The organism is Pseudomonas sp. PIC25, assembly GCF_002286785.1.
Classification (GTDB): domain Bacteria; phylum Pseudomonadota; class Gammaproteobacteria; order Pseudomonadales; family Pseudomonadaceae; genus Pseudomonas_M.
In genome coordinates this window covers 1-42,155 of record NZ_MUJY01000072.1, presented here as the reverse complement: position 1 = coordinate 42,155, position 42,155 = coordinate 1, and the positions used below count along the sequence as shown (strand labels likewise).

The 42,155-nt window shown below is 65.5% G+C and carries 44 protein-coding genes; 21 read left to right on the top strand and 23 right to left on the bottom strand.

Going from position 1 to position 42,155, the window contains the following annotated elements:
• Positions 1-135: 135 nt before the first annotated feature.
• The 4 genes from BZL41_RS08955 to glyQ are packed head-to-tail and all read right to left on the bottom strand — an operon-like array spanning position 136 to position 4,502.
• Positions 136-909, bottom strand: a complete 774-nt coding sequence (locus BZL41_RS08955; RefSeq protein WP_095598970.1) for a 1-acyl-sn-glycerol-3-phosphate acyltransferase — start codon at positions 907-909, stop codon at positions 136-138.
• Positions 910-1,449: a D-glycero-beta-D-manno-heptose 1,7-bisphosphate 7-phosphatase gene (gene gmhB, locus BZL41_RS08950; protein WP_095598969.1), complete on the bottom strand. Its 540-nt coding sequence runs from the start codon at positions 1,447-1,449 to the stop codon at positions 910-912. It abuts the gene before it with no gap.
• Positions 1,450-1,500: 51 nt separating this feature from the next.
• On the bottom strand, positions 1,501-3,555 hold the full coding sequence (gene glyS / locus BZL41_RS08945) for a glycine--tRNA ligase subunit beta (protein ID WP_095598968.1): 2,055 nt from the start codon (positions 3,553-3,555) through the stop codon (positions 1,501-1,503).
• Entirely contained in the window at positions 3,552-4,502 is a 951-nt protein-coding gene (gene glyQ / locus BZL41_RS08940; RefSeq protein WP_095598967.1) for a glycine--tRNA ligase subunit alpha, read from the bottom strand. The genes glyS and glyQ overlap by 4 nt, the downstream gene beginning before the upstream one ends.
• Before the next feature lie 118 nt (positions 4,503-4,620).
• Between glyQ and BZL41_RS08935 the strand changes: the two genes are divergently transcribed.
• From BZL41_RS08935 to BZL41_RS08920, 4 genes are all read left to right on the top strand, one after another.
• On the top strand, positions 4,621-5,169 hold the full coding sequence (locus tag BZL41_RS08935) for a DNA-3-methyladenine glycosylase I (protein WP_095598966.1): 549 nt from the start codon (positions 4,621-4,623) through the stop codon (positions 5,167-5,169).
• Positions 5,170-5,256: 87 nt separating this feature from the next.
• Positions 5,257-6,144, top strand: coding sequence for a lysophospholipid acyltransferase (locus BZL41_RS08930; protein ID WP_095598974.1), 888 nt, complete (start codon positions 5,257-5,259; stop codon positions 6,142-6,144).
• A gap of 83 nt (positions 6,145-6,227) precedes the next feature.
• Positions 6,228-6,494 carry a PilZ domain-containing protein gene (locus tag BZL41_RS08925; RefSeq protein WP_095598965.1) on the top strand — a complete coding sequence of 89 codons (267 nt, stop codon included), beginning with the start codon at positions 6,228-6,230 and terminating at the stop codon, positions 6,492-6,494.
• A 102-nt stretch (positions 6,495-6,596) separates the two neighbouring features.
• On the top strand, positions 6,597-7,250 hold the full coding sequence (locus BZL41_RS08920) for a 7-cyano-7-deazaguanine/7-aminomethyl-7-deazaguanine transporter (RefSeq protein ID WP_095598964.1): 654 nt from the start codon (positions 6,597-6,599) through the stop codon (positions 7,248-7,250).
• 7 nt (positions 7,251-7,257) lie between these two features.
• Here BZL41_RS08920 and BZL41_RS08915 read toward each other — a convergent pair whose 3' ends face one another.
• The 5 genes from BZL41_RS08915 to def all read right to left on the bottom strand — a co-directional run bounded on the left by BZL41_RS08915 (position 7,258) and on the right by def (position 11,861).
• Positions 7,258-7,575 (bottom strand): tetratricopeptide repeat protein, encoded by a 318-nt coding sequence (locus tag BZL41_RS08915; protein WP_095598963.1) that lies wholly within the window; start codon positions 7,573-7,575, stop codon positions 7,258-7,260.
• Between the two features lie 70 nt (positions 7,576-7,645).
• Positions 7,646-9,019, bottom strand: coding sequence for a Trk system potassium transporter TrkA (gene trkA, locus BZL41_RS08910; RefSeq protein WP_084338906.1), 1,374 nt, complete (start codon positions 9,017-9,019; stop codon positions 7,646-7,648).
• Between the two features lie 13 nt (positions 9,020-9,032).
• Positions 9,033-10,352 (bottom strand): 16S rRNA (cytosine(967)-C(5))-methyltransferase RsmB, encoded by a 1,320-nt coding sequence (gene rsmB / locus BZL41_RS08905; RefSeq protein WP_095598962.1) that lies wholly within the window; start codon positions 10,350-10,352, stop codon positions 9,033-9,035.
• Complete coding sequence (gene fmt / locus BZL41_RS08900; protein WP_095598961.1) at positions 10,349-11,293, bottom strand: methionyl-tRNA formyltransferase; 945 nt, start codon at positions 11,291-11,293, stop codon at positions 10,349-10,351. Before fmt ends, rsmB begins: the two co-directional genes overlap by 4 nt.
• A 61-nt stretch (positions 11,294-11,354) precedes the next feature.
• Positions 11,355-11,861: a peptide deformylase gene (gene def / locus BZL41_RS08895; protein ID WP_095598960.1), complete on the bottom strand. Its 507-nt coding sequence runs from the start codon at positions 11,859-11,861 to the stop codon at positions 11,355-11,357.
• A 150-nt stretch (positions 11,862-12,011) separates the two neighbouring features.
• On the opposite strand from def, the gene BZL41_RS08890 reads away from it, so the two are divergent.
• From BZL41_RS08890 to BZL41_RS08880, 3 genes are all read left to right on the top strand, one after another.
• The gene (locus BZL41_RS08890; RefSeq protein ID WP_095598959.1) at positions 12,012-13,037 is read left to right on the top strand and encodes a LysM peptidoglycan-binding domain-containing protein; all 1,026 of its coding nucleotides are present in this window, start codon (positions 12,012-12,014) and stop codon (positions 13,035-13,037) included.
• Positions 13,038-13,116: 79 nt separating this feature from the next.
• The gene (dprA, locus tag BZL41_RS08885) at positions 13,117-14,220 is read left to right on the top strand and encodes a DNA-processing protein DprA (RefSeq protein ID WP_095598958.1); all 1,104 of its coding nucleotides are present in this window, start codon (positions 13,117-13,119) and stop codon (positions 14,218-14,220) included.
• A 43-nt stretch (positions 14,221-14,263) separates the two neighbouring features.
• Positions 14,264-14,818 (top strand): L-threonylcarbamoyladenylate synthase, encoded by a 555-nt coding sequence (locus BZL41_RS08880; RefSeq protein ID WP_095598957.1) that lies wholly within the window; start codon positions 14,264-14,266, stop codon positions 14,816-14,818.
• Between the two features lie 62 nt (positions 14,819-14,880).
• On the opposite strand, the gene BZL41_RS08875 is transcribed toward BZL41_RS08880, so the two are convergent.
• Complete coding sequence (locus BZL41_RS08875) at positions 14,881-15,858, bottom strand: NADPH:quinone reductase (protein ID WP_095598956.1); 978 nt, start codon at positions 15,856-15,858, stop codon at positions 14,881-14,883.
• A 216-nt stretch (positions 15,859-16,074) separates the two neighbouring features.
• Here BZL41_RS08875 and hemF point away from each other — a divergent pair, with 216 nt between their 5' ends.
• Both hemF and aroE read left to right on the top strand, forming a co-directional pair.
• The gene (gene hemF, locus BZL41_RS08870) at positions 16,075-16,992 is read left to right on the top strand and encodes an oxygen-dependent coproporphyrinogen oxidase (RefSeq protein ID WP_095598973.1); all 918 of its coding nucleotides are present in this window, start codon (positions 16,075-16,077) and stop codon (positions 16,990-16,992) included.
• Positions 16,993-17,027: 35 nt separating this feature from the next.
• Complete coding sequence (gene aroE / locus BZL41_RS08865) at positions 17,028-17,852, top strand: shikimate dehydrogenase (RefSeq protein WP_095598955.1); 825 nt, start codon at positions 17,028-17,030, stop codon at positions 17,850-17,852.
• Here aroE and BZL41_RS08860 read toward each other — a convergent pair whose 3' ends face one another.
• The 3 genes from BZL41_RS08860 to betC form a co-directional block, all read right to left on the bottom strand.
• A complete protein-coding gene (locus tag BZL41_RS08860; RefSeq protein ID WP_095598954.1) occupies positions 17,853-19,421 on the bottom strand; it encodes a SulP family inorganic anion transporter in 1,569 nt (522 codons plus the stop codon).
• Positions 19,422-19,630: 209 nt separating this feature from the next.
• Positions 19,631-20,557, bottom strand: a complete 927-nt coding sequence (gene choX, locus BZL41_RS08855; RefSeq protein WP_095598953.1) for a choline ABC transporter substrate-binding protein — start codon at positions 20,555-20,557, stop codon at positions 19,631-19,633.
• A 51-nt stretch (positions 20,558-20,608) separates the two neighbouring features.
• Positions 20,609-22,117, bottom strand: coding sequence for a choline-sulfatase (betC, locus tag BZL41_RS08850; protein ID WP_095598952.1), 1,509 nt, complete (start codon positions 22,115-22,117; stop codon positions 20,609-20,611).
• Positions 22,118-22,230: 113 nt separating this feature from the next.
• On the opposite strand from betC, the gene BZL41_RS08845 reads away from it, so the two are divergent.
• Positions 22,231-23,163 (top strand): LysR family transcriptional regulator, encoded by a 933-nt coding sequence (locus BZL41_RS08845; protein WP_095598951.1) that lies wholly within the window; start codon positions 22,231-22,233, stop codon positions 23,161-23,163.
• Here BZL41_RS08845 and BZL41_RS08840 read toward each other — a convergent pair.
• The 5 genes from BZL41_RS08840 to trpB all read right to left on the bottom strand — a co-directional run bounded on the left by BZL41_RS08840 (position 23,082) and on the right by trpB (position 26,732).
• Positions 23,082-23,753 (bottom strand): NAD(P)-dependent oxidoreductase, encoded by a 672-nt coding sequence (locus BZL41_RS08840; protein WP_095598950.1) that lies wholly within the window; start codon positions 23,751-23,753, stop codon positions 23,082-23,084. The two genes, BZL41_RS08845 and BZL41_RS08840, sit on opposite strands and share 82 nt — an antisense overlap.
• Positions 23,754-23,770: 17 nt before the next feature.
• Positions 23,771-24,091: a YqjD family protein gene (locus BZL41_RS08835; RefSeq protein ID WP_095598949.1), complete on the bottom strand. Its 321-nt coding sequence runs from the start codon at positions 24,089-24,091 to the stop codon at positions 23,771-23,773.
• Positions 24,092-24,212: 121 nt separating this feature from the next.
• Positions 24,213-24,596, bottom strand: a complete 384-nt coding sequence (locus BZL41_RS08830; protein ID WP_095598948.1) for a VOC family protein — start codon at positions 24,594-24,596, stop codon at positions 24,213-24,215.
• Positions 24,597-24,714: 118 nt separating this feature from the next.
• A complete protein-coding gene (gene trpA, locus BZL41_RS08825) occupies positions 24,715-25,521 on the bottom strand; it encodes a tryptophan synthase subunit alpha (RefSeq protein ID WP_095598947.1) in 807 nt (268 codons plus the stop codon).
• A complete protein-coding gene (gene trpB, locus BZL41_RS08820) occupies positions 25,518-26,732 on the bottom strand; it encodes a tryptophan synthase subunit beta (RefSeq protein ID WP_095598946.1) in 1,215 nt (404 codons plus the stop codon). The genes trpA and trpB overlap by 4 nt, the downstream gene beginning before the upstream one ends.
• Positions 26,733-26,981: 249 nt before the next feature.
• Between trpB and BZL41_RS08815 the strand changes: the two genes are divergently transcribed.
• Positions 26,982-27,482 carry a DUF3060 domain-containing protein gene (locus BZL41_RS08815; RefSeq protein ID WP_174706148.1) on the top strand — a complete coding sequence of 167 codons (501 nt, stop codon included), beginning with the start codon at positions 26,982-26,984 and terminating at the stop codon, positions 27,480-27,482.
• A gap of 68 nt (positions 27,483-27,550) precedes the next feature.
• The gene (locus BZL41_RS08810; RefSeq protein ID WP_095598945.1) at positions 27,551-28,447 is read left to right on the top strand and encodes a LysR family transcriptional regulator; all 897 of its coding nucleotides are present in this window, start codon (positions 27,551-27,553) and stop codon (positions 28,445-28,447) included.
• Positions 28,448-28,498: 51 nt separating this feature from the next.
• Here BZL41_RS08810 and galE read toward each other — a convergent pair whose 3' ends face one another.
• Positions 28,499-29,554, bottom strand: coding sequence for a UDP-glucose 4-epimerase GalE (gene galE / locus BZL41_RS08805; protein ID WP_095598944.1), 1,056 nt, complete (start codon positions 29,552-29,554; stop codon positions 28,499-28,501).
• Between the two features lie 403 nt (positions 29,555-29,957).
• Here galE and BZL41_RS08800 point away from each other — a divergent pair, with 403 nt between their 5' ends.
• The 7 genes from BZL41_RS08800 to BZL41_RS08770 all read left to right on the top strand — a co-directional run bounded on the left by BZL41_RS08800 (position 29,958) and on the right by BZL41_RS08770 (position 36,132).
• On the top strand, positions 29,958-31,154 hold the full coding sequence (locus BZL41_RS08800) for a glycosyltransferase family 1 protein (protein WP_095598943.1): 1,197 nt from the start codon (positions 29,958-29,960) through the stop codon (positions 31,152-31,154).
• Positions 31,139-32,323, top strand: a complete 1,185-nt coding sequence (glf, locus tag BZL41_RS08795; protein ID WP_095598942.1) for a UDP-galactopyranose mutase — start codon at positions 31,139-31,141, stop codon at positions 32,321-32,323. Before BZL41_RS08800 ends, glf begins: the two co-directional genes overlap by 16 nt.
• Before the next feature lie 28 nt (positions 32,324-32,351).
• The gene (locus tag BZL41_RS08790) at positions 32,352-33,506 is read left to right on the top strand and encodes a beta-glucosidase (RefSeq protein WP_095598941.1); all 1,155 of its coding nucleotides are present in this window, start codon (positions 32,352-32,354) and stop codon (positions 33,504-33,506) included.
• A 5-nt stretch (positions 33,507-33,511) separates the two neighbouring features.
• Positions 33,512-35,296 carry an ABC transporter ATP-binding protein gene (locus BZL41_RS08785; protein ID WP_095598971.1) on the top strand — a complete coding sequence of 595 codons (1,785 nt, stop codon included), beginning with the start codon at positions 33,512-33,514 and terminating at the stop codon, positions 35,294-35,296.
• A gap of 4 nt (positions 35,297-35,300) precedes the next feature.
• A complete protein-coding gene (locus BZL41_RS08780) occupies positions 35,301-35,516 on the top strand; it encodes a KTSC domain-containing protein (protein ID WP_095598940.1) in 216 nt (71 codons plus the stop codon).
• 54 nt (positions 35,517-35,570) lie between these two features.
• Positions 35,571-35,786 carry a dodecin gene (locus BZL41_RS08775; RefSeq protein WP_095598939.1) on the top strand — a complete coding sequence of 72 codons (216 nt, stop codon included), beginning with the start codon at positions 35,571-35,573 and terminating at the stop codon, positions 35,784-35,786.
• Positions 35,787-35,907: 121 nt separating this feature from the next.
• On the top strand, positions 35,908-36,132 hold the full coding sequence (locus BZL41_RS08770) for a DUF1161 domain-containing protein (protein WP_095598938.1): 225 nt from the start codon (positions 35,908-35,910) through the stop codon (positions 36,130-36,132).
• Positions 36,133-36,300: 168 nt separating this feature from the next.
• Here the strand turns inward: BZL41_RS08770 and BZL41_RS08765 are convergent, their stop codons facing one another.
• From BZL41_RS08765 to BZL41_RS08750, 4 genes are all read right to left on the bottom strand, one after another.
• Positions 36,301-37,296 carry an LLM class flavin-dependent oxidoreductase gene (locus BZL41_RS08765; protein ID WP_095598937.1) on the bottom strand — a complete coding sequence of 332 codons (996 nt, stop codon included), beginning with the start codon at positions 37,294-37,296 and terminating at the stop codon, positions 36,301-36,303.
• 72 nt (positions 37,297-37,368) lie between these two features.
• Positions 37,369-38,730 (bottom strand): sodium:proton antiporter, encoded by a 1,362-nt coding sequence (locus BZL41_RS08760; protein ID WP_095598936.1) that lies wholly within the window; start codon positions 38,728-38,730, stop codon positions 37,369-37,371.
• A gap of 129 nt (positions 38,731-38,859) precedes the next feature.
• Positions 38,860-39,279 carry a hypothetical protein gene (locus BZL41_RS08755; RefSeq protein ID WP_095598935.1) on the bottom strand — a complete coding sequence of 140 codons (420 nt, stop codon included), beginning with the start codon at positions 39,277-39,279 and terminating at the stop codon, positions 38,860-38,862.
• 44 nt (positions 39,280-39,323) lie between these two features.
• Entirely contained in the window at positions 39,324-39,749 is a 426-nt protein-coding gene (locus BZL41_RS08750; RefSeq protein WP_095598934.1) for a hypothetical protein, read from the bottom strand.
• A gap of 111 nt (positions 39,750-39,860) precedes the next feature.
• Here BZL41_RS08750 and BZL41_RS08745 point away from each other — a divergent pair, with 111 nt between their 5' ends.
• Together BZL41_RS08745 and BZL41_RS27905 are read left to right on the top strand one after the other, a co-directional pair.
• On the top strand, positions 39,861-40,949 hold the full coding sequence (locus BZL41_RS08745; protein ID WP_095598933.1) for an aminopeptidase: 1,089 nt from the start codon (positions 39,861-39,863) through the stop codon (positions 40,947-40,949).
• 95 nt (positions 40,950-41,044) lie between these two features.
• Positions 41,045-42,155, top strand: a 1,111-nt coding sequence (locus tag BZL41_RS27905; RefSeq protein ID WP_143518050.1) for a DUF6531 domain-containing protein, incomplete at its 3' end; no start/stop codon positions are given.

The window sequence follows — 42,155 nt, the reverse complement described above, 5'->3', positions numbered from 1 at the left end:
CTGTTGGAGAGACATAAAAAATCCGATGCCAGAGACCTGGCATCGGATTTTCGGGGAAGCCCCGCCGGGGCTCAAATGCTTAAGTGAACAGCATTAGGCCTCAGGGCCGGCTTTCTTATTGGTCGCTACCTTCGTTCAGATAGGCGCGACGGTATCGATTGGCACTGCGGTTGGTGGCAGAGCGCCGATCTCTCGCTGGGTCTGTTCTACCCAGGCGAAGGCGCGGTCGTTGAGTTCGGCGATGGCACGTGGACCGGTGGACTCCGCATACAGAGCGGGGCCGATCACCACCTGGATGGTGCCGGGGCGCTTGCTCCAGCCCTCCTTCGGCCAGAACTCGCCAGCGTTGTGGGCGATGGGCAGGACCGGCAGGTTAGCGTTGACAGCCAGTGCCGCACCACCTCGGGAAAACTTGCCAATCTGCCCGGCCGGCACGCGGGTACCTTCAGGGAATACCAGCACCCAGGCGCCCTGCTCCAGCCTTTCATGACCCTGCTTGGCGAGTTGCTTGAGAGCTGCCTTGGGATTGCTGCGATCGATGGCGATGGGGCGCAGCAGCGCCATCGCCCAGCCGAAGAACGGGACGAACAGCAGTTCGCGTTTCAGTACCTGGCTCAGAGGCTCGAAGTAACCGGAGAGGAAGAAGGTTTCCCATGTGCTCTGATGCTTCGCCAAGATCACGCAAGGCCGCTCGGGAATATTTTCCAAGCCTTTTATTTCATAGCGGATACCCACCACGGCACGTGCCAGCCAGACGGCCATGCGGCACCAAGCCTGGACGATGAACCGGTAGCGCGCGCGGAATGGTAGGAAAGGTCCGATCAGGACGCTGAGAATGCCCCAAAAGAAGGCGCTGGCAGAGAGCAGAAGGTAAAACAGGAAGGTCCTGATTCGCAGGGTGAAGCTCATCTATCGGTCCTTGAGCAAGTGGTCGACCACGGCGGCGAGGTCATCGAAGACCTGGGTGCCCGGGGGCAGGTTGCTTTCCAGCGTGCGCAAGCCCTTGCCGGTCTTCACCAAGTAGGGCGTGCCGCCCAGCATAAGCCCGGCGTGCAGATCGCGGTGACTGTCTCCGACCACGGGTACTCCCTGGAGATCGGGCAGCTCGAAATGCTCGGCGATGGTACGGAACATGCCGGGCTTAGGTTTGCGGCATTCGCAGCCGTCCTTGGGCCCATGGGGGCAATGTACGATCAGATCGATACGCCCGCCCTGCTCCATCACCAGTTTCTGCATCATCAGGTGCATGTCGGTGAGCGTGGTCATGTCGAACAGCCCGCGCGCCACGCCGGATTGGTTGGTGGCCACCGCTATCGTCCAGCCGGCCTTGGACAGACGTGCAATGGCTTCGATGGAACCGGGGATGGGAATCCACTCGTCCAGATTCTTCACAAACTCATCGGAGTCCTGATTGATGACCCCGTCACGGTCGAGAACGATCAGTTTCATACGTATTCGTGCGAACGAGCTCCAGATCTCGAAAGACCGGAGCCCGTGCTTTCAGCCCAATAGCGAAATATCGGCAACGCCGAGGAACAACCCGCGCAGACGCGCGAGCAAAGCATAGCGGTTAGCCCGTACGGCGCTGTCTTCGGCGTTGACCAGGACCGCGTCGAAGAAGGCATCCACCGGTTCGCGCAGGCTAGCCAGGCGCTCCAGGGCCTCACGGTAGCAGCGTGCCGAGGCAAGCGGCGCCACGGCTTCGTCAGCCGCCGCCAGGGCCTGCGCCAGGACCTTCTCGGCGGGCTCCTGAAGCAGCGAGCCGTCGACATTCGCCGGAACCTCGCCTTCGAACTTGGCCAGCAGATTGGACACGCGTTTGTTGGCAGCGGCCAGGGTTTCGGCTTCCGGCAACTGGCGGAACACCTGCACGGCCTGTACGCGCTGGTCGAAGTCCAGCGCGGAGCCGGGCTGCAGCGCACGCACAGAGAGGTAGGCGGCAACGTCGATGCCTTCGTCTTCGTAACGGGCACGCAGACGGTCGAAGATGAAGTCTTGGACCTGAGCCACCAAGCCGTCCGACTTGACCTTGTCGGCGTACTGACGTGCCGCGAATTCGAGGGCGTCGGCCAGGTTCAGGTCGAGCTGCTTCTCGATCAGGATACGCAGTACACCGAGAGCGGCACGGCGCAGGGCATACGGGTCCTTGCTGCCGGTGGGCAGCATGCCGATACCGAAGATGCCGACCAGCGTATCCAGCTTGTCGGCAACCGCCACGGCAGCACCGGTCAGCGTGGTCGGCAGCTCGGCGCCAGCGCCGCGTGGCATGTATTGCTCGTTCAAGGCGAGAGCGACGTCTTCCGGCTCGCCGTCGTTGAGCGCGTAGTAGTAGCCGGCAATGCCCTGCATCTCAGGGAATTCGCCGACCATCTCGGTGGCCAGGTCGCACTTTGACAGCAGGCCGGCGCGGGCGGCGCGCTCGGCGTCTCCGCCAACACGCTCGGCGATGAACGCGGCGAGTTTGGAGACTCGCTCGGCTTTCTCGAACACCGAGCCCAGCTGCGCCTGGAACACCACGTTGGCCAGACGCTGATTGAAGCTTTCCAGCTTCTGTTTCTTGTCCTGCTTGAAGAAAAACTCGGCGTCGGTGAGGCGCGGACGCACGACCTTCTCGTTGCCGGAAACGATCTGTGCCGGGTCCTGGCTTTCGATGTTGGCCACGGTGATGAAGCGCGGCAGCAGCTTGCCCTTGGCATCCAGCAGGCAGAAGTACTTCTGGTTGTCCTGCATGGTGGAGATCAGAGCTTCCTGCGGTACTTCGAGAAAGCGTTCCTCGAAGGAGCAGACCAGCGGTACCGGCCATTCCACCAGGGCCGTCACTTCGTCCAGCAGATCGGCCGGAACGATCGCACTGCCCTGCTGGGCGGCGGCCAGTTCGTCGACGCGGGCGGCGATCAGTTCGCGGCGCTCGGCGAAGTCGGCCAGCACATAGGCGCCCCGCAGATCCTCCAGATAGGTGGACGGACGCGAGATATGCACCTTGCCCGGGCTGTGGAAGCGATGGCCGCGGGATTCGCGACCGGCCTTCTGGGCGAGGATTTCGCAGTCGATGACCTGATCGCCGAACAGCATGACCAGCCACTGGGTCGGGCGAACGAACTCTTCCTTGCGAGTGGCCCAGCGCATGCGCTTGGGAATCGGCAGTTCGTTCAGCGAGGCCTCGACGATACCGGGCAACAGGCCGACGGCCGGCTGGCCGGGAATAGTCTGGCTGAATTTCAGCTTGGGCCCGCTCTTGTCGATCTGTTCCAGGTCGACGCCGCACTTCTTGGCGAAACCGAGCGCAGCCTGGGTCGGGTTGCCGTTGGCGTCGAACGCGGCTTGCAGCGGCGGGCCATCGACATTGTGGCTGCGGTCTGGTTGCTGGGTGGCCAGTTGCTCGATCAGCACGGCCAGTCGGCGCGGGGCGGCGAACACACGGGCTGACGCATAAGCCAGGCCGGCCCCCTTGAGGCCCTTTTCGATTCCGGCGAGGAAGGCTTCGCCGAGGGATTTCAGGGCTTTCGGCGGCAGCTCTTCGGTGCCCAGTTCGACGAGAAAATCTTGTGCACTCATTCTGCGGCCTCCTTCAGCTTGGCCAACACTTCTTCACGCAATTCGGGGGTGGCCATGGGGAAGCCGAGACGGGCGCGCGCCTGCAGGTAGCTCTGTGCCACCGCGCGGGCCAAGGTGCGCACGCGCAGGATGTAGCGCTGGCGCTCGGTCACCGAAATGGCACGGCGGGCGTCCAGCAGGTTGAAGGTGTGGGAGGCCTTCAGCACCATTTCGTAGGTCGGCAGCGGCAATTGCAGCTCGATCAGGCGGTTGGCTTCCGACTCGTAGAAATCGAACAGGCGGAACAGCTCCGGCACGTTGGCGTGCTCGAAGTTGTAGGTGGATTGCTCCACTTCGTTCTGGTGGAACACGTCGCCGTAGGTGACGGTACCGAACGGGCCGTCGGTCCAGATCAGGTCGTAGACCGAGTCGACGCCCTGCAGGTACATGGCCAGGCGCTCCAGGCCGTAGGTGATCTCGCCGGTCACCGGATAGCACTCGATGCCGCCGACCTGTTGGAAGTAGGTGAACTGGGTGACTTCCATGCCGTTCAGCCAGATCTCCCAGCCCAGGCCCCAGGCGCCGAGGGTCGGCGATTCCCAGTTGTCTTCGACGAAGCGGATGTCGTGGACCAGCGGGTCGATGCCAATGGCCTTCAGCGAGCCCAGGTACAGCTCCTGGAAGTTCTCCGGGTTCGGCTTGAGCACCACTTGGAATTGATAGTAGTGCTGCAGGCGGTTGGGGTTCTCGCCATAGCGGCCGTCGGCCGGGCGACGGGAAGGCTGCACATAGGCGGCGTTCCAGGTTTCCGGGCCGATGGCGCGGAGGAAAGTGGCGGTGTGGAAAGTACCGGCGCCTACTTCCATGTCGTAGGGCTGGAGCACCACGCAGCCCTGCTCGGCCCAATACTGCTGGAGGGCCAGGATCAGGTCTTGGAAGGTGCGCACGGCGGGCGTAGTCTGGCTCACGAATTTTCACCTGTGCTGGAGCTGGGAAGCGACGGGCCGTATCCCAGCCGCTTCGTCGACGTCATAAAGCGCCGAAGTATACCCGATTAAACCTCGCCTCTACCGCATGGAAAGCCTTATGCCACGCTGCTTCTGGTGTACCGATGATCCTCTCTACATGGCCTATCACGACGAGGAATGGGGCGTGCCGCAACGCGACCCCGGCAAGTTGTTCGAACTGCTCCTGCTGGAGGGCTTCCAGGCCGGACTATCCTGGATCACCGTGCTGAAGAAGCGCGAGCGCTACCGCGAAGTTCTGTTCGGTTTTGATCCGGCCCGCCTTGCCGCGATGAGCGATGCCGAGATCGAGGAGCGGATGCAGGACCCCGGCATCATCCGCAACCGCTTGAAGCTCAATGCCGCACGGCAGAACGCCCGGGCCTGGCTGGAACTGGAGGACCCGGTCGAACTGCTTTGGTCTTTCGTCGGCGGCAAGCCGAGGATCAACCGCTTCCGCGACCGCTCCGACGTGCCGGCGGTGACGCCTGAAGCCGAGGCCATGAGCAAGGCGTTGAAGAAAAAGGGATTTACCTTCGTCGGCCCGACCATCTGCTACGCCTACATGCAGGCGGCTGGCATGGTGATGGACCATACCCTGGATTGCGATCGTTACATCGAACTCGGGTAGGTGGGACGCGACCGGAAGCCCGTTCAGGTCGCGGACGACGATCCGTTACAATGGCCGCCTTTTTTCGACATCTTCCGGGAGTTCGCTGTGGAGAAGTTCAAGGGCGCGCTGGTCGTGGGTTTTCTGCGCCTCTTCGCGCTGTTGCCCTGGCGCGTGGTGCAGACGGTCGGTGCGTCGCTCGGCTGGCTGATGTGGCGCCTGCCGAACCGGTCGCGCGAGGTCGCACGCATCAACCTGGAAAAATGCTTTCCGGAGCTGGAAAAATCCGCCCTGGAAGACCTGTGGCGCCGCAGTCTGATGGATATCGGCCGGACGCTCACCGAAAGCGCCTGCGCCTGGATCTGGCCAGCGGAAAAGTCCCTGCGCCTGGTGCGTGAAGTGGAAGGACTCGAAGTCCTGCATTCGGCATTGGCATCCGGCAAAGGCGTGGTCGGTATCACCAGCCATCTGGGTAACTGGGAAGTGCTGAATCACTTCTACTGCTCGCAGTGCAAACCCATCATCTTCTATCGTCCGCCGAAGCTGAAGGCGGTGGACGAACTCCTGCAGAAACAGCGCGTGCAGATGGGTAACCGGGTCGCCCCTTCTACCAAGGAAGGCATCCTCAGCGTCATCAAGGAAGTCCGCAAGGGCGGCGCCGTGGGCATTCCCGCCGACCCGGAACCGAGCCGCTCCAGCGGCGTGTTCGTGCCCTTCTGCGCCATCCAGGCGCTGACCAGCAAATTCGTGCCCGGCATGCTTGCGGGGGGCAAGGCGGTTGGCGTGTTCCTCCATGCTGTTCGTCTGCCGGACGGCTCGGGCTACAAGGTGATCCTCGAAGCAGCGCCGGAAGCGATGTATAGCGACGACACCGAAACCGCCGTGGCGGCCATGAGCGGTGTGATCGAAAAGTACGTGCGGGCCTATCCGAGCCAGTACATGTGGACGATGAAACGTTTCAAGAAGCGCCCGGACGGCGAGAAAAAGTGGTACTGAGGGGCCGGCCAACCCAGGGTTGGCTAGCCTGCGTCGTGCAATTGAGGTATTAACCGCTAACTTCCACGGATGGCAGCCCAGCCATGGCCAACCAGCGACAGTTTCCCCGTACACCGATGAAATGCCGCATCAAGATCAGCCACCCGAGCTTCGGCGAGCTGATCGCCCAGACCCGCGACCTGTCGGATGGCGGTGTCTACGTCCGGCATCCCGAACTCGCTGCGCTGGAACCCGGCAGCCAAGTCACCGGGCAGGTGCAGGACCTGCCCATCGAAGCACCGATCCTGCAGATGGAGGTGATGCGGGTCGACGCCGAGGGTGCCGGCCTGCGTTTCCTCTCCGACGACTAAAACCTATCCGGTAAGTCAAGAAAAGGCTAGAATGCGCGCCGCCCGATCATTCCGGTCGCGGCAATGGGTTCCCTCACCCCATGACTCAAAAAGGACGCTCAGATGCAGATGCTTTCCCCTTCGCTCCGGCGTGGCACCCTGGCCGGACTGATCGCTTTCCATATCCTCATCATCATTGCCAGCAATTACCTGGTGCAGTTGCCAATGATGCTGTTCGGTTGGCAGACCACCTGGGGGGCGTTCAGCTTCCCGTTCATCTTCCTTGCCACCGACCTCACCGTACGTCTGCTGGGCAAGAGCCCGGCGCGGCAGGTCATCGCGCGGGTCATGCTGCCGGCGCTGCTGGCTTCGTATGTGGTTTCGGTGTTGTTCCAGGACGGCGCCTTCCAGGGGGCGGCGGCGCTGGGCGAGTTCAACAGTTTCGTTGCCCGGATTTCCCTGGCCAGCTTCATTGCCTACGTACTGGGTCAGGTGCTCGATATCCAGGTCTTTGATCGTCTTCGCCAGCTGCGCCACTGGTGGATCGCCCCGGCGGCTTCCACCGTGCTGGGTAACCTGCTGGATACCTTTGCGTTCTTTTCCGTGGCCTTCTGGCACAGCGGCAACCCGTTCATGGCCGAGCACTGGGTGGAAATCGCCACGGTGGATTACGGCGTCAAGCTGGCCGTGAGCCTGCTGCTGTTCGTGCCTTTGTACGGCATGCTGCTGAATGGCCTGATGCGGCTGATGCCTCGCCGCGCCGCTCTGTCGGTGTGAGGCGCGATCACGGCCTGATCCGCTTCTCCAGCTTGCGCAGGAACACGGTCATTTCCTTTTCTGCCTGCTTGTCGCCGTGGCCGCGGGCAGCCTCCAGGCCCTTCTCCCAGGCCTGACGGGCGCCGTCCGGATCGGCCTGGGCGTCGAGTGCCTTGCCAAGCAGCTTCCAGGCGGCCGAATAGTTCGGATCGAACTCGACGCAACGCCGCAGATGTTCGGCGGCCCGCGCCGGTTCGCCGGCATCCAGATAGCCCTTGCCCAGGCCGAAGCGCAGCAGGGCGTTGTCCACGCCCTTGGCCAGCATCTTTTCCAGGGATTCGATCATCGGGGGCCCTCCGGGAAGCTGTCAGCGGCAAGCTTCAAGCGACAAGTAAGCGTTGTGGCTCGAAGCTCGATCAGAAGAAGGTCAATCCCACCTGGAACAGCCGTTCGACGTCGCGAATGTGCTTCTTGTCCACCAGGAACAGAATCACGTGGTCGCCGGATTCGATCACGGTGTCGTCATGGGCGATCAGCACTTCCTCGTCGCGGATGATCGCGCCGATGGTGGTGCCCGGCGGCAGGGCGATGTCTTCGATGGCACGGCCGATGACCTTGCTCGACTTGGCGTCGCCATGGGCGATGGCCTCGATGGCTTCGGCCGCGCCCCGGCGCAGCGAGTGCACGCTGACGATGTCGCCGCGTCGCACGTGGGTCAGCAGGGTGCCGATGGTGGCCAACTGCGGGCTGATGGCGATGTCGATCTCACCGCCCTGCACCAGGTCGACGTAGGCCGGGTTGTTGATGATGGTCATCACCTTGCGCGCGCCGAGCCGCTTGGCTAGCAGCGAGGACATGATGTTGGCCTCGTCGTCGTTGGTCAGGGCGAGGAAGATGTCGGCGTCGTTGATGTTCTCTTCAACCAGCAGATCCTTGTCCGACGCGCTGCCCTGGAGAACGATGGTGCTGTCCAGGGCCTCCGAGAGGTAGCGGCAGCGGGCCGGGTTCATCTCGATGATCTTCACCTGGTAGCGGCTCTCGATGGCCTCGGCGAGGCGTTCGCCGATGTGCCCGCCGCCAGCGATCACCACCCGCTTGTAGCTATCCTCGAGGCGGCGCATCTCGCTCATCACCGCGCGGATGTGGCCCTTGGCGGCAATGAAGAACACCTCGTCGTCGGCTTCGATCACCGTGTCGCCCTGCGGCAGGATCGGCCGGTTGCGGCGAAAGATCGCGGCCACGCGGGTGTCCACGTTGGGCATGTGCTGGCGCAACTGGCGCAATTCCTGGCCGACCAGCGGACCGCCGTAATAGGCGCGCACTGCCACCAGTTGCGCCTTGCCTTCGGCGAAGTCGATCACCTGCAGGGCGCCGGGGTATTCGATCAGGCGCTTGATGTAGTTGGTCACCACCTGTTCCGGGCTGATCAGCACGTCCACCGGAATGGCTTCGTTGTCGAACAGGCCGGTACGGGTCAGATAGGCTGCCTCACGGACCCGGGCGATCTTGGTCGGGGTATGGAACAGGGTGTAGCCGACCTGACAGGCGACCATGTTCACTTCGTCGCTGTTGGTCACCGCGATGAGCATGTCGGCGTCGTCGGCGCCGGCCTGGCGCAGTACGGTCGGAAAGGAGCCTTTGCCTTGCACGGTGCGAATGTCGAGGCGGTCGCCGAGGTCGCGCAGGCGGTCGCCATCGGTGTCCACCACGGTGATGTCGTTGGCCTCGCTGGCCAGATGCTCGGCGAGGGTTCCGCCGACCTGGCCGGCGCCGAGGATGATGATCTTCATCGGTTCCTTGTCCTCAGCCGCGGGGTGACGCGGCGATCTTGATCAGTTTTGCGTAATAGAAACCATCATGCCCGTTTTCCTGGGCCAGTAACTGGCGTCCGTGGGGCTGCTTGAGGCCGAAGGTGCCGGCGACGTCCAGCTCCCGCGCACCGGGCGTGCGGGCGAGGAATGCCTCGATGACCTCGGTGTTTTCGGTCGGCAAGGCGGAGCAGGTGGCATAGAGCAGCACGCCGCCGACCTCCAGCGTCGACCAGAGCGCATCGAGCAGTTCGCCCTGGAGCGTGGCCAGGGCCGGAATATCGTCGGCCTGGCGGGTCAGCTTGATGTCTGGGTGGCGGCGGATCACGCCAGTGGCCGAACAGGGTGCGTCGAGAAGGATGCGTTGGAACGGCTTGCCATCCCACCAGGCGGCGATGTCGCGCGCATCGGCGGCGATCAGGCGAGCGTCGAGGCCGAGTCGCCCGAGGTTCTCCCGCACGCGTTCGAGCCGCTTGGCTTCCAGGTCGATCCCCACTACTTCGGCCAGCTTCGGCTCCGCTTCCAGCAGGTGACAGGTCTTGCCGCCCGGTGCACAGCAGGCGTCCAGCACGCGTTGGCCGGGGGCTAGTTCGAGCAGGTCGGCGGCCAGTTGGGCGGCTTCGTCCTGCACGCTGACGCGGCCTTCGGCGAAGCCCGGCAGAGTCGTGACGTCACGTGGCTCGTCGAGAACAATGCCGTCGCGGCTAAAGGCGCAGGCGTGGGCGGAAATCCCGGCGGACTGCAACTCCGCCAGGTAATCCTCACGGCTGCCTTCACGGCGATTGACCCGCAGAATCAGGGGCGGATGGGCGTTGTTTGCCGCGCAGACCTCCTCCCATTTTTCGGGCCAGTGGGCTTTCAGGGATTTCTGCAACCAGCGCGGATGCGCGGTGCGAACCACCGGATCGCGTTCCAGTCCGGCCAGCAGGGTTTCGCCTTCGCGCTGCACGCGGCGCAGCACGGCGTTCAGCAGGCCCTTGGCCCAGCTTTTCTTCAACGCGTCGGCACAGCCGACGGTCTCGCCAATGGCGGCGTGGGCGGGGATACGGGTGTAGAGCAACTGGTAGAGGCCAATCAGCAGCAGCGCTTCGACATCCTTGTCGGCGGCCTTGAATGGCTTCTGCAGCAACTGTTCGGCCAGCGCCGCGAGGCGTGGCTGCCAGCGGGCGGCGCCGTAGGCGAGCTCCTGGGTGAGACTGCGGTCGCGTGGCTCGACCTTGTCCAGTTGCGCCGGCAGGCTGCTGCCCAGCGACGCCTTGCCGGACAGCACGGCGGCCAGGGCGCGGGCGGCGGCCAGACGGGGGTTGAGGCTCATGCGCCGAGCACCTGGCCCGGGGCGAACTGCTCGCGGCGGCTGTTGAGCAGATCGGCGAAGGCCAGAGGCTTGCCGCCGGGGAGTTGCAGGCGGGTCAGACGTAGGGCGCCTTCGCCACAGGCAACGGTCAGGCCGTCCTTGTTGGCGGCGAGGATGGTACCGGGGACGCCTCGGCCTTCGCCTGGGGCTGCAGCCAGTACCTTCAGCGTCTCGCCGTTCAGGGTGGTGTGACAGACAGGCCAGGGCGTGAAGGCCCGGATGCGGCGCTCCAGCTCGACGGCCGGGCGGCCCCAGTCGAGACGGGCTTCTTCTTTATTCAGCTTGTGCGCGTAGGTGGCCAGGGCATCGTCCTGAACTTCGCCCACCAGCGTGCCGGCGGCCAGGGTATCGACCGCCTCGATCACGGCCTTCGACCCCAGGATGGCGAGGCGGTCGTGCAGGGTGCCGCCGGTATCGCCGGCTTCGATGGGGGTGCTCGTTTTGAGCAGCATCGGGCCGGTGTCCAGGCCGGCTTCCATGCGCATTACGGTGACCCCGCTTTCCGCGTCGCCGGCCTCCACGGCGCGCTGGATCGGCGCCGCGCCGCGCCAGCGCGGCAGTAGCGAGGCATGGCTGTTGATGCAGCCGAGGCGGGGGATATCCAGCACCGCCTGGGGCAGGATCAGACCGTAGGCCACCACCACCATCAGGTCCGGCTGCAAGGCGGCCAGTTCGGCCTGGGCAGCCGGATCGCGCAGGGTCTTCGGCTGGAGGACGGGAATGTTGTGCTGAACGGCGAGCTGCTTGACCGGACTCGGCATCAGCTTCTGTCCGCGACCGGCGGGGCGGTCGGGCTGGGTGTAGACGGCGACGATCCGGTGCGGGGTTTCGAGGAGGGCCTTGAGATGTTCGGCGGCAAATTCCGGGGTGCCGGCGAAGACGATGCGCAGGGGCTGGGTCATGGTCTCTCGCTGAGGGCTGAAAGAAAAAGGCTTGCCGGAGCAAGCCTTCAGTATGAACGCATCAGGCCTGTTGCCTGTGCTGTTTCTCCAGCTTCTTGCGGATACGATCACGCTTGAGGCTGGACAGGTAATCGACGAACAGCTTGCCGTTGAGGTGATCGCACTCGTGCTGGATGCACACCGCCAGCAGGCCTTCGCAGATCATTTCGAAGGCTTCGCCATTGCGGTCGAGGGCCTTGACCCGGACGCGTTGCGGACGCTCGACGTTCTCGTAGAAGCCGGGTACCGACAGGCAGCCTTCCTGATACTGGTCCAGTTCGTCGGTGAGCGGTTCGAACTCGGGGTTGATGAACACCAGCGGCTGGGTCTTGTCCTCGCTGACGTCGATCACCACCAGGCGCTTGTGCACGTTCACCTGAGTCGCGGCCAGACCGATGCCCGGGGCGGCGTACATGGTCTCGAACATGTCGTCGATCAGCTGGCGCAGCGAGTCGTCCACCGACTCCACCGGTTTGGCGATGGTACGCAGCCGCGGATCGGGAAATTCGAGGATGTTCAGGATCGCCATATACGTTTGTGATGCACTTATGGAATTAAGTAAAAATCCACTGCTAAGATGATGAGCAGCATTGAAAAACGGCTTCACGCCGCGTTCCCTGGGGATTTCCGCGGCGCTAGGGCGCTCCACGTGAATACACATAATAAAGGGATTCACCGCATGAGGAAATCACTACTCGCCCTGCTGCTCCTCGCCGCGGGCGGTCTGGCGCAGGCTGCGGTAGAGCTGAAGGATGGTCATCCGGACCGCTATACCGTGGTGAAGGGCGATACGCTCTGGGACATCTCCGGCAAGTTTCTCCGCGAGCCTTGGAAGTGGCCGGAAATCTGGCACGCCAACCCGCAGATCCAGAACCCTCACCTGATCTACCCGGGCGATACGCTGAGCCTGGTCTATATCGATGGCCAGCCGCGTCTGATGCTCAACCGCGGCGAATCGCGCGGGACCGTCAAGCTGTCGCCGAAGGTGCGCAGCACGCCGATGGCCGAAGCGATCCCGACCATCCCGCTGGAAAAGATCAACAGCTTCCTGCTGTCCAACCGTATCGTCGATACGCCCGAGCAGTTCGAGGGCCAGCCCTACATCGTCGCCGGTAACGCCGAGCGCGTGGTGAGCGGCGCCGGTGACCGAATCTATGCCCGCGGCACCTTCGAGGAAGGCCAGCCCGTATACGGCATCTTCCGCCAGGGCCGTACCTACACCGATCCGGATACCAAGGAATTCCTCGGCATCAACGCCGACGACATCGGTACCGGCGAAGTGGTCGCCGAGGAAGGCGATATCGCCACCATGACCCTGCTGCGCACCACCCAGGAAGTTCGCCTGGGCGACCGTCTGTTCCCTACCGAGGAGCGTGCGGTGAACTCCACCTTCATGCCCAGTGCTCCGGCGAGCGACATCAAGGGCCTGATCCTCGATGTTCCGCGTGGTGTGACGCAGATCGGCCAGTTCGACGTGGTCACCATCAACAAGGGCAAGCGCGACGGCCTGGCCGAAGGCAACGTCCTGGCCGTCTACAAGACTGGCGAAACCGTGCGTGACCGCATCACCGGCGAGTCGGTGAAGGTCCCGGACGAGCGTTCCGGCCTGCTGATGGTGTTCCGCACTTACGACAAGCTCAGCTACGGCCTGGTGCTCGCTGCCAGCCGCCAGCTCGCGGTTATGGACAAGGTCCGCAACCCGTAACAGCCGAAGCCCCGCCCCGAGCGGGGCTTCTTCTTTTCCCCTGCCGCATTTGCGGCGCGACAGATCAAGGATGATCGCGATGTCGCTCGCGACGACGACTTCCCTCACTCCCGCCGAACTAGAAGCCCGCCTGCGCCTGCACAGCCTGCCGGAACTCGGCCCTCGACGTTTCCGCCGCTTGCTCGATGCCTTCGAAAGCGCATCCGCTGCCCTCAGCGCACCGGCCAGCGCCTGGCGCTCCCTGGGTTTGCCCGCCTGTTGTGCCGAGCCCCGGCGTAGTGCGGAAATCCGCGAGCGTGCCGCCGCTACCATGGCATGGCTGGAACAGCCGGACCATCACCTGCTGGCCTGGGACGATCCACGCTACCCTGCCCTGCTTGGCGAACTGCCCGATGCACCTCCCCTGCTGTTCGTCGAGGGCGATCCCGCCATTCTCGAACGGCCTCAACTGGCCATGGTTGGCAGCCGTCGTGCGTCCGCTCCGGGATTGGATACGGCCCGTTCCTTTGCCCGCAGCCTGGCCGGTGCCGGTTTCGTGATCACCAGTGGATTGGCTCTGGGTATCGACGGCGCCGCGCACCAGGGAGCGCTGGATGGCGACGGCCTGACCGTCGCGGTGCTCGGGACAGGGCTGCGTTGCCTCTATCCGCATCGGCACAAGGCACTGGCGCAACGGATCGTCGCCCGCGGCGGTGCTCTGGTATCGGAGCTACCGCTGGACTGCCCACCCCAGGCGAGCAACTTCCCCCGGCGCAACCGCATCATCAGCGGCCTGTCGTTGGGCGTGCTGGTTGTCGAGGCAAGCCCGTCCAGCGGCTCGTTGATCACGGCGAAGCTGGCGGCCGAACAGGGCCGAGAGGTCTATGCCATTCCCGGCTCCATCCACCATCCGGGGGCGCGTGGTTGCCATCAGCTGATCCGCGAGGGCGCCACCCTGGTGGAGACCATCGAGCACATCCTCGAAGCCCTGCGCGGCTGGCAGGTCCAGGCGCCAGCCGCCGCATCCGCTGCCCAGGCCGGGCATCCGCTGCTGGCGCTGCTGCGGGCAGCGCCCCAGAGCAGTGAAAGCCTGGCGGCGAATCTCGGTTGGGAGCTGCCACGGACCCTGGTCGCCCTCACCGAGCTGGAATTGGCGGGCCAGGTGGCCTGTGAGGCCGGCTGCTGGGTGTATCGCGCCGGTTGAGCCTTGTACACTGCCGTCCAGTCAGTATTCGGGGGCTGGAACGATGGTCAGCAGTTGGCGTGCGCAGTATGTGGCGCGTGTGGTGCGGGAGGGAGGCGTGGTGGCCTACCCGACCGAAGCGGTTTGGGGATTGGGTTGCGATCCGTGGAACGAGGAAGCTGTCTACCGGTTGCTGGCGCTGAAGGATCGACCTGTGGAAAAGGGCTTGATCCTTGTCGCCGACTCCATTCGCCAGTTCGATTTCCTCCTGGAGGACTTGCCGGAAGCCTGGCAGGACCGTCTGGCCAGCACCTGGCCGGGACCGAACACCTGGCTGGTTCCCCATCAGAACCGGCTACCCGAGTGGATCACCGGCCAGCACGACAGTGTCGCCCTGCGCGTATCCGATCACCCGCTGGTGCGTGACCTCTGCGCCCTCACCGGCCCGCTGGTGTCTACCTCGGCCAATCCGGGCGGCCGACCGGCGGCGCGCACGCGCTTGCGTGTCGAGCAGTACTTCCATGATCGCCTCGACGCCGTGCTCGGCGGTGCCTTGGGCGGGCGGAAGAACCCTAGCACCATCCGTGATCTGGTCAGTGGGCGGGTAGTAAGAGGATAAGGTGTTTGGCGTGAGGGGTAAGGAGTAAAAGTCTTTACCCCTCACCCCGATCTCCTCACCCCTTACGGAACAAGCACCGTCGAGCCGGTGGTACGGCGGCCGGCCAGTTCCGTTTGTGCCTTGGCCGCGTCCGCGAGAGCGAAGCGCTGGCCGATTTCCACGCGGATCTTGCCGCTCTCGATCATGGAAAACAGCTCGTCGGCCATGGCCTGCAAGTGTTCCGGAGTATCGGCATAGCCCGCCAGGGTCGGGCGGGTGACGTACAGCGAACCCTTCTGCGCCAGGATGCCGAGGTTGATGCCGGTGACCGCGCCGGAGGCATTGCCGAAGCTGACCAGCAGGCCACGCGGGGCCACGCAGTCCAGCGAGGTTTCCCAGGTGTCCTTGCCCACCGAGTCGTAGACCACCGGGCATTTCTTGCCATCGGTCAGTTCCAGCACCCGCTTCGCCACGTCCTCGCGGCTGTAGTCGATGGTCGCCCAGGCGCCCAGGGCCTTGGCGCGTTCGGCCTTTTCCGCCGAACCCACAGTGCCGATCAAGTGCACGCCGAGGGCCTTGGCCCACTGGCAGGCGATGCTGCCGACACCGCCAGCGGCAGCGTGGAAAAGAATGGTCTCGCCGCCTTTCAGCGGATAGGTCTGGCGCAGCAGATACTGTACGGTCAGCCCTTTGAGCATCACCGCCGCCGCCTGTTCGAAGCTGATCGAGTCGGGCAGCCGGACCAGTTTTTCCGCCGGCAGCACGTGCAGTTCGCTGTAGGCGCCCAGCGGGCCGGTGGCATAGGCGACGCGGTCGCCGACCTTGAATTGAGTCACCTCGCTGCCCACCGCCTCGACCTCGCCGGCGCCTTCGCTGCCCAGGCCGGACGGCAGGCCCGGCGGCGCATAGAGGCCGCTGCGGAAGTAGGTGTCGATGAAGTTGAGGCCGATGGCCTTGTTGCGCACGCGGACTTCGCGCGGGCCCGGTTCCGCCGGGGTGTAGTCGACGAATTCGAGGACTTCCGGCCCGCCGTGGGCCTTGAACTGGATACGCTTGGCCATCGGAAAAGACTCCTTGATGAGTGCACGCGAAGGGAGGTGCCGGGGCCGCTGTCGAGAGGAAAAAAGCACGGCGCACCGCACGGAAAGGGCCTATCCAAACCCCAGCGCTTGACCCGCGTCAACAGCGAAAGCGCCGGCAGCGATGCTATGCTAGCGCCCCTGTCCGGCCGCCAGCCCGCATGGGCTCTGCCTCCGCCCTGTTGCAAGGTGATTCTCGTGAGTATTCAAACCGAGGCCGTGAAGGCCTATCTGCTCGATCTGCAGGACCGTATCTGCGCCGCCCTGGAAGCCGAAGACGGCGGCGCGCGTTTCAGTGAAGACGCCTGGACTCGCCCGGCCGGTGGCGGTGGTCGTACCCGGGTGATCGCCGACGGTGCCGTGATCGAAAAGGGCGGTGTGAATTTCTCCCACGTGTTCGGCGCCGGCCTGCCGCCGTCGGCCAGCGCCCATCGGCCTGAGCTGGCCGGTCGCGGCTTCGAAGCCCTGGGCGTGTCCCTGGTGATCCACCCGGAAAACCCCCACGTGCCGACCTCCCACGCCAACGTGCGCTTCTTCAGCGCGGAGAAGGAAGGCGAAGCGCCGGTCTGGTGGTTTGGCGGCGGCTTCGACCTGACGCCCTACTACGCTGTCGAAGAGGATTGCGTGCACTGGCACCAGATCGCCCGCAAGGCGTGCGAACCCTTCGGTGCGGACGTTTACCCGCGCTTCAAGGAATGGTGCGACCGCTATTTCCACCTCAAGCACCGCAACGAGCCGCGCGGCATCGGCGGCCTGTTCTTCGACGACCTGAACCAGTGGGACTTCGAGACCTGCTTCGCCTTCATGCGGGCCATCGGAGACGCCTACATCGAGGCGTACCTGCCCATCGTCCAGCGCCGCAAGCTCACGCCCTACGGCGAGCGCGAGCGCGAGTTCCAGGCGTTCCGCCGTGGCCGCTACGTAGAGTTCAACCTGGTCTACGATCGTGGCACCCTGTTCGGCCTGCAATCCGGCGGGCGCACCGAGTCGATCCTGATGTCGCTGCCGCCGCAGGTGCGCTGGGGCTACGACTGGAAGCCCGAGCCGGGTACCCCGGAAGCGCGGCTGACGGAGTATTTTCTGACCGACCGCGACTGGCTTGCCGGCCAGTCGTGATGGCCGGGCGCTGAAGCATTTCACCGAGGATTTCCATGGACCGCTACGGCGTTTTCGGCAACCCCATCGGCCACAGCAAGTCGCCGCTGATCCACCGGCTGTTCGCCGAGCAGACCGGCCAGGCGCTGACCTACGAGGCCCTGCTCGCCCCACTGGACGATTTCACCGGGTTCGCCCGTACCTTCTTCCGCGACGGCAAGGGAGCGAACGTCACCGTGCCATTCAAGGAAGAGGCGTTCCGCCTGGCTGACAGCCTGAGCGCTCGCGCCGAACGCGCCGGGGCGGTGAATACCCTGAAGAAGCTCGACGACGGCAGCCTGCTCGGCGACAACACCGATGGCGCCGGACTGGTGCGCGACTTGACGGTGAACGCGGGCTTTCCGCTGATCGGCAAGCGCATCCTGTTGCTCGGTGCAGGCGGTGCGGTACGTGGCGTGCTGGAACCGTTCCTGGCAGAGCACCCGGCCAGCCTGGTCATCGCCAACCGCACGGTGGAGAAGGCCGAGGCGCTGGCCCGGCAGTTCGCCGACCTGGGCCCGGTGGTGGCCAGCGGTTTCGACTGGCTCGACGAGCCGGTGGACCTGATCGTCAATGGCACCTCCGCCAGCCTCGCCGGGGACCTGCCGCCGATCTCGCCGAGCCTGATCCGCCCGGGCCACACGCTGTGCTACGACATGATGTACGGCAAGGAACCCACTGCCTTCTGCCGCTGGGCCAGCGAGCATGGCGCGGCGCAGGCGCTGGATGGCCTGGGCATGCTGGTGGAGCAGGCCGCCGAGGCGTTCTTCCTCTGGCGCGGCGTGCGGCCGGACAGTGCACCGGTGTTGGCTGAGGTTCGAAGATTGGTGTTGGCCGGTTAATCAGGTCTCGAACAGGACCGGGCAATGCTCCGGTCCTTCCAGTTTCAGCAATTCTTCCACCACCTGCGGGCGGGCCTGGCGTAGCGTCAGGCTGCGGTTCTGGCCGAGCAGGCGGCGGGCTTCCTGGTGCAGCATCTCGACCCCGGCGTAGTCGATGAAGTTGACCTGCTGCGCCTCGACGATCACCCGCGCGCCTTCGCAGCGTTGCAGGCGGTGCTGCAGATAAGGGCAGGCCCCGAAGAAGATCGAACCCTCCAGACGCAGTACGTCATCCTCTCCTTCCCGCCATTGCTGCACCCGTGGCCGCGACGTGCGCTTGAGGTAGAAGAACAGCGACGCCAGCACCCCAGCGTAGATGGCGGTCTGCAACTCCAACAGCAGCGTGGCGGCGAAGGTCAGGCTCATCACCAGGAATTCCGAACGGCTCACCCGCCAGAGCGCGCGAACGCCATGAATATCCACCAACCCCCAGCAGATCAGCAGGATGCTCGCGGCCATGGCCGGCAGCGGGATGTGTTCGATCAGGCGGGCGCCGAAGAGGGTGAACAGGGCGACCCAGAGCGCGGAGAATACTCCGGCCAGTGGCGAGCGGGCACCGGCCTGCTGGTTCAGTGCCGAGCGGGTGAACGAGCCTGCCGACAGCGAGGCCGAGAACCAGGCGCCGACCATATTGGACAGGCCCTGGCCGCGCACTTCCAGGTTGGCGTTGAGCATCTGCTGCGAGCGGCCGGCCAGGGCACGGGCAATGGACAGGCTGGTGACCAGCCCGAGCATGCCGCAGGCGACGGCGGCCGGCAGCAGACGCAGCAGGGTATCCAGGTCGAACTGCAGCGGACTGAAGGGCGGCAGCCGGCCTTCGAAGGCGCTGACCAGCGGAACGCCGCCCATCCACTGCGGCAGGGCCGCCACCAGCACGCCACCAGCGAGGATGCCCAATAACAGCGCCGGCCAGCGCGGCAGCAAACGCCGCACCAGCAACGCCACAACCAGGGTCACCAGCGCCACCAGCAGCGACGGCCAATGGATCTCGCGCAGGTGCTCACCCAGCGCCAGCAGGCTTTGCAGCGCGGTGGCCTGGCTGGGCAAGTCGAGGCCGAACAGGTTGGGTACCTGGCCGAGGGCGATCACCACGGCTGCGCCGAGGGTGAAGCCGAGGATCACCGAGTGCGACACGAAGTTGACCAGCGCACCGAAGCGCAGCAGGCCGAGCAGCCACTGGAACAGCCCGGCAAGGAAGGTCAGCAGCAGGACCAGCCCGACGTAGTCGGCGCTGCCAGGAACCGCCAGCGGGCTGACGCTGGTGAACAGCACGATGGAAATGGCCGCGGTCGGCCCGCCGATCAGGTGCCAGGATGAGCCCCACAGGCAGGCGACAATCACCGGCACGATGGCCGCATAGAGACCGTATTCCGCCGGCAGGCCGGCGATCAGCGCGTAGGCGATGGATTGCGGCAGGGCGAGGATGGCGCCGGTCAGACCGACCAGCAGGTCCTGGCCGACGCTGGCGCGGTTCTGCCGGGGCAGCCAGGCGAGGAAGGGGAGCAACGTGATCAGGTCGGGGCGGCGCATGGACAATCTCGGGCACGGAAGCCGTTACCGCACCATGCCGGGCGGCGAGGGTCAAGGCATTGGGGGCGCGAATCGCGGATTACCCATCCAACCGTAGCCCGGATAAGCGCAGCGTAATCCGGGTACGGTCATCCGTAATCTGTCGTAGGAGCGAGCTTTGCTCGCGATTCTTGTCAGTGTGATCGCCAGCAGAGCCGGCTCCTACGGATTCACAGCTTGGCCTTCACCGCCGCCAGGGCTTCGCCGCCGTCGCGGGTGGTCACGCCTTCCAGCCACTGGTCGAGCATCTCGGGATGTGCCGCGATCCAGGCTTTCACCGCCTCGGCGTTGCTGCCCTTTTTCTCCAGCGCCGAGGCCATGATGCTGTTCTCCATTTCCTGGGTGAAGCTCAGGTTGGCGAGCAGCCGGGCAGCGTTCGGGCAAGCCTGCCGGTAGCCCTTGCGGGTCAGGGTGTAGACACTGCCGCTGCTGCCGAAGTAGGCCTCGCCGCCCTTCAGGTAGCGCATGTCGATCTGCACGTTCATCGGATGCGGCGTCCAGCCGAGGAAGACGATGAAGCGCTGCCGCTTCACTGCGCGGGACACCTCGGAGAGCATGGCCTGTTCGCCCGACTCCACCAGCCGCCATTTGCCCAGGTCGAACTCGTTCTTGGCGATGATCTGCTGGATCGACTGGTTGGCCGGTGCGCCCGAGCCGATGCCATAGATCTTCTGGTTGAAGCGGTCGGCGAACTTGTTCAGGTCGGCGAAATCCTTCACCCCGGCTTCCCAGGCATAGGTCGGAACCGCCAGGGTGAACTCGGTGCCGTCCAGGTTCTTCGCCAACTGCTCCACATTGCCGTTGGCGACGAACTTGTCGTGGTAGCTCTGCTGGGCCGGCATCCAGTTGCCGAGGAAGGCATCCACCAGGCCGTCCTTGAGCCCACCGAAGATGATCGGCACCGCCAGGGTATCGACCTTGGTCTGGTAGCCCATGCCGTCGAGCAGGAAGGTCGCGATGCCGTTGGTCACGGCGATATCGCTCCAGCCCGGATCGGCCAATTTCACCGTGGCGCAGCTGGCGTCCTCGGCCTGGACGTGGAACGTGGCGGCCGCCAGCAGACAGCCGCCGGCGAGTACTGCGTTGAGTCTTTTCATGCCTTCCTCCCCTGGTTTTTCTCGGATGGGCGATGCGCCCGTTTTGTTTTTCTACGGCCTGGGATAGCGCGCCCGGCGCTCCAGATCGTCCAGATCGATGTGATTGCGCATGTACTGCTGGCTGGCGTCGACCCAGGGCTGGTGGTCCCAACTGGTGCGCGTGCCCTGCTCCAGCGCGGCGGCGACGAAGCGACGGCGGCGCTGGCTGGCCAGGGTCGCCGCATGGATCGCCGGGATGTCCCAGCGGGTGCGGGCCTCGCCGATGAAGTCGTCGAGCAATGCGCGATAGGCCGGATCGAGCGCCAGGTTGCGGCACTCCTGCGGGTCTTCGAGTATGTCGAAGAGCAACGGAGCGTCCTGCTCCGAGTGCATGTACTTGTAGCGTCCGCGGCGGATCATCATCAGCGGGCTGGTGGTGCCTTCGGCCATGTACTCGCCGAACACTTCGTCGTGGCCGCCCTCGCCCGCCAGGTGCGGCAGCAGCGAGCGTCCATCCAGCGGCAGGTGAGATTCCAGGCTGCCGCCGGCCAGTTCGACCAGGGTCGGCAGCAAGTCGATGGTCGATACCGCCGCGCCCACCCGATGGGCTTTGAAGCGGCGCGGTGCATGGACCAGCAGCGGCACCCGCGCGGCCATCTCGAACCAGTGCATTTTGTACCAGAGCCCCCGCTCGCCCAGCATGTCGCCATGGTCGCCGGAGAACACGATCAAGGTGTCATCGGCCAGACCGCAGGCTTCCAGGGTGCCGAGCAGCTTGCCGATGTTGTCGTCGATATAGCTGCAGGCACCGAAGTAAGCGCGGCGGGCGTCGCGGATTTTTTCCGGCGGCAGCGGCTTGTCCCAGAGATCGATGACCTTGAGCAGGCGCTGCGAGTGCGGGTCCTGCTCGGCCTGGGGAATCGTCTGGCGCGGCAGGGGGATGTCGTCGTCCTGGTAGCGATTCCAGTATTCGGCCGGGATGGTGTAGGGGTCGTGGGGATGGGTCATCGACACCGTCAGGCAGAACGGCCGGGTGTCGTCGCCGCGCACGTGGTCGTAGAGATACTGTTGTGCCTTGAACACTACTTCTTCATCGAAATCCAACTGGTTAGTGCGCACACAGGGGCCGGCCTGCAGCACCGACGACATGTTGTGGTACCAACTCGGCCGTACCTCCGGCTCGTCCCAGTTCACCGCCCAGCCGTAATCGGCCGGGTAGATGTCGCTGGTCAGGCGTTTCTCGTAGCCGTGCAACTGGTCCGGGCCGCAGAAGTGCATCTTGCCGGACAACGCAGTGCGGTAGCCGAGGCGACGCAGGTAATGGGCATAGGTAGGCACGTCGGCCGGGAAGTCGGCAGCATTGTCGTAGGCACCGATCTTCGACGGTAACTGGCCGCTCACCAAGCTGAAGCGCGAGGGCGCACACAACGGGCTGTTGCAGTAGGCAGCATCGAAGACCACGCCCTCGGCAGCGAGCCGGCCGAGGTTCGGCATCTTGATCGGCGAGGCCGGGTCGTGGATCGGCAGGATCGGCGCGGCCATCTGGTCGGCCATGATGAAGAGAATGTTGGGGCGCTTCATTGCCTGGATTACTCATTCATTGTGGTTATGCGATAGTGCTGATGGCCATGATTGGCCTCTTGGCCGGCACGGGTAAACCACACACGAATGGATGACTAGGATAAGCACAGCTTATGCAAGAGCCCGCTTCCGCGATGCCGCTCGACCTGCTCAGGGTGTTCGAATCCGCTGGCCGCCAGTTGAGTTTCACCGCAGCCGCCCTGGAGCTGGGCACCACCCAGCCGGCGGTGAGCCAGCAGATCAAGCGGCTGGAAAGGCAGCTCGGCGCGCGGCTGTTCGACCGGGTCTACCGGGGGATCGAACTCACCGAAGCCGGCCGCGTCCTGCTGGAGCATGTGCAGGCCGGGCTGGCGGCCATCGAGGAAGGTATCGAGGCGGTCACGGCCCGGCCGCAGCACGAGGTGTTGCAGGTGGCCACCGACTTCGCCTTCGCCGCCTACTGGCTGATGCCGCGCTTGCCGCGCTTCCACCAGCTCCACCCGGAGATCGACGTCAGCCTGGTGACCAGCGACCGCGGGCTCAACCTGTTGCGTTCCGACATCGATGTCGCCGTGGCGTTCGGCGACGGGCGCTTCAAACATGGCGAGGCGCAGTTATTGTTCATCGAAGAGGTGTGTCCCATCGCCAGCCCGCGTCTGCTGCAAGGGCGTCGATTGCCTCTGGCGCCCTCTGCGCTGACCGACTTCCCGCTGCTGCACCTGAAGCCGGAAACGCGTAGCCGCTGGTTCGACTGGAGCGGCCTGTTCCGCGCCCTCGGCATCGCCCAGGCACCCGCTCCGGGTTTGCTGCGCTTCGACAACTACACCCTGCTGATCCAGGCGGCACTCGCCGGGCAGGGCGTGGCCATCGGCTGGCGCCATCTGGTCGACGACCTGCTGGAACAAGGCCTGCTCTGTCCGCTGTTGAAGGAGCGGGTACGCTCGTCGTACGGCTATTACCAAGTGCTGCCGGAACGCAAGCGGCGTCAGCGGTTGACCCAGCGCTTCGTCGACTGGTTACAGGCGGAGCTGGCCGAAGAAAATGCAACGTCGTCGGGAGCCGTATAGCGGATCGTGATCCGCTGGCGCAGGTGCTGCGGCGATTCCAGTTCGTCGGCCAGGGCGGCGGCGAAGCGGCGCAGGCGATACAGCTCGCTGTCCGGGTCGGCATGCGCGGCGTCGCGGAAATCGTCGAGGTCGAAGCGCCAAGTGATTGGTGGCGGCGTGACCAGGGTCCAGTCCAGCGGGCCGTTGAGCAGCAGGTGGCGCTCGGCGTCGCCGATCAGATCGGGCTCGATGATCAGCAGCAGGTGTTTCACCCCGACCCGGGGCATGCCGACATTCAGCGCTGCCAGCATGTCCAGGGGAGAACCGGCACTGTTCGGCGGTCTGTCAGCGGCACCGTCGGGCAGATTCGGAGCGGCATGGTAGACCACCACGGCATCCATCCCGGCCACGCTCTCACTGACGCTCAGCGGGTCGTACAGATCGCCCAGCTTGGCGCGCAGGCCGGGATGCACGTCGATGGCATTGAGATCGCCGACCACCGCGACCGCTTCATGTTGCCGGCTGAGCCACTCGCTCAGCAGCGCGCTGCCCAGGCTCGAATGCGCCCCGTAAAGGGCGAGTTTGAGCACACGGGTTTCAGCGTTCTTCATGCCGTCGGGCTACCCGCTCAACGCCGCGACAGCATCAGGCCGACCAGGGTGGCGGCGCCGACAATCAAGCCCAGGCCAAGCACGGCAGTGGACCAGGGATGCTCGTGGGCATACTGGTTGGCCAACTGGCCCGCCCGGCGCGTTTGCAGCGACATGCGTTCCAGACGCGGGGAGGAATATTCCCAGAGGTGTTCGGCCCGCGCCCGCAGGTTGTCGAGGGTGTGCCGCGATTCCTTGCTGGCGCCTTGCTTGAGTTCGTCGAGGGCGGCCATCAGGTTGTGGATTTCACGCTCGATCTGCTCGGCCGTGGTGGGCTGGTGTGAATTGAACAGGCCCATGGCATGGTCTCCCGTGTCGATGAGTGTGGTGTTTTTGACCGCCGCTGCAGCCAGAGGTGCCTCCGTTCATCGTAAAACACGGGTTTTCAGAGCCGACGCGCAACAGACATTGAACAGCCTCTCAGGCTTCGTAGAGCTCCAGCGGCAAATCGTCCGGGTCGGCGAAGAAGGTGAAGCGCTTGCCGGTGAGCGTATCGCTACGCACCGGTTCGGTGGTCACGCCCTGGGCGTTGAGTTCGGCGATCGCCGCATCCAGGTCGTCCACTGCGAACGCCAGGTGCCGCAGCCCACGGGCTTCCGGGTAGGACGGCCGGGGCGGTGCGCCGGGGAAGGAGAACAGCTCGAGCTGGCTGTCACCCAGGCGCAGGTCGAGCTTCCAGGAGTCGCGTTCGGCGCGGTAGGTCTCGGCGATCACGTCCAGCCCCAGCACCTGGGTGTAGAAATGTTTCGAGCGCGGATAGTCCGAGCAGATCAGGGCGACGTGATGGAGCTTTTTAAGCGGCATGGCGACCTCCGGGCATGGAACCGGATGGACCGGAGCGGCAGGCGAAGGTTTCGCATTTTCTGCCAGGCATGAAAAAACCGCTGCCCCCTGCGGAGACAGCGGTCCGTCCGGCAAGCGATCAGCGGGCGCCGCGCACGCCTTCGGCCAGTTCGCGGCACAGGCCGAGGACGTCCTCGACGGCTTGCCCGGGCGTTTCCGCCTTGGCGATGCGGTCCACCAGGGCAGAGCCCACCACCACGCCGTCGGCCAGACGGGCGACGCTCGCCGCATGCTCCGGGGTGCGGATGCCGAAGCCGATGCACACCGGCAGCTCGGTATGCCGGCGCAGGCGGGCGACGGCCTGCTCGACATGCTCCAGGGTCGCCGCATTGGCGCCGGTGACGCCGGCCACCGAGACGTAATAGACGAAGCCGGAGCTGCCGTTCAGCACCTTGGGCAGGCGCTTGTCGTCGGTGGTCGGGGTGGTCAGGCGGATGAAGTCCAGCCCGGCGGCCTGGGCCGGGTCGCAGAGGTCGACGTTATGCTCTGGCGGCAGGTCGACCACGATCAGGCCGTCCACGCCCGCTTCCTTGGCGTCGGCGATGAAGCGCGGCACGCCGTACTTGTGGATCGGGTTGAAGTAGCCCATCAGTACCAGCGGGGTGCTCTGGTCGTCCTGGCGGAACTCGCGGACCATCCGCAGCGTCTTGACCAGGTCCTGCTTGGCCGCCAGGGCGCGGATGTTGGCGAGCTGGATCGACGGGCCATCGGCCATCGGGTCGGTGAACGGCATGCCCAGTTCGATCACGTCGGCACCGGCTTTCGGCAGGCCCTTGAGGATCGCCAGGGAGGCGTCGTAGCCGGGATCGCCAGCAGTGACGAAAGTCACCAGCGCGGCGCGGTTCTGTTCTTTCAGTTCGGCGAAGCGCGTCTGCAGGCGGCTCATACGACGGACTCCTTCTGTTCCTGCATGTGGTGCATGACGGTCTGCATGTCCTTGTCGCCGCGGCCGGACAGGTTGATCACCATCAGGTGGTCCTTGGGCAGCGTCGGCGCGCGCTTGAAGGCTTCGGCCAGGGCGTGGGACGACTCCAGCGCGGGGATGATGCCCTCCAGGCGGCAGCATTGGTGGAAGGCGGCCAGGGCCTCGTGGTCGGTGATCGAGGTGTACTCGACGCGGCCGATGTCGTGCAGCCAGGCGTGTTCCGGGCCGATGCCGGGGTAGTCGAGGCCGGCGGAGATCGAGTGGGCGTCGATGATCTGGCCGTCTTCGTCCTGCAGCAGGAAGGTACGGTTGCCGTGCAGCACGCCGGGCACACCGCCGTTCAGGCTGGCCGCGTGCTTGCCGGTCTCGATGCCGTGGCCGGCAGCTTCGACGCCGACGATCTTCACACCGGCATCGTCGAGGAACGGGTGGAACAGGCCCATGGCGTTGGAGCCGCCGCCGATACAGGCGACCAGGCTGTCGGGCAGGCGCCCTTCCTTCTCCATCAACTGCTCGCGGGTCTCCTTGCCGATCACTGCCTGGAAGTCGCGGACCATGGCCGGGTACGGGTGCGGGCCGGCGACGGTACCGATCAGGTAGAAGGTGGTCTCGACGTTGGTCACCCAGTCGCGCAGGGCTTCGTTCATCGCATCCTTGAGGGTGCCGGTGCCGGCGGTGACCGGAATCACTTCGGCGCCCAGCAGCTTCATGCGGAAGACGTTGGCCTGCTGGCGGTCGATGTCGGTGGTGCCCATGTAGATCACGCACTGCAGGCCGAAGCGCGCGGCCACGGTGGCGGTGGCCACGCCGTGCATGCCGGCGCCGGTCTCGGCGATGATGCGCTTCTTGCCCATGCGCCGGGCCAGGAGGATCTGGCCGATGCAGTTGTTGATCTTGTGTGCGCCGGTGTGGTTCAGCTCTTCGCGCTTGAGGTAGATCTTCGCGCCGCCGCAGTGCTCGGTGAGGCGTTCGGCGAAGTACAGCGGGCTCGGCCGGCCGACGTAGTCGCGCTGGAAATAGGCGAGTTCCGCGAGGAACGCCGGATCGGTCTTGGCCTTCTCGTATTCGGCAGCTAGGTCGTGGATCAGCGGCATCAGGGTCTCGGCGACGTACTGCCCGCCGAACTGGCCGAACAGGCCGGTGGCGTCGGGGCCGGTGCGGTATGAGGTCATGGCAGCGCTCCTGCGTTGTCCCTTCCAGCGGAAAGGGCGGGTGTTAGCGATGGGGTCATTCTACCTGTACGAGTTTGTGGAAAAAGCGATTAGACCGCGACGACATGTCAGAAAATATCACGGGTCAGTGTTCCTTCTTTCGCCCGCAATGAAGCTCAGAAAGTGATTGATTTAACACTATGCGCAGAACTTCGGTTCATGCCGGAGGGTCGCAGACACACGGCATCGAGCCGGCAACGGAGAAACGTCATGAAGCACGGAATGAAGATGGCGGGAATGGTACTTGCTGTAATGGTGGGAGCGGCCCAGGCACAAACGACGGAGTTGGATGGTATTGGCGTATCCCGCGATGTGCCCTGTAACGGCCAGGACGTGAGCATCAGCGGCAACGGCAACCGGTTTCGCCTAAGTGGCGGCTGCGGCCAGGTCTTAGTGCATGGCTCGGAGCACATTATCGAACTTGGCGACGCCAGCCGTGTGGAGATCACCGGCGTAGGAAACCAGGTACAAGCCGGACGGATTAACCAACTGGATGTGAGCAGCACCGGGCATCGGGTGAAGGCCACTCTGCGTGGTGAGGCCGAGCGGCCAGCGCAAGTCATGGTATATGGCGCGGAGAATATTCTGACCCTCGGCTTCGAGGGCCCCGCGCAGGTGGATATCAGTGGTACTGGCCAGCAACTCGACTGGCGCGGAGACGAGCCAAAAATCTCCACCAGCGGTATCGATCACCGGATCGAGCGGCACTAGTGCCGCTGGTGGCGGCTTGCTGGGAAAGCGAATAGAGTGCCCTGACCTGTCAGGAAAACTCCCAGCATATGAGTCGAGACCTACCTCCGCTGAATGCCCTGCGCGCCTTCGAGGCCGCCGCCCGCCTGCAAAGCATCAGCCGCGCCGGCGCGGAGTTGCACGTTACCCACGGGGCCATAAGCCGACAGATTCGTGCGCTGGAAGAACAACTAGGGGTCAGTCTGTTCGACAAGGATGGCCGTGGGGTGAAACTCACCAGTGCCGGCGTGCGCCTGCGTGATGTCGCGTCCGATGCATTCGAGCGGTTGCGCGGTGCTTGCGCCGAGTTGAAACGGCACCAGGCCGACGCCCCCTTTGTCCTCGGCTGTCCGGGCAGCCTGCTGGCGCGCTGGTTCATTCCGCGCCTGGACCGGCTCAACCGCGCCTTGCCGGAGCTGCATTTGCAGCTCTCGTCCAGCGAAGGCGACCTCGACCCGCGCCGCCCCGGCGTGGACGCCACCCTGCTGTTTGCCGAAAAGCCCTGGCCGGCGGACATGCAGGTCTTCGAACTGGCGGCCGAATGCATCGGCCCGGTGCTCAGCCCCCGCTATGCCCGATCGGCCGAACTGAGCGGCGCGGCGCCGGACGCGTTGCTGAGCGAAGCCCTGCTGCACACTGCCTCGCGCCCGCAGGCCTGGCCGAACTGGGCCGCCGCCAGCGGCTTGCCATCTGCGGCGTTGCGCTACGGACAGGGGTTCGAGCATCTGTACTACCTGCTGGAAGCGGCGGTGGCGGGCCTCGGCGTGGCCATCGCCCCCCAGCAATTGGTGGCGGACGACCTCGCCGCCGGCCGGCTGATCGCCCCCTGGGGCTTCGTCGAAACCCCGGCGCGGCTGGCATTGTGGGTGCCGGCCCGGCACAACGATCCCCGCGCCGAGCGGTTGGCGGAGTGGTTGCGGGCTCAATTGGCCCGCTCCGGAAGCTGATCGGCGGAGTAAAAAAAGGGCGCAAGATGCGCCCTGGCTGCCAAAGCCGCCTTAGCTGGCCAGCGAAACCTTGACTTTCTCCGGCTTGCGGGCCGGTTCGCGGTAACCGTCCTGATTTTGCGTCTGCCAGCGCCAGGCGTCGCTGAGCATGGCGTGCAGGTCGCGTTCGGCGCGCCAGCCCAGTTCGCGCAGGGCCTTGCCGGGATCGGCCCAGCACTGGGCGATGTCTCCCGGCCGGCGGGCGACGAAGCGGTGCGGTAGCGGCCGGCCGGTCGCCTCTTCGAAGGCGCGCACCATTTGCAGTACCGAGTAGCCCTGGCCGGTACCGAGGTTCCAGACCGAGACACCCTGCTGGCGGTCGAGCCGTTCCAGGGCCTTGAGATGCCCCTTGGCCAGGTCCACCACGTGGATGTAGTCGCGCACGCCGGTGCCGTCTGCGGTGGGGTAGTCGTTGCCGTAGATGCTGAGGCGCTTCAGGCGCCCCACCGCCACTTGCAGCATATAGGGCAGCAGGTTGTTCGGGATGCCGTTGGGGTCTTCGCCGATCCGTCCGGACGGGTGGGCGCCGATGGGGTTGAAGTAGCGCAGCAGGCCGATGGACCAGCACGGGTCGGAGTTGGCCAGGCCCTTGAGGACGTTCTCCGCCATCAACTTGGATTGGCCATAGGGGTTGGTGGGGATGCCGGTGGGGCAGTCCTCGCGGATCGGCATGCTCACCGATTCGCCGTAGACGGTCGCCGAGGAGCTGAAAACCAGCTTGTAGACCCCCGCGTTGCGCATCGCCTGACACAGGGCGATGCTGCCGCCGACATTGGTTTCGTAGTAGTGCAGCGGCTCGCGGACGCTTTCACCCACCGCCTTCAGCCCGGCGAAGTGCATCACGGCCTCGATCGGATAGTCGCGGAAGACGCGCTCCACCAAGTCGCGGTCGAGAATGTCGCCGAGGACGAACTCGACCCGTTTCCCGGTCAGCTGCTCCACGCGCTCCAGCGCCAGCCGCGAGCTGTTGCACAGGTTATCCAGCACCACGACCCGGTGGCCGGCTTCGAGCAGTTCCAGCACGGTATGCGAACCGATGTAACCCGCACCCCCGGTTACCAAAATCATCGCTGCTACCCCCCTTTTCGAGCAGTCGGTCGTTCGTCATGCCCGATCGCTGCGGTCCGTCCCGGACTTGAGCCGACCGGTGTCGGCGCAAGCCGCCCCCAACCCCGAGGCGGCAGGCGCGACAGGGTGTGGCATGAGTGCCAGGGCTCGATCAGCTACAGGGATTCCGACGGGCCAAGGGCCGTTTGAGTTCCGATGGATTCGTCACGCAGAGGTCGTTGCGGCTTCGGATGACCGGAAGGAACCCAGGGCCGTTTCCGCCATCCACTAAGAGGCGGTTGGGTCCGACCCGATTCCCGGATGGACTCCCGACCCGGCCGCCACGTCGTTCAATCATCCGTGGACGCTGCCCACGAGGGCGGCAGGGAAGCCTTGCGTGCCGCTCGTACTACGAGGAAGAACCATGAGCTGGGCGGGGCCTTTCCAATACGACCTCGGTAAATCCCGCACGTCGAATGCCGGTGCAGCGCCGGCGCCGGACGTTCAGTACGCACCCGACGCACCGATCCTGCTGTGCCTGTCGCACCTGCGCTGGAGCTTCGTCTACCAGCGGCCGCAGCACCTGATGGCGCGTTTCGCCCGTGACTATCCGGTGTTCTTCTTCGAAGAACCCATCGCCAGCGACGAGCCCCGGCCCTGGCTGGAAACCCGCCGCGAGGAAGGCGGCGTCGAGGTGCTGGTGCCGCGTCTGCCGCATGGCTGGGCGGGGCGGGAGGCGGAGCAGGCGCAGCGCGAACTGCTCGATAGCTTCCTTGCCGAACGCGGCCGGGGGCGGTTGATCCTCTGGTACTACACGCCGATGAGCCTGGCCTTCACTGAGCACCTGAAGGCGGACGCGGTGGTCTACGACTGCATGGACGAACTGTCCGCCTTCCGCGGAGCGCCGCCGGAGCTGGTGACCCGCGAGCGCGAGCTGCTGGCCCGGGCCGACCTGGTGTTCACCGGCGGCTACAGCCTGTACGAGGCCAAGCGCGAGCTGCACGCCAACGCCCATCCCTTTCCCAGCAGCGTCGATATTGCCCATTTCGGTGCGGCCCGCGATCCGCAGCCGGACCCGACCGACCAGGCGCCGATCGGCCATCCGCGCCTGGGTTTCTACGGGGTGATCGACGAGCGCTTCGACATCGAGCTGCTTGCCGCCATCGCCGAACGGCGCCCGGACTGGCAGTTCGTGATGATCGGCCCGGTGGTGAAGATCGACCCGGCCAGCCTGCCGCAGCGACCCAACGTGCACTTCCTCGGCGGCAAGGTCTACGACGAGCTGCCGCAGTACCTGGCCGGCTGGGAGGTGGCGCTGATGCCCTTCGCGCTGAACGAGTCGACCCGCTTCATCAGCCCGACCAAGACCCCCGAATACCTCGCCGGCGGTTGTCCGGTGGTGTCCACGCCGATCACCGACGTGGTGCGCACCTACGGCGACAGCGGCGTGGTACGCATCGCCGGGAGCGCCGACGAATTCGTCGACGCCTGCGAAGCCGCCCTGCGTGACGCCGCCGACCGCGACCGCCTGCTGCGCACCGCCGACGCGGTGCTGGCCGACATGTCCTGGGACACCACCTGGGCCCAGATGAAGGAGAAAATCGAATGCGCGATGAACTGAACGCGGCCGGCCGCAAGGGCTTCGACTACCTGATCGTCGGCGCGGGTTTCGCCGGCAGCGTGCTCGCCGAGCGGCTGGCGGCCGGGCTGGGCAAGCGGGTCCTGCTGGTCGACCGCCGTCCGCACATCGGCGGCAACGCCTACGACCACTACAACGACGACGGCATCCTGGTGCACCGCTACGGGCCGCACATCTTCCACACCAATGCCCCGCGCATCGTCGAATATCTCTCGCGCTTCACTGAGTGGCGCCCCTACGAGCACCGGGTACTGGCCGAGGTGGACGGCCAGCAGGTGCCGATCCCGATCAACCTCACCACCCTCAACCGCCTCTACGGCCTCGAACTCGACGAGGCGGGGGCGGAGCGTTTCCTCGCCAGCCGAGCCGAGCCGGTAGCGGATATCCGTACCTCCGAGGATGTGGTGATCAACCAGATTGGCCGCGAGCTGTACGAGAAATTCTTCCGAGGCTACACCCGCAAGCAGTGGGGCCTGGACCCCTCGCAACTGGACAAGTCGGTGACCTCGCGGGTGCCGACCCGCACCAACGCCGACGACCGCTATTTCGGCGACAGCTTCCAGATGATGCCGCTGGACGGCTATACGCGGATGTTCGAAAAAATGCTCGACCACCCGAATATCAAGGTGATGGTCAACACCGATTTCAAGGAAATCCGCGACGAGGTGCAGTACGACCATCTGGTGTACTGCGGGCCTATCGACGAATACTTCGGCTATTGCTACGGCAAGCTGCCCTACCGCTCGCTGCGGTTCCAGCACGAGACCGTCGACCGGGAGCGCTTCCAGCCGGTAGCGGTGGTCAACTACCCCGCCGAGGATGTGCCTTACACCCGCATCACCGAGTACAAGCACCTCACCGGCCAGCGGCATCACAAGACCAGCCTGACCTACGAATACCCGTCCGCCGAGGGCGATCCCTACTACCCGATCCCGCGTCCCGAGAATGTCGAGCTGTACAAGCGCTACCAGGCTCTCGCCGACGCCACGCCGGGGGTGACCTTCCTCGGCCGGCTGGGCACCTATCGTTACTACAACATGGACCAGGTGGTCGGCCAGGCGCTGGCGCTGTACAAGCGCATCGAGGAAGCGGAGCGCGGCTCCGAGGCCGACGCCGAGTTGGAAGAGCCCTTGGCCCGGCAGGCCACCTGACGGAATCGCGAAACAGGCAGGAGAGACGATGTACCTACCCTCCGTGTTCGACAGCTTCTTCATGGGCGGCTTCGAATGCTCGACCCACCGGCGCCATGACGGTCGCCGGCTCGACCTGATCGCCGCCACCGGCCACGACCGCCATGCACCGGCGGACTACGCCGCCCTGCGCCGCCACGGTCTGCGCAGCGTGCGAGACGGGGTGCGCTGGCATCTGATCGAGACGGCCCCCGGACGCTATGACTGGTCGAGCCTGCTGCCCATGCTGTGTGCCGCCCGCGAGCAGCGGGTACAGGTGATCTGGGATCTCTGCCACTACGGCTGGCCGGACGACCTCGACATCTGGCAGCCGGCCTTCGTCGAGCGCTTCGCCCGCTTCGCCGGTGCCGTGGCGCGGCTGGTGCGCGACGAGGGCATCGAGGTGCCCTTCTATGCGCCAGTCAACGAGATGTCCTACTGGGCCTGGGCCGGTGGCGATCAGGCGCACTTCAATCCCATGGCCCAGGGTCGTGGGCAGGAACTCAAGCACCAATTGGTGCGCGCCAGCATCGCCGCCATCGAGGCGATCCGCGCCGAGGTGCCGAAGGCGCGCTTCGTCCAGATCGACCCGGTGATCCATGTGGCGCCTGCCAGCGATCGTCCCGACGACCAGGCAGCCGCCGAGGCCTATCGCCAGGCCCAGTACGAAGCCTGGGACCTGCTCACCGGGCGCGCCTGGCCGGGACTCGGCGGGCGCCCGGAGTACCTCGACATCCTCGGCATGAACTTCTACTCGGACAACCAGTGGTTCCACGGTGGCGCGACCATCCCCCCCGGGCATCCGGCCTACCGCCCGTTCCAGGGCATCCTCGCCGAGGTCTACCAGCGCTATCGGCGGCCGCTGCTGGTGGCCGAGACCGGCGCCGAGGGCGAGGCGCGCGGCCCCTGGCTGCGCTACGTCGCCGAGCAGGTGATGGCGGCCCTGGAGCGTGGCGTGCCGGTGGAGGGTATCTGCCTGTATCCGGTGCTCGACTACCCCGGCTGGACCAACGAACGCCACTGTCCGACGGGCCTGCTCGGCTATCCCGATGCGGACGGCACACGGCCGGTCTGTGCGGAGCTGGGGCAGGAGCTGCATCGTCAACAAGCGCGCCTGGAGAGGCTGCGCGAAGAACGGGGCCGGCTGGCCTCGGCGTTGCCGTGAACATCATGGCCCGCCCGCTCGGCCGGCGCGAGCAGGCGCTGCCGAGCCGCCCGATCCCGTTCCTCTGGCGCTACGTTCGTCTGCGCCCCTGGCATTTCGGCGTGCTTGCCGCGGTGATCGTCGGTGCCGCCGCCAGCGCGGTGGCGGTGCAGTACGGCATGAAGCTGCTGGTGGATGCCATGGCGTCCGGCGGCGAGCGCCGCAGCGCTGATGTGTGGACGCCGCTGGCGCTGTTCCTCGGCCTGATCGTGCTGGAAAATGCGCTCTGGCGGACGGGTGGCTGGCTCGGCTGCCGGACCGTGGTGGCGAGCTGCGTAGACCTACGCATCGACCTGTTCAAGTACCTGACCGGCCACCCGATGCGCTACTTCAACGAGCATTTCGCCGGCGCCCTGGGTAACCGCATCACCGCCACCGGCGCGGCGGCGGGGTCGATCTACGGTGGCCTGGCCTGGAAGATCACCCCGCCGGTGGTGGACTTCCTCGGCGCCGTGGTGGTGCTGTTCACCGTCGATTGGCGCATGGCGGTGGCGCTGATCGGCTTCGTGCTGCTGGTGGCGCTGCTGATCACCGGTTTCGGCATCCGCGGCCGCTCCCGGCACCAGCGCTATGCGGCTCAGGCGGCGCACGTCGGCGGCGAACTGGTGGACGCGGTGTCCAACGTCTGGACCATCAAGGCGTTCTCCGCCCGCGACCGCGAGAGCGAGCGACTGGCCCAGGAGATCGGCATCGAGGCCCGCGCCCACCGGCGCAGCTGGATGTACCTGGAGAAGGCGCGGGTGATTCACGACCTCTGCCTGGCGGTGATGGCTGGCGGCATGCTGCTCTGGGCCATCGTTCTCTGGCGCGCCGGACAGGTGACGCCCGGAGACGTGGTGCTGGTCAGTGCCCTCACCTTCCGCATCCTCCACGGCTCGCGCGACCTGGCCTTGGCCCTGGTGGACGCGACCCAGCAACTCGGCGCCATCGCCGACACCCTGCGGGTGATCGTCCAGCCCCACGCGCTGGACGACCCCGACCGGCCGCTGGAGGCTGCCGACGGTACCCTCGACCTGATCGACGTGCGCTTCAGCTACCCGGACGGCCGCGAGGTGTTCCGTGGCCTCGACCTGCACATCCCGGCCGGGCAGAAGGTGGGGATCGTCGGTCCGTCCGGCGCCGGCAAATCGACCCTGGTGCACTTGATCCAGCGCCTCGACGATGTCGGCGGCGGGCGCATCCTCATCGACGGCCACGACATCCGCGCGGTCAGTCAGGACAGCCTGCGCGCCATGATCGCGGTGGTGCCGCAGGAGACCGCGCTGTTCAACCGCAGCATCCGCGAAAACATCCGCTACGGCCGTCCGGATGCCAGCGACGCGGAGGTGGAAGAGGCCGCGCGGATGGCCTTCTGCGACAGCTTCATCCGCGACCTGCCGGAGGGCTACGACACCCTGGTGGGCGAGCGCGGGGTGATGCTTTCCGGCGGCCAGCGGCAACGCCTCGGCATCGCCCGGGCCTTCCTCAAGGACGCGCCGATCCTGATCCTCGACGAGGCCACCTCGGCGCTGGACACCCATTCCGAGGCCGAGATCCAGGTCGCCCTGGCCGGGCTGGTGCGGGGCCGCACGGTGCTGGCGGTGGCGCATCGCTTGTCCACGGTGGCCAACTTCGACCGCATCCTGGTGCTGCACGACGGTCGTGTCATCGAAGACGGTCCGCCGGGCCGCCTGCTGGAGCAGGGCGGTCTGTACGCGACCCTGTGGCGGATGCAGGTGGAAGGCTTCCGTCGGGATGCCGGGCCGGAGTGAGGCCATGCAGCGCGCCCGGGTCAGTTCTTCCAGCCTGCGCTCGGTCGGCTACGACCCCGAGCGGCGCGTGCTGGAGGTGGAGTTCAGCAACGGCAGCCTCTACCAGTACGAGGGCGTGCCGGGGGAGATCGTCCGCGAGCTGCTCGCCGCCGACTCCCTCGGGACCTACTTCAACCAGGTCTTCAAGGCCAGCGGCTTCCCCTACCGGCGTCTACAGTGAAAACCAGGATCCGGCGCCGCCGGTCCCGTGTATCCAGCCCATGAGGAGACGGCCATGTCCGACCATCACACCTACAAGAAGATCGAACTGGTGGGGTCGTCCGCCACCAGCATCGAAGACGCCATCAACAACGCCCTGGCCGAAGCCTCGAAGAGCCTGCAGCTTCTCGAATGGTTCGAAGTGACCGAGACCCGCGGACACATTCGCAACGGCGCGGTGGCGCATTTCCAGGTGACCCTCAAGGTGGGGTTCCGCATCGCCGACAGTTGAAACATCCACCCACGGCAGAACCAACCGGAGCCGGCTCTGTCTGTGCTTAAGCGCCTTGTGGCGTTTTGCTGGCGCGGTCCTGTAAGGGCCGTCGTGTTCATGGAGCGAAGGAGCGTTATCGATGAAAAAACTGATGGGGGTGTTGGCTCTGTCCAGCCTGGCCGGTACGGTGCTGGCTGCCGGTAAGCCATGCGACGAACTGAAGGCGGAAATCGACGCGAAACTCCAAGCCAAGGGTGTCAGCGCCTACAGTCTGGAGGTCGTGGATAAAGGCAGCGCGACCGACAAACAGGTGGTCGGCAGTTGCGAAGGCGGTACCAAGGAAATCGTCTACCAGCGTGGGTGAGGCTACGGGCGGTGGGAGCGAATTCGTTCGCGAATGGGTTCGCTCTCGCCGCTTCGTTCAGTCGTCGTCTGGGGTTGACTCGGGTTTCGCTGCCAGGATGAGGAGGCGGTCGATCAGACCCCAACTCAGCCTACGGTCAAACACCCCACCCTGCCCTTCAATGACCCTTCACCTCAACCCCGCCAGAATCTCGAAACTGCGCCGCCGATGCTCCTGCTCGTACAGATCGCAGGTAAAGATCAGCTCATCCGCCCGGGTCTGTTCCAGCAGGATGTCCAGCCGCGCCCGCACCTTCTCCGGCCCGCCGATCACCGCCATGCCGAGGAAACTGCCCACCGCATCCTGCTCGTGGGGCAGCCACAGGCCCTGCATGCTCCGCACCGGCGGGCGCAGCACCAGACTTTCCCCGCGCAGCAGCGCCAGCACCCGCTGGAACGCGGTGGTCGCCAGGTATTCGGCCTCTTCGTCGGTGGGGGCGGCGATCAGTGGCACACCGAGCATCACGTAAGGTTTGTCGAGCACCGACGAAGGCTGGAAGTTCTCCCGGTACAGGCGGATCGCCTCGTGCATGTAGCGTGGCGCGAAATGCGAGGCGAAGGCATAGGGCAGGCCCTTGGCTGCCGCCAATTGGGCACTGAACAGGCTGGAGCCGAGCAGCCAGATCGGTACTTGGCTATCCACGCCGGGCATGGCGATCACCCGCTGGCCGGGCTGGCGCGGACCGAGCAAGTGCTGCAACTCCTCGACATCCTTCGGGAAGTCATCGGCCGTGCCGAGCCGGTCGCGGCGCAGGGCGTGGGCGGTGTACTGATCGGCGCCGGGCGCGCGGCCGAGGCCCAGGTCGATACGCCCCGGATAGAGCGCCGCCAGGGTGCCGAACTGCTCGGCAACCACCAAGGGCGAATGGTTGGGCAGCATCACCCCGCCGGCACCGAGACGGATGCGCGAGGTACCGGCCGCCAGGTAGCCGATCAGCACGGCCGTGGCGGAGCTGGCGATGCCCTCCATGTTGTGGTGCTCGGCGACCCAGAAACGGGTGAAGCCGAGCTGCTCCACGTGCCGGGCCAGGGCCAGCGAGTTGTGCAGGGCCTGGGCGGCATCGCCGTCGTCGCGCACCGGCGCCAGGTCGAGGATGGAAATCGGGATATCGGACAGTCGGCTCATGGGTTTCCCCTTGCATGAGTCAGGGATGTGCGGGCGGCGATGGGCAAACACAAGGGCAACCCGTCGTCCACCTCATTCGCGCGGCTTGGCGCATTCCGGCAACGAAGGCCCGTTTCGCCGTTCGTAACGTTCCAGCAACGGCTGGGTGCTCAGCCCATGGACCAGGATGCTCAGCGCCACCACCGACAAGGTCAGGCCGACCACTGCGGTGGTGGCCGGGTCGTGCAGGCCGTGGGTCAGTGCGTAGGCGAGGTAATACAGACTACCGATGCCGCGGATGCCGAACCAGCCGATCAGCCGGCGTTGCTCGGCGCTCACCACCGAGGCGGGCATCAGCAGACGCACCCCCAGCGGGCGAATGACACAGAACAGGGCGAGGCCGAGCAGCAGTGCGCGGCTGTCCCAGTGGGCTGGCAGCAGCACGCCGAGCAGGGTGACCAACAGAACCTCCAGGCTGCGCTCCAGCAGATTGCCGAAGGTCAGGATGTCGCCGATCAGCACCCCGGCGGCGATCTTCGGCTCGGCGATGCGCTGGCCGTCGATGGACGCGGCTTCGCCGGACGCGCGCGGCACCGATTGCAGGGTCAGCTCCTCGGCCGGCACCGGCGAGCGGCCGGAGGAGTCCACCTCGGCGCGCCGCAGGCCAACGCCGGCGGCGAAGGTGGAAAGGAAACCCCAGGCACCGATCATCTCGGCACCGGCGTAGGACAGGGCGATCAGCGCCAGGGCGAGGAAATCGTTCGGCGACATGGCGGTATCCGCATGCCGGGCACGCAGGTAGATCGCCAGCCGGCCCACCACCCGGCCGAGGAAGAAGCCCAGCAGCAAGGCCGCCGGAATCGCCCAGAGCAGCCGGTGCAGCGCCCACTGCCCGATCCAGTCGGCGGTCAGCCGGTCATGCTCGATCACCAGCAAGGCCAGCACCACGAAGGGGAAGGCCATGCCGTCGTTCAGCCCGGCCTCGCCGGTCAGTCCGTAGCGCACCCGGTCGCAGTCGCGGGCGTGGTTCACCTGCACCAGGCTGGCCAGCACCGGATCGGTGGGCGCCAGCAGCGCACCGATCAGCAGCGAAATGCCCCAGTCGAGTCCGAACAGGTAGCGGCAGCACAGGCACACGCCGAGGATGCTGACCAGCATCACCGGGCCGGTCAGCAGGGCGGCGCCGACCCACGCCGGATCGCGGAAGCGCAGGCGCAGCTTGAGCCCGCTGAAGAACAGCGAGACCAGCACGGCGACTTCGGTGAGGTGCTCCAGCCAGGGCGTCACGGCGAAGAAGTCCACCTGCCAGAAGCCGACGCCCATCTGGCTGATCAGCAGGCCGAAGCCGAGGTAGATCACCGAGGTGGTGACCGGCAGCCAGCGCAGGTATGCGGACGCCAGGGCGAGGATGAGCAACAGCGTGCCCAGTACCGTCATCCATTCGAGGAAATTCATGCGCCTGCCTTGGAAGCGAGCGGAAAGCAGCGCTTGCACGCGCGGTAATCGTCACGTGCAAGCGCAGGACCGTCGCAAGCGACGGTCCTGTTCATTCGAGTGGAGGCGTTCGCGTAGGTTCAGTGGCGATCAGAACGTCCCGCAGCGCAACACCTTGCCCCGGGCCAGCACATTGCGTTGGTCGTCGTACAGCCAGGCCTGGGCCTTCATGATCATGGGGCGCGCTTCCAGGCGATAGCGTTTCCCGGCAACGAAATTGTCGTAGCGGATTCGCAGTTCGCAGGTCATCTGCACGGGCTCGCTGACATTCGACAAAGCGCCCCCTCCGGCCACCTCGAAGCGCAGGTTGACTTCCAGCTCATGGGCGCCGGGGCTGACCTGGAAATAGCGGCCATCGCCCCAGCGCTTGTCGTCCAGGCGCTGGGCCATCAGCAGGTTGTCGGCGGTGGTGTAGAGGTCGATCCAGGCCTGTTGCGGGTCATGGCGCGGCAGCGGGCTGGCGCAGGCGGTCAGGAGGGTGAGTAGGAACAGGGCGGGCAGCAGGCGCATGGCGGTCTCGAGGCGGTGGTGGAGACCCTCCCAGCATAGCGCGCTCAGACTCCGCCACAACGCATCTCCTGCCCCCGCGCCAGCAGGCGGTCGTCCTGATCGTAGAGCTTCACCCAGGCGCGGAAGCCCACCTGGCCGGCCTGCAGGCGATAGCGCTGGCCGGCGCCGAAACTGTCGTAGCGCAACCGCAGGCGGCAATCGCGCTGGTGCGGCTGGCTGTCCAGGCCGATATCGTCGCCGCTGACCTCGAACTGGTAGCGCATGCCCAGCTCGTGGGCACCGGGCGGCACCTGGAAATAACGGCGGTCGTCCCAGGGTCGCTCGTCCACTTCGGCGGCGTGCAGCCGGCTGTCGTGGGCGGGATCGAGATCGACCCAGGCCTGGTTGGGATCGGGGCGCGGCATCAACAGGCCGCAGCCGGAGAGCGCGAGCAGGCCGATGAAAATGAAGGAGGCAGAAAAACCACGCATGCTGAACTCCGCAGAGGCAGTGAGAATCAGGTATGGACATTCGCCACACGGAGCGCTCAGGCTTGCGCTGCCCGAGCATGGCAAACACCTGTTTGGACTCAAGGACCGCAAATGCCGCGCCTTTCAGCCCCCTCTCTCGACCGTTTCGCCCGGCCCTGGGTTCCCTTGCTGCTCGTCGTCTGGCTGAACGGTTGTTCCAGCGTCGCCTATTACGGCCAGTTGCTGGAGGGCCAGCTGGATCTGCTGAGCCGCCGCGAGCCGATCACCGGGGTGGTGAGCGATGAAAGCCGCGATACCCGTCTGCGCCAGCGCCTGGCCTTGGCGCTCCAGGCCCGTGCCTTTGCCAGCGCCGAATTGGGCCTGCCGGACAACGACAGCTACCGCCTCTATGCCGACATCGGCCGGCCCTACGTGGTGTGGAACGTCTTCGCTACGCCGGAGCTGTCTCTGGAGCCGCTGACCCACTGCTTCCCCGTCGCCGGCTGCGTCGCCTACCGCGGCTACTACCGCCAGGGCGCGGCCCGTGGTGCGGCGGCCCTGTTGCAGCAGGACGGCTGGGAGACCTACGTCGCTGGCATCCCGGCCTACTCCACCCTCGGCTGGTTCGACGACCCCATCCTCAACTCCATGCTGCACTGGGACGACGACCGCCTCGCCGCGACGATCTTCCACGAACTGGCGCACCAGAGGTTCTACGTGCGCGACGACACCGCCTTCAACGAATCCTTCGCCAGCTTCGTCGAGCGCGAGGGCCTGCGCCAATGGCGCGCCCATCGCGGCCTGCCTCCGGTCGACCCGACGGCCCTGCGCCAGCGCGAACAATTCACCGCCCTCGTCCTCTCCACCCGCGAAGAACTGCAACGGCTCTACGCCAGCGACCTGTCGGACGCCGAGAAACGCCAACGCAAGGCTGTCGCCTTCGAACGCCTGCGCCAGGACTACCGCCACCTGCGCGACAGCGAATGGCACGGCGACCACCGCTACGACGCTTGGATCGAAAGCCCCCTCAACAACGCCAAACTCCTCCCCTTCGGCCTCTACGACCGCTGGGTCCCCGCCTTCGCCGCATTGTTCGAACGGGAGGGAAAGGATTGGAAGAAGTTCTACGGGGCGGTGGAGCGGTTGGGGAGGTTGTCGGCGGAAGAGCGGGAAGAGCGGCTTCAAGCATTGGCGGAGAAGCAGACCAGTCAGGCACTTTGATAACGCTCCTTGTGCGGCCGGTCGCTTTCTTGTCCAAATGCCCGTGGTAGACATACCGCTTCCAGGATTTTGTTCTCGCAGGGAGAAGGGAAGCGATGCGTCTGATTCGTTCTTTATCCGTGGGCATGCTGGCCCTCGGAATCCACCAGGGTACCCAGGCAGCCTGCACGTTGCGGTTCACGTCTCCGGGTGATGGCGCCACCGTCAGGGGCGCAAGTATCACCGTCTACGGCCAGGGCGGCGCGGATGCCAATCAGGGCGATTCCGGGACGGTAACGGCCACACTCAACGGCTCTTCGTTCTTCACATACTCCGGCTCTTTCACGGCAGCGGTGTCCTTTCTGCAGTCTCGAGGCGTGCCGGTGACGCTCCGGCCCGGGCTGAATTTCTTCTCCGTTTCGGGGAGTGCCGGCTCGTGCAGCGCTTCCGACACCATGACGGTTCTCTATTCCCCTGAACTCGATCTTGGGAAAAACAAGGGAAGTCCGAACGAAACACCCAGCTGCGGTGCACCTGGCAATGGCCAGGGCAACCCGGTCAATGCAGCGGTGGGCAACAAGTTTCAGGATGAGCAGGACTATCGAGGCTCGGGAACGTTTCCCTTGGTTTTCTCGCGCCAATACAACAGCCTGGATGGTTACTGGCGCCACAATTACTCGACTCGCCTGAACATCGCCTCCGGGACGATCAAGCTGATACGGGCCGATGGTCACGAAGCGCTGTTTTCACTCAGCGGGACGACGACAACCGCTCAGCCTCCGGAGTTGGGCCGTTTGGTTCAGAACGGCACCGGGTGGCTATACACCACTACCGATCAAGAGCAATTCGAGTTCGATGGCCAGGGCCGCCTGACCCGGCATAGCAATCGAGAAGGGCAGGCTCATCGGCTGACCCATTCGAGCAGTACCGTCACGGTTCAGGATGACTATGGCAACAGTTTCGTTTTTACCCAGGACGACCGCTACCAGCCTTTATCCATCGAAGCCCCTGGCCTGACAGGGAGCTACCAGTACGACACCTTGGCTCGTTTGACCGGCGTGACGAGAACACGGTCGGGTGTGACGGAGCAGCGTCTCTACCACTACGGAGACAGCCGTTATCCACGCTTCCTCACCGGCATCACCGACGAACGCGGCATCCGCTACGCCACCTGGACCTACGACGACCAGGGCCGCGCGATCTCCAGCGAACACGCCAACGGTGCCG

Excerpts from the sequence above, each read along its gene's own strand:
- BZL41_RS08955 (WP_095598970.1), bottom strand. The coding sequence starts at position 909 with ATGAGCTTCACCCTGCGAATCAGGACCTTCCTGTTTTACCTTCTGCTC.
- def (WP_095598960.1), bottom strand. The coding sequence starts at position 11,861 with ATGGCGATCCTGAACATCCTCGAATTTCCCGATCCGCGGCTGCGTACC.
- BZL41_RS08785 (WP_095598971.1), top strand. The coding sequence starts at position 33,512 with ATGGCCCGCCCGCTCGGCCGGCGCGAGCAGGCGCTGCCGAGCCGCCCG.
- BZL41_RS08745 (WP_095598933.1), top strand. The coding sequence starts at position 39,861 with ATGCCGCGCCTTTCAGCCCCCTCTCTCGACCGTTTCGCCCGGCCCTGG.
- trpB (WP_095598946.1), bottom strand. The coding sequence starts at position 26,732 with ATGACCTCATACCGCACCGGCCCCGACGCCACCGGCCTGTTCGGCCAG.
- BZL41_RS08840 (WP_095598950.1), bottom strand. The coding sequence starts at position 23,753 with ATGAAGAACGCTGAAACCCGTGTGCTCAAACTCGCCCTTTACGGGGCG.
- BZL41_RS08915 (WP_095598963.1), bottom strand. The coding sequence starts at position 7,575 with ATGATCGAATCCCTGGAAAAGATGCTGGCCAAGGGCGTGGACAACGCC.
- BZL41_RS08925 (WP_095598965.1), top strand. The coding sequence starts at position 6,228 with ATGGCCAACCAGCGACAGTTTCCCCGTACACCGATGAAATGCCGCATC.
- BZL41_RS08770 (WP_095598938.1), top strand. The coding sequence starts at position 35,908 with ATGAAAAAACTGATGGGGGTGTTGGCTCTGTCCAGCCTGGCCGGTACG.
- BZL41_RS08890 (WP_095598959.1), top strand. The coding sequence starts at position 12,012 with ATGAGGAAATCACTACTCGCCCTGCTGCTCCTCGCCGCGGGCGGTCTG.
- BZL41_RS08765 (WP_095598937.1), bottom strand. The coding sequence starts at position 37,296 with ATGAGCCGACTGTCCGATATCCCGATTTCCATCCTCGACCTGGCGCCG.
- choX (WP_095598953.1), bottom strand. The coding sequence starts at position 20,557 with ATGAAAAGACTCAACGCAGTACTCGCCGGCGGCTGTCTGCTGGCGGCC.
- glyS (WP_095598968.1), bottom strand. The coding sequence starts at position 3,555 with ATGAGTGCACAAGATTTTCTCGTCGAACTGGGCACCGAAGAGCTGCCG.
- BZL41_RS08860 (WP_095598954.1), bottom strand. The coding sequence starts at position 19,421 with ATGCGCCGCCCCGACCTGATCACGTTGCTCCCCTTCCTCGCCTGGCTG.
- BZL41_RS08755 (WP_095598935.1), bottom strand. The coding sequence starts at position 39,279 with ATGCGCCTGCTGCCCGCCCTGTTCCTACTCACCCTCCTGACCGCCTGC.
- aroE (WP_095598955.1), top strand. The coding sequence starts at position 17,028 with ATGGACCGCTACGGCGTTTTCGGCAACCCCATCGGCCACAGCAAGTCG.
- BZL41_RS08920 (WP_095598964.1), top strand. The coding sequence starts at position 6,597 with ATGCAGATGCTTTCCCCTTCGCTCCGGCGTGGCACCCTGGCCGGACTG.
- BZL41_RS08800 (WP_095598943.1), top strand. The coding sequence starts at position 29,958 with ATGAGCTGGGCGGGGCCTTTCCAATACGACCTCGGTAAATCCCGCACG.
- fmt (WP_095598961.1), bottom strand. The coding sequence starts at position 11,293 with ATGACCCAGCCCCTGCGCATCGTCTTCGCCGGCACCCCGGAATTTGCC.
- BZL41_RS08935 (WP_095598966.1), top strand. The coding sequence starts at position 4,621 with ATGCCACGCTGCTTCTGGTGTACCGATGATCCTCTCTACATGGCCTAT.
- BZL41_RS08775 (WP_095598939.1), top strand. The coding sequence starts at position 35,571 with ATGTCCGACCATCACACCTACAAGAAGATCGAACTGGTGGGGTCGTCC.
- BZL41_RS08750 (WP_095598934.1), bottom strand. The coding sequence starts at position 39,749 with ATGCGTGGTTTTTCTGCCTCCTTCATTTTCATCGGCCTGCTCGCGCTC.
- BZL41_RS08780 (WP_095598940.1), top strand. The coding sequence starts at position 35,301 with ATGCAGCGCGCCCGGGTCAGTTCTTCCAGCCTGCGCTCGGTCGGCTAC.
- betC (WP_095598952.1), bottom strand. The coding sequence starts at position 22,117 with ATGAAGCGCCCCAACATTCTCTTCATCATGGCCGACCAGATGGCCGCG.
- gmhB (WP_095598969.1), bottom strand. The coding sequence starts at position 1,449 with ATGAAACTGATCGTTCTCGACCGTGACGGGGTCATCAATCAGGACTCC.
- BZL41_RS08845 (WP_095598951.1), top strand. The coding sequence starts at position 22,231 with ATGCAAGAGCCCGCTTCCGCGATGCCGCTCGACCTGCTCAGGGTGTTC.
- BZL41_RS08875 (WP_095598956.1), bottom strand. The coding sequence starts at position 15,858 with ATGGCCAAGCGTATCCAGTTCAAGGCCCACGGCGGGCCGGAAGTCCTC.
- BZL41_RS08835 (WP_095598949.1), bottom strand. The coding sequence starts at position 24,091 with ATGGGCCTGTTCAATTCACACCAGCCCACCACGGCCGAGCAGATCGAG.
- glf (WP_095598942.1), top strand. The coding sequence starts at position 31,139 with ATGCGCGATGAACTGAACGCGGCCGGCCGCAAGGGCTTCGACTACCTG.
- dprA (WP_095598958.1), top strand. The coding sequence starts at position 13,117 with ATGTCGCTCGCGACGACGACTTCCCTCACTCCCGCCGAACTAGAAGCC.
- rsmB (WP_095598962.1), bottom strand. The coding sequence starts at position 10,352 with ATGAGCCTCAACCCCCGTCTGGCCGCCGCCCGCGCCCTGGCCGCCGTG.
- BZL41_RS08810 (WP_095598945.1), top strand. The coding sequence starts at position 27,551 with ATGAGTCGAGACCTACCTCCGCTGAATGCCCTGCGCGCCTTCGAGGCC.
- trpA (WP_095598947.1), bottom strand. The coding sequence starts at position 25,521 with ATGAGCCGCCTGCAGACGCGCTTCGCCGAACTGAAAGAACAGAACCGC.
- BZL41_RS08760 (WP_095598936.1), bottom strand. The coding sequence starts at position 38,730 with ATGAATTTCCTCGAATGGATGACGGTACTGGGCACGCTGTTGCTCATC.
- BZL41_RS08790 (WP_095598941.1), top strand. The coding sequence starts at position 32,352 with ATGTACCTACCCTCCGTGTTCGACAGCTTCTTCATGGGCGGCTTCGAA.
- BZL41_RS08815 (WP_174706148.1), top strand. The coding sequence starts at position 26,982 with ATGAAGCACGGAATGAAGATGGCGGGAATGGTACTTGCTGTAATGGTG.
- BZL41_RS08830 (WP_095598948.1), bottom strand. The coding sequence starts at position 24,596 with ATGCCGCTTAAAAAGCTCCATCACGTCGCCCTGATCTGCTCGGACTAT.
- galE (WP_095598944.1), bottom strand. The coding sequence starts at position 29,554 with ATGATTTTGGTAACCGGGGGTGCGGGTTACATCGGTTCGCATACCGTG.
- trkA (WP_084338906.1), bottom strand. The coding sequence starts at position 9,019 with ATGAAGATCATCATCCTCGGCGCCGGCCAGGTCGGCGGAACCCTCGCC.
- BZL41_RS08880 (WP_095598957.1), top strand. The coding sequence starts at position 14,264 with ATGGTCAGCAGTTGGCGTGCGCAGTATGTGGCGCGTGTGGTGCGGGAG.